This window comes from Streptomyces sp. WY228, assembly GCF_019287315.1.
GTDB classification, from domain to species: Bacteria; Actinomycetota; Actinomycetes; order Streptomycetales; family Streptomycetaceae; genus Streptomyces; species Streptomyces caviscabies.
The window spans coordinates 572,189-629,859 of sequence record NZ_CP079114.1 but is presented as its reverse complement, the minus strand read 5'-3'; the positions used below and the strand labels follow the sequence as shown (position 1 = coordinate 629,859).

Sequence of the window (57,671 nt, the reverse complement as noted above, 5' to 3'; positions counted from 1 at the left end):
CAGCTCCTCGTCGAGGCGGGCGTCCCGCACCCAGGCCAGCAGGTGCGCGCGGTGCAGCATGTCCGCGTTGCCGAACGGGCTCCAGGAGTCCCGCACGCCGTCCGAGCCGAGGCCCACAGGGACGCCGTGCTCGCGCAGCCGGTCGATCGGCAGCACCAGGTCGGACGAGGGCGCGACCGTCGTCAGGGAGATGCCCGCGTCGGCCAGGTCGGCGGCCAGCCCGTCCAGTTCACGCTCGGGCAGACCGGGCACGCAGAAGACGTGACTGACGGTCACCTTGCCCTGCAGCGACAGCGCCCGGGTGCGGTCGATGATCGCGCGCAGCGACTCCAGCCCGGTCGCGGCCCGCTCGTGCAGATGGATGTCGACGCCGACGCCGTGCCGGTCCGCGATGCCGAAGACGATGTCCAGCTGCTCGTCGAGCGCCTCGTCGAACCCGATCGGGTCGATGCCGCCGACCCGGTCGATCGCCCCGGTGCGCGCGGCCTCCTCCAGCAGCTCCTCGGTTCCCGGCGTCCGGACCACCCCGTGCTGCGGGAACGCGACGATCTCCACGTCCAGCGCGTGCCGCAGCGCCCTGCGGGCGGAACCGACGCCCTCGACGCCCACCAGGTCGTAGGCGGGAGCGACATCGACATGGGCCCGCATCGCCCGGGTGCCCTGGGCCACGGCACGGCCCATCAGGCGCTCCGCGCGCTTCCCCAGCGGAGTGCGCAGCGCGTGGTACAGCTTCACGTCCTCCTCGGTGTACTCCGCGATGGTGCTCGCCGGGTTCCGGGTCACCCAGGGCTCGCCCCAGGCCGTCTTGTCGGGGTGGATGTGCGCGTCGACCAGGGTCGGCAGCGCGATCCTGCTCTTGCAGTCGACCACCTTGGCGCCGCGCGGCGCGGGGTCGGCGGTGATGACGCCGTCGACGACGGTGAGGTCGACGGGCCGCTTCGCCCCGTAGGGCCGCACGTTCTTGAACACCGTGGCGCGCGCGTGGCCGCCCGTGCGGTCGGGCTGCTCCGTGATCCGGTCCGCGGCGGCAGGCGCGGTGGCCGTCCCCGCGGGCCGGGCCTCGGCGGCCCGGGCCTCCGAGGCCGCCGAGGCACTGAGCGTCGCCGCGGTGCCCGCGACGACGGCGGCCCCGGCCAGCATGGAGCGCCGGGAGAGACCGGCGGCGGGGGAGGCGGTGGACTCGGCGTGCATCAGGAACTCCTTCAAGAAGAGGGAAGAAGAGGAGAGGGGAGCAGGGGAGAAGGGGAAAGAGCGCCGGAAGAGGGGGGCAGGGGGGGCGGGGTCAGGCGGGTACCGGGAACCCTGCCCGCACCACACGCGCCGGCCGGCTCAGCGCGCCGAGGTCGGCCAGCGGGTCGCCGTCCACGACGAGGACGTCACCCGCGAAGCCCCGCGCCAGACGGCCGGCCGTGGCGTCGAGCCCGAGGAGCTTCGCGGCGCCCGTGGTCGCCGTACGGATCGCGTCCAGGGCGGAGAGCCCGGCCGCGTGCATCAGCTCCACCTCGCGGCCGATCGGGTCGACCGTTCCGCCCGAGGAGTCCGTGCCCGCGGCGAGGGGGACGCCCAGCTCGTGGGCGGCCAGGACCGCCCGCTTCAGGACCGGGAGATAGGTGCGGCCGCGCTCCGCCAGGACCGGGTCCGGGGACTCGGCGAGCCCGGCGATGGCGGTGAGCGTCGGCGTGAAGTACGTGCCCCTGCGGCGCATGTCGCGCAGCGTGCGCTCGCCGACGAACGCCCCGTGCTCCAGGGAGCGGATTCCGGCCGTGACCGCGTCGTGGCAGCCCTTCTCGCTGTAGCTGTGGCAGAGCACGCCCTTGCCGCCGCGCCGGGCCGCCGCGACGATCTCGGACAGCTGCTCGTGGTCGTAGACCTGGACGAGCGGGTCCTGCTCGGGCAGCCCGGCGCGCTCGTTCACCCGGGTCTTCACGGTGTCGGCCCCGCGCGCGAGGTTGACCTCGACCACCCGGCGCAGCGCCTCGGGCGAGCGCACCCCGTTCCGCAGCCGGGCCAGCGGCGCGAGGTCCGGGTCGGCGAGGATCGTGTCGCCGAGGTCCGGGGTGACGAAGATCCCCGCCGCCCGCAGCCGGGGCGCCTGCTCGGGGGCCTGGCGGGCCAACTCCCGTACGGCGATGTCCTGGTAGAAGTTGGTCGAGCCGCTGCGTGCGCTGGTCGCGCCCTTGAGGACCGCGTCGCGCGCCTCGGCCGCCGTGTTGAGGTGGATGTGCGCGTCGACCAGACCCGGCAGGATCCACTGTCCGTGGGCTCGCAGCACCGGTACGCCGGAGGGCACCCGCGTTCCGAGGCGGTTCCGGGCGCCGGCCGCGCGGACGACGCCCCGGGTGATCACCACGACCGCGTCCTCGGTGACCTCGCCGGTCAGCGGGTCGAGCAGAGTGCCGCCCTCCACGACCAGATCGCCGCCGCGCCCGGACGCACCGCGCGACGAGGCCTGCGCGGCGGACGCGGCGGGCGCCGCCTGGGCCAGGACCGCGGACGTACCGGCCAGGGCCGCGGCGCCGGCGAGCACACCGCGCCTGGTCAGCCGGCCGGAGGGGGGCGGGGTGTTCTCGACGCACATGGGAGGGCTCCTTCGGCCGCGGCAAGCGGAAGCGAACGTGGGAGCATTTTGTATACCAGGATCGTCGGCGATCTGGGAAGGAGTGATTCCGTTCCCCGTGCGTGCAGGAAACGTGCAGGAAGTGGGTGCTGTCCTTGGGGTGCCCTCAGGGGCTGGGGGTGATTGGTATACAAAGGGTCAGGCGTCGAGGAACAGGGATCGCAGGGCCACGGCCCGGCTGTCCCGTACGTGCAGCAGCGTGCTCGCCGCCGCCGACTCCTCGTCGCCCGTCGCGATGTACCGGAACATGACCGCGTGCTGGGCCCGCATGTGCTCCGGCTCCTCCCGCATCCCGAACAGCAGCTGGAGCTGTCCGCCGAGCTGCTCCATGGTGCGGGCCAGCATCGGGTTGCCGCTCAGGGCCACGATGTCCTCGTGGAAGGCGGTGTGGGCCGCCACCTCGCGCGTCCCCTCGTCGTCGGACGCCGCCTGCTCCGCCCGGTCGAGCGAGGCCCGCAGCGCGGTGACGCCCGGCAGCCCCGCCGGGGCGGACCGGGCCACCCGGCGGGCCGCGAGCCGGGAGGCCTGGACCGCGAGCGGTTCCCACACCTCGTACAGGTGCTCCACATCGGCCCGCTCCAGCCGGCGCACCCGGACCCCGCTGTGCGGCAGCAGCTCCAGGAGCCCCTCGCCCACCAGGGCGCGCAGCGCCTCGCGGACCGGGACCCGGGACATCCGCAGCTCCTCGGCGACCTCGCGCTCCACGAGGCGGGCGCCCTGCGGGTAGCGCCGGTCGACGATCCGCTGCCGGACCGCGTCCCGCGCGCGGGCGCTGAGCGACAGGCGCTCCGGCGCGCCCGCCTGCTCGTTCCCGGGACCGTCCGGCCGCGTCCGGTCCCGCCCTGCGCTGCTGCCCGCCACGTACGCCATCCTCCGCTCGGCCTGCCCCCCCGGCCGAGGATACGCGGGGGCCCGGCGGGCGGTCAGGTCCTGCCCGGCACCCGTCCGTCCGGCAGGAAGAGCACCGAGTTGATGTACCGCTCGCGGTGCGGGACCAGGGCCCGGCGCAGCAGACCCCGGTGCACCAGGTGCTCGGTCCGCGCCTGGTGGGCCACCAGGTCGAACCCGTCGAGCGTGATCCAGCGCCGGCCCGCGAGGAGCCAGCCCGCATAGCCCTGTCCGGTCAGCAGCTCGACGGCCGGGGCGATCGGGCCGAGCCGGCTCTCCAGCTCGATGAGCAGCGCCGGGCGGTCCGTGCGCAACAGCTCCGCCGCGCCGAGCAGGGCCGCCCGCTCGCCGCCGTCGACGTCCATCTTCACGAAGCCGACCCCGCGCAGCCCCAGACCGTCGACGGTGATCGACGGCACCTCCAGGCAGTGCGCGTGGATGTCGCGGCGGGCCAGCGACGACACCCCCCGGTCGCCCTGGTCACCTTCCGGGAACCACAGCTGTGCCCTGCCTTCCCGGTCGGTCGCCGCGCCCTGGACCACCCGGGCGTTCGACGGCAGCGTCCGGCGCAGATGATCGGCCAGATGCGGCACCGGCTCGATGGTGACCACCTCGGCGCAGCGGGCGGCCAGCCGCCGCGACCACGGGCCGTACCAGCCCCCGATGTCGAGGGCGACGCCGTCCGGCGGGCAGAAGTCGGCGAGCCGCCGCAGCTCGGGCTCGAAGCGCGGATACAGGGCGACGGCCGCCGAGCCGACCAGGCGGGCGGGCAGCCGGGACGCCACCGCCGCGGCGAACGTGGTCACGTGGCCGAGGCCTTGAGCCGGCTGAGCAGGCGCTCGTGGTCGTCCGCCGAGACCTTCCGGCCCGACGAGGGCAGCAACTGCGGGATGCCGTCCACGATCGGGTAACTCAGCCGCAGCCGGGGGTTGTAGAGCGCCTGCTCCGCCGCCTCCTCCTCGGGCAGCAGCGACAGCGGGCCCTTGTCGAGCGGGCAGGCCAGCAGGGCGAGCAGCGGGTCGTCGGGGTTCATCGGTACAGCTCCCTCAACTCAGGTGGACCGGACGGCGGATCGTGTCCGGGGTCAGGACGGCGCGGCGGCCGGCGGATCGTGGCGGGGCATCGCCAGCAGGACGGACAGGGCGAGCGCCGTGCCGCCCACCCGCAGGGCCAGCAGCAGCGGATCCTCGGGCAGCGTCTCGCCGAACGCGAGCGTCCCGAGGACCGCGGTGAACAGACAGGTCACCGTGGTGCACACCGGCACGATGAGGGACGCCCGGCAGCGTTGGAGCGCCGCCTGCGACATCACCAGACCGGCCCCCGCGGTGAACAGCAGCAGATACGGATACGGGGACCCCAGCAGCGACCACGCGGCCTCGCCGAGATCGGTGCCGGTCAGGCGGCTGGAGGTGCCCTTGATGGCCAGCGAGCTGACCCCGTAGAGCAGACCCACCGCCACCCCGTACCCGATCCCGCTGGTCGGGACCCGGTGCCGTTTGGCGGCCCGGCTCTCCACCCGTACGTACAGCCAGACGCCCGCCGCCAGCGCCGGCAGACAGACCAGCAGCACCAGCATCCACGGCGCCCCGCCGCTCACCACGTCCTCGCCCTCGCGCACCGAGGCGACGACCATCAGCAGGGCGACCAGCACCCCGCCGAGCGCGTAGCGTTCGCGGCCCGTCGACTCCTCGCCGAGCACGGCCGACGACAGCAGCAGGAGCAGCACCAGACCGGAGACGAAGATGCCCTGCGCCGCCGCGATCGGCAGCGCGCGGTAGACGACCAGCTGCGCCCCGAACCCGGCCGCCAGCGCCAGCGCGCCGACGATCCACAGCGGGCTGGTCGCCAGCACCCGGATCACCCGCAGCGGCCGGCCCGCCGAGAGCGCGGGCAGCGAGCCCAGAGCCCGCTTCTCCACCACGAACCCCACGCTGTACAGCGCGTTGGCGACCAGCGCCGCGCCGACACCCCACCACATCGCGCTACCTCCGCCGCGCGTGAGCCAGCAGGATGGAGGCCGCCCCGGGCACCGCGCACGCCGCCCGGTCCAGCAGCCGCAGCGGCCGCGGCACCCCGTGGAAGGGGGCGCCCTTGACCGTCACATCGGTGAAGCCGGACGCCGTCAGGAACGAGCGCAGCGCCCGGGCCGTGTACAGCCGCAGATGCCCGACCACCTCCGAGCCGGGCCGGCCGTGGATCCCGCGCAGACTGACCTCCGAGAACACCGGCTGCACCCCGGCGAGCAGCAGCGCCCGGTTGTACCAGGCCGCCAGGTTCGGGGTGGACAGCATCAGATGGCCGCCGGGCCGCAGCACCCGCCGCAGCTCGTCCAACGCCTGGTCCGGATCGACCAGATGCTCCAGGATCTCGCTGAACAGCACCGCGTCCGCGCACCCGTCGGCCAGCGGCAGCCCGCCGTGCTCCAGCTCGCCGCGCACCACCGCCCCCATCCGGGGCCGGGCCCGGCGCAGCGCGTCCTGCGACCAGTCGACCCCGATCAGCCGGTGCCCGGCGAGGAACGGGGCCGCCGTGGCCGCCGCTGTGCCGTCGCCGCACCCGATGTCGAGGATCACCTGCCCCGGCGCGTCCAGCGCATCGGCCAGCAGCCGGGCCTGCCGTCTGCTGCGCCCGTCGCCCGAGGCGACGGGCACGGCCGGGTTCTCGTAGAAGTCCCGCAGCCCGGGCGGGGGAGAGGCGGTGCCGGTCATACGGTCTCCGAGGACGTCGAGGCCAGGTGACGGGTGAACATCTCGCGCAGGCGCACGCCGTCCTCGTCCCCGAGCAGGGTCCGCGACCAGCGCAGCGCCAGGTGCAGCCGGCCGCCGGTGGACGCCGTGGTGAACGTCAGCCCCCGGGGCATCCGGGCGGGCGCGGAGAACCACACGGCCGTCGCCCGGCCCGCCTCCCCGAAGTCCAGCGGATAGGGCACCCGGCCGATGTTGCTCAGCAGCGTCGTCGAGGTCCACGGCCCCGCCAGCACCCGCAGCCCCCGGGTGACCGCGGCACGGGCGGCCACCGGCAGCAGCGGCGCGGTCAGCAGCGAGGCGGCACGGCCCAACGGGGGCCGGGGGCGCGCCTTGAGCGCCCGGGTCCGCTCGGCGGTCGCCCGGAGCAGGGCGGCGACGTCCGCCCCGGGCAGCAGCTCCGCGGCGGCGAAACCGACCTCCACCAGCCGGGTGCCGTTCCCGATCGGCATCTCGGGCCCCCGGGTGCGGTCGTCGACCGGCATGGTGATCCGCAGCGGTCTGCGGTCGGCCCCCGGCGCGCCCTGCGTTCGGTTCCAGTCGGCCACGGTGAGCGCGGTGGCCACCATCAGCTGGTCGTTCACCGTGTACGGCGCCCCGGACTCCCGCCGGGGGACCGGCAGTTCGGCCAGCAGCATCGCGTTGCCCGGCACCGCGGACGGCCCCGGCGCGCCCGCCGCGATCCGGGCGGGCCGGGCCAGCGGCGCCGCCGGGGACTCCCCGGCGGGCGGCTCGGACGCCGGACGCGCCGGGGCGGGCGCCGGCGCGGCGCGGTGCGCGCCGTAGACCTCGGCGGCCGTCGCCGCCAGCCGCATGCACGCCGGGCCGTCCAGAGCGGTGTGGTGCACGGCGAACACCAGCACACACCCCTCGCCGCCCGGCTCCCGCACCACGTCCAGCCGCAGCGGCGGCGAGGCGGTCAGCGGCGGGGCCTGGTCCAGCGCCCGGGCCCGGGCCCGGGCGAGCGCCCCGGGCCCGGACGGCGGGAAGGAGACCGGATCCGGGTCGGCGCTCCCGGTCAGCTCCCACTCGTAGCGCCGGGCGAACGCAGCCCGGGGGCGCTCCCGCATCAGCGCCCGGGGGTGCCGGGCCAGCGCCTCGGCGAACGCGGAGCGCAGCCGCCCCTCGTCCACCCGGCCGGGCAGATGGATCTCGATGTGCACCGTGTTCGGCTCGGCGTCCTGCTCGCAGTGCCGGGCCACCTCGTCGACCACCGGGAACGGCACCCGCACCGGGGGGCCGGGCCGGGGCCCGCCGCCCCGCGCCCGCGATTGCTGCGTGGTCGCCATCAGTCGCTCCCTCCCGGACGGGGCGGCGGCGTTCCCTGCGGCCGCTTCGGGTCGGTGGACAGCGTCCGGCCCGAGGGCGCGGCGGACTGCGCCGGAACCGTGGGCGCATCGCCGCCCGCCGTGGCCGGGGCGGCCGTGCCCGGGCCACCGGCGGCCCGCCGGCCGAGCGGTCCGCGCCCGACCGTGACCAGGGCCGCGAACAGACCGACCAGGGCCAGGAACTGGGCCGTCGCACCGAACGCGCCCTCGTCCGCCGCCGTGGTGTCCCCGGTGCCCACCGCCGCGACGACACCCGCGGCGGCCATCGCCGCGAACGCCATCGGTGCGAGCCACCGGGGCCGGAAGTGGGCGAGTACGGCGAGGAGCGGCACCGCCAGGGCCAGCGGCCCCGCGATCACCACACCCACCAGGGTGAGCGCCACCGTGCCCAGGACCAGACCCGGCCCCGGCGGCACGGACCGCTCCTCGGACCCGTCCGGACCGGCTCCCCGCCGGCGTACGAAGGCGAGTCCCACGAGCACCAGGAGCAGCACCGCCGCACCGATCAGACCCACCTGGTAGATCCGGGCAGGCTCGTACTCCAGGGTGACCTTGCCGCCCTCGCCCTCCGGGACCAGCCAGGCCTGCTGCCAGCCGTCGATCCGCAGCGGCGTCAGCTCCTTGCCGTCCAGGGTGGCCTTCCAGCCCGCGTTGTGGTTCTCGTGGATCTGGAGGTAGGAGGCCGCGCCCGGGCCGACGGCGATCGTGCGCCGGTCACCGTCGCCCTGCTCGACGTCCACCGACCGCGGCGTGCTCGCCCCGGCCTCGGCGGTGCCCTTGCTCAGCGTGACGTCCGTGATGGCGAGCGGTCCCGCGTCCCCCGCCTCGACGGTGGTGGACGAGGCGGCCAGCTCCACCGTGCCGTCCTTCGTGCACGGCGTGACCTCGATGGGGCGGCGCTGGGTCAGGTCCCGCACCCGGCCCTCGGCCCGGGTCTCCAGGAACGTACCGCCCACCGACAGGACCGGTCCCTTGCCGCAGGCCAGGCTGAAGGTCTTGTCCGGCTTCGGCTGCGGCGAGCGGTACTCCTCCAGCGCCGGGACGTAGACCTCGCTCAGACCGACCGGCAGCTGCAACTGGTCGTCGGCGACCGGGTTGTGGACGGTCAGCGGGGCCTGACGCGAGATGGTGATGTCCATCCGGTCGGTGGTGATCGGTGAGAAGCGGGCCATGCCGTTCTCGTCCACGGCGGCCACCGCCGTACCGTCCGGCGAACTGATCTGCACCTGCTCGGGCCGGGTGGACAGACCGCCGGCCGCCGCGAAGACGATCTCGCCGACCTCCTTCTTCTCCGGCCACGACAGATGCAGTACGGGGCGTTCGCCCGCGATCCACGCCGTGGTCAGATCACCGTCGGTCAGATTGCGCGGACTGAGGTTGGTGCCCAGACGCGCGGTGGAGTCGGCCGTCACCTCGATCTTGTCCCGCTCGCCCGTCAGGTCGAACAGCAGCTTGTCCAGCTCGTCCCCGGGCACCGGAACCGCGCTGGCGGACACCTTGTACGGGCCCGCCTCCTGGGCGGTGAACTGCCGGTGCAGGCCGACCTCGGCCGCCACCGAGGACAGACCGCCCGGGTCGCTGCCGCGCCGCAGCGAGTAGACCGTGGAGTCCGCGCCCTCGCGCGGCGCGTCCGTGGGCAGCTCCAGCATCCGGGTCACCTGCACCCCGGGGATCGCGATGTCGGTGAACCCGGCGCCGGTGAGCCCCGGACGCCCCTGCTGCGACTCCAGGATCGTCACCTTCAGCCAGGCGGCCTGCCCGGCGGGCGCGGCCACCTGCTGCGCCGACCCGTCCGTCCGCAGCGGACTGTCCTTGAAGCCCCGGTCCGTCTCGACCCGGACGACGGTCGGCGCGGCCCGCACGTTCGCGCCGGGCAGCGGAGTCACCTGGAGCGAGCCCGGAAGATCCGTCGGGGCGGTGAAGTCGATCCGCACCCACTCGTTCTCGGGCGAGCCGGGCGAGCCCTCCGCCCAGCCGGTGTCCGGATTCCCGTCGAACGCGTTGACCGGGTCGTACTGCGGCAGATGAAACAGCCAGTTGCCCACCGAGGAGGCGCTGACCTTCTTCGCCCCGCGCAGCACGGCGGTGGTCTGGTGCTCCGCGCCGGACGTCGGCAGGATCTGCCGGGGGCTCCGGCCCGGATCCTGCGCGGCCTCGGCGGCGTTGCGCTCGTCGGCGGTGTACGTGTACGAGGTGTTGGAGTTGACCAGCCCGAACCGGGTGTCCGCGCGCCGCAGCCCGTCGCCCGCCGCGTACAGCGACGGCCGACCCAGACCCGGGTGCGCGTCACCGGCCAGCACGGCCGGCCGGCCCTCCAGCGCGCCGCTCGCCGACAGCGGGAGCAGCGACTCGGGCCCGCCGCTCACGACGGCCGTCGAGGCCACCGGAGCCGTGCTCGCCCGGCCCGGACGCTCCGTCCCGGCGGGCGGTTCGTAGATCTCCACGGCCCGCTGCCGCGGATAGAGGCCCTCGACCTGTACGGGAGTGTCCGCGGCGATCCGGCCGCCGGTCATCACCGGACCGAACCCGGTCACGCGCCGGTACCCGGAGGCCTCCAGGGTGCGCTTCACCGTCGTCGTGGGGACATACCCGAGCTGGTCGGGGTCCAGGTCGTTGCGGACCACCACATAGTGCAGCCCGGCCCGGTTCAGATACTCGCTCAGCCCCGGAACCTCACCGCCGGAGGTCAGCGCCTGCTCGACGGCGTCCATCGCCCGCCGGTTGCCCGGCGTGCCGAAGGGCACGTAATCCCGTTGCGCCCAGGGCGAGTCGGCCAGCACGTCCAGCGGCTGGTCGATGGGGGAGCCCCAGGTGTAGATGCCGTGCGCGGTCGCCGGCACCACCAGGGCGCGGTCGTCCGCCGAGTTCTTCTTCAGCCAACCCCCGGTCGCCTCCCAGTACGTCGGCAGCTGCTGGAACGAACCCGTCTGCAGGATCGAGCCGTTGACGTACGGCCAGGCCAGACCCGGCAGCACGATCACGGCGGCGACCACCGGCGCGAGCCGGCGGGCCCGCACCGCGTCGCCGCCACGGCGCGCCGCGACGGCGACGGAGGCCACCGCCGTGAGGTGCGCGAGCCCCAGCGCCAGGGCCAGCGCCACACCCGTCTGGAACTTGTAGATGTTCCGGAACGGCACCAGCCAGCCGTCCAGCCAGTCCTGCACGGTCCCGTGGAACAGCCCGCCCAGCGCACCGCCGTAACCGGCGAGCGTCACCAGCGCGACACTCAGGACCGTGAGCACCAGCCAGCGGCGCTCGGGCAGATCACGCCGCGCCAGACCCGCCAGACCCAGGGCGGCGGCGAGCGCCGAGCCCAGGATGGTGACGGTCGCGGTGGCGACGGTCCAGCCGGCGGGCAGCCAGGCCTCGCCGAAGTTCAGATAGCCGACCCAGTTCCCGCCGCCGCGCAGCATCTCCGTCGCCGACATGGTCGTCGTGGTGGTGTACGAGGACTCCACGTACGGCATGAAGTTCTCACCGAAGGTCCCGAGCAGCAGCAGCGGCACGATCCACCAGGCCGTCGCCAGGATCACGCCCGGTATCCACCAGGCCAGCAGCGCCCGCTTGCGCGGACCGCCCGGCCGGGACAGCAGATACAGCCCCACCGGCAGCAGCGAGGCCAGCGTGGAGGCGGCGTTGACCCCGCCCATCAGCGGGATCAGCAGCGCGGAGCGGGCCGCGGCGATCCTCGGCGCCAGCCGCGGGTTCGTCAGCGGCAGCAGCACCCACGGCAGCAGCGCGCCCGGCAGGGCGGCGGCCGAGGTCGAGCCCACGACGATCGTGTACGTCGGCCACAGCGCGTACACCACCGCACCCAGCAGCCGGGTCGCCGGGGAGCCCACCCGCAGCCGCTCCGCCAGCCGCAGCGCACCCCAGAAGGCGGTCGCCACGATCAGCGAGAGCCACAGCCGCTCCGCGAGCCAGACCGGCACGTGCAGCAGGTCGGCCGCCCCGTAGTACGGCAGCATCGGGATGGCGTAGCCCACGTACTGGTCGGCGATCCCGCCGAACCCGGCCCGGCTGTGCCACAGCTCGCCCAGGTCGCCCAGGAAGCGCCAGGGGTCCGCGACGACGCCGAGCTTGGTGTCGAACGTCATCCGCCCGGGCGACACCGCGAGGAACGCCGCGAACACGGCGGCCCAGAAGCCCAGCAGCCAACGCCGCGACCGGGGCGGGGGCGGGCCCTCGGAGGAGCCCGGCGGCACGGGACCCGCACCGTCCGGGGCCGTGGGCCGGGGTGGGTGGACAGCGCTGGTCATGAACACCGCCGGAGGATGAGGAGGAGGTTCCAGGTGGCGAACTCCCGCAGTACGGGGATCCGCGGCACGAGCTGGGGAAGGACGGGCCAGTAGCGCGAGCGGGCCGAGACGACGGCCACGTCGGAACGGCTCCGGACATGGCTCAGCGTCTCGCCGACGCCGATCTTGAAGAGGTTCTCGCCGAGCCGGTGTTTGGCCGGGCCGCCGGTGCGCCGCTCGTAGCGGCTCCGGGCGCGTTCGGCGCCGAGATAGTGCCAGGGCGCCCACTCGTGGCCGCCCCACGGGGAGAGCCAGTTGGTGTAGGAGACGTAGATGAGGCCGCCGGGGCGGGTCACCCGGGCCATCTCGCTGAGGAAGGTGTGGGGGTCGGCGACATGCTCCAGCACGTTGGAGGAGAAGCAGACGTCGGCCGCGCCGTCGGCGAGCGGCAGCAGATACCCGTCGGCGACGACGGTGTCCGCGCGCTGCCCGGGGCCGATCTCCGCCGGATCCGGTTCGAAGAGGTAGCTGTGCGCTCCGCGCCGCCGGAACTCCCGGGTGAAGTAGCCGTCGCCGCCGCCGATGTCCACGACGACCTTGTCCCGGAGCGGACCGTGCCGCTCGACCTGGTCGGCCGCGTCACGGGCCAGCAGGGTGTACGCGGTGGCGGGGTCGCCCTGTTCGCGCAGGAAGGCGCGGAACAGGGCGGCCGACCGCCGGAACGAGGGGTCCTTCACGCGCTCGCACCGATCGCCGGGGCGCCCGGGCCGCTCGCCGCACCGGCGGCCGCCTCGGCGGCGACCGCCGCGAACCGGCGCACACTGGAGGTCCACCGGTAGTCCGCGGCGCGTTCGCGGGCCGCCTTGCCCATCGTCTCGCGGCGCTCGTCGTCCAGCGCCAGCGCACACCAGGCGGCGGCGAAGGAGGACGCGCCCGGAGCGAGGATCCCGGTGACCCCGTCCTCGACGGAGTCGCGCAGCCCCGGCACGTCGAAGCCCAGGGTCGGGGTGGACCGGGCCGCCGCCTCCGTGACGACGAGCCCCCAGCCCTCCACGGCCGCCGGGTGCAGCAGCATCCACGCGGCACAGAGCAGCCGGTGCTTCTCCGCCTCGGTCACATGACCGGCGAACTCCACACCCGGACCGGCGAGTTGTTCCAGCCGGGCCCGCTCCGGGCCGTCGCCGACGATGACGAGCCGGCCACCGGTGACCGGCCGGACCCGCTCCCAGAGCTGGAGCAGCAGATCGACGCGCTTGTAGTCGACGAGCCGGCCCAGCGCCACGAACAGCGGCGTGGCGGACCGCTCGCCCTGCGGGCTCGGCTCCTGGACCCCGTTGTGCACCACCCGGATCCGCCGGTCGGGCACGCCCAGTTCGCGCAGGGCGCCCGCCGTGGACGGGGAGACCGCGATCATCAGGTGGTCGCGGTAGGCCCGGGACAGCGCCCAGTGTTCGAGCTTGCGCCCGGCACGGGCCACCGGCGTCGGGAAGCGCATGTCCCACAGGTCGGTGTGCACATGGTTGACCAGGCACACCGTGGGTCCGCGGTGCCACAGGGGCGCGAGGTACGGCATGCCGTTGCAGACCTCGACGAGCAGGTCGCACGCCCCGATGTGCCGGGCGAACGCGGAGCGCGCTCCGACGTAGTGCCCCAGCGTGCTGCCCGCCGAGACGACCCGGTAGGACCGGCGGGCGGCCTGCCCGCCGCACAGCAGCGTGACGTCGTGACCCTGCTCGGTGAGACCGAGGGCCAGCTGGTCGACCAGCAGTTCGGAGCCGCCGGCGGCCGGATTGCCCAGGTCGCGGTGGGCGAGGAAGACGATACGTCGGGGAACGGCGGGAACCGGGGCGGACGCCGGGCCCTGACCCGGGCGTGCGACGGCGTCGAGCAGTGGGGGAGGTACGTGCTGGGGCATCGGTGCTCCAACTCGGCTCGGGATGTGGGGAAGCGGCCCTCGGGGTCGAGGGCCGTGCGGTACGGGGCGGAGAGCGTGAGGGTGGGGAGAAGCGACGTACGGAGAGAGCGACGTACGGAACGGAGAAGAACGAGGAAGGAAGGTGAGGGAGGGGACAGGACGAGACCGGGGGGCCGTGCTCTGGTGGGGATAGACAGTTTTCGGCACGGGTACGCACCCGGCTACTCACCGGTGCAACAACTTGCCGGTAACTCAGGTGTGCGGAATCGTCATCAGGTGAGTATTCGGAGCTTCCGGCTCCGTCCGACGCCCCCGTACGACGAGCACGACGCCCACGATCGTGAGCACACCGCCCAGTCCGGCCGCCCCGGCCGGCGCGGTCGTGCCGAGCATCGCCAGCCGGTCGCTGTCCGCCGAAGCGAGCTCGACCTGCTTGCGCTGGGTCTCCTCGGTGAACTCCACCCGCCTGCTCTCCAGCAGCACGACGGCGTCCTTCGTGGATCCCGGGGCGCGCAGCGTCTTCTTCGGTCCGATCGCCGCGTTGATGATGCGGCCGGTCCGCCGGTCCGCGACCAGCTCGATACCGCTGTTGGAATACCACTCCTCGGCCAGCACCTGCGGGGTCTTCTTCTTCCCCACGAGCAGCCCCGGCACCTGGCGCACCCCGGTCCTGGTGGGCTCCACCTCACCCTTGAAGAGATAGCCGGAGTAGCCCTGGACGTCCTTCTCACCCGCGTAGGACAGCCGCACCACGCCGCCGAGCGTGCTGTCCCACCAGCGGTAGGAGCGCTTCTCGACGTCGAAGGGGAACTTCAGATACGCCTCCCCGTCGAAGACCGGGGACTCCTCGCAGCAGTGCACCGGCTCGTTGGTGGAGCGGTCGGTCACCCAGCGCTCCAGCGTCCACTGGAGGGCGTCACGGGGGTCCGAGGCGGGCAGGGTGCCCTGGTGGTCGACCGAGGTGGACACGTCCCACACGGCGTTGCCGCTCTTCTCGCTGTCGGCCACGTCCCCGCGCACCTGCCGGGTGATCGTGATCGTTCTGCCCTCGACCGTCTCCACCTCGGAGGTGTCGAAGTAGCTGCCCGTCCCGGTGAAGACGGTGGTGGTGTCGATGTCTATGGGGGTGCGCTTGGCATGCGGCTGGACGTACCAGACGAGCAGCGGCGCGAGGACGAGCAGGAAGACCCCTGCCCCCAGCAGGACAAGCGACAGGGGTGAAGCGTTGTGGCGCATCCGGGCACTCCTGGGTCGAATCTCTTCGCGGAGGTGCACGGGCCCCGGGCCGGTCAGCCCTTGATTGGCGTGAACAGTAAGCAAGCCCTTGACGGAATGTCAATGTGCTGTCGACACTGTGTCCCAGCCGGAGGGGCCCGGCTGAAGGGGTGGGGATCGTCTCCAGCAAGGAGCTGACCCGACTTATGCGCAGACTCATCGCCGCAACCGTCACCGTTCTGGTGGCCGCGACCTTCGCCGTTGCCGCGGCGGTCGGTGTCGTGGCACTGCTCGACGCCACTCCCGACCAGCCCAACACCCCTCTGATCAGCTATGACACCGGCCCGGCGGCTCCGTGACGCGCCCCGCCTGGCAGGAGGTCCCCCGGTCGAAGCTCGACCGCTTCGAGGCGATCGCCCGGTCCGAGGCCCCGGAGCTCGCCCAGACGATCCTGTACCAGATACGCCAGGAATATCCCTATCTGCACCTCGTCGAGGACGAGTCCGGAGAGCCGCTGGCCCTCGTCGGCATCCGCCGCGCCATCGAAGGCTTCGTCCACAACCTCACCGCGGGCGCCCACCCACGGGTGCCGCCGGAGATGTTCCAGGAGTTCGGCCGGGGCGAAGGGCTCGAAGGCCGCAGCCTCGACGCGCTTCAGGCCATCTACCGCCTCGGGGTCCGGCTCACCTGGCGCAGGCTCGCCGAGATCGGCCAGCAGGTCGACATCCCCGCGCCCGCCATGTACGAGCTGGCCGAATCGGGATTCGAGTATCTGGACGGGCTCGTGGAACAGTCGGTACGGGGCTACGCCGAGGCGGCGGCCCGGCGCGCCAGCGAACGGCTCCGCCTCCAGCGTCAGCTGATCGAACTCCTTCTGATGGAACACCGCGGCGACACGGGCCGGGGCCTGGCCGAGCGGGCCGCCCGGATCGGCTGGGAGCTCCCGGAGACGATCGCCGTGGGCGTGCTCATGCGCCCGGCCCGCGAGGCCGTGGCCCCCGCGGTGGGGCAGGGCATCCTGCTGGAGATGGAGAGCGAGCAGCCGCGCATCGTCATCCCGGATCCGGACACGGCGGGCCGCGCGGAGATCCTGCGGCGCGCCACGGCCGGCTGGTCCGGGGCGATCGGCCCGGCGGTCCCGCTGGCGGCCGCGGCGACCTCGCTGCGCTGGGCCGAGACCGCGGTCCAGCTGATCAAGAAGGACCTGCTGCCGCAGGGCGAGGTGCTGTACTGCACCGAACGGACGGAGGAGCTGCTGCTGCTCCCGGCCCAGGAGCTGATCGACGCCGCCGCCCGCCGCTGCCTCGCCCCGCTCGACGGCCTCAGCCCGACGCAGACGAAGCGGCTGGCCGAGACGCTGCTCGCCTGGATCGAGACCCCCGGCGGCGCCCCCGAGGTGGCCGCCCGGCTGGGCGTCCACCCGCAGACGGCCCGCTACCGGCTGCGGCAGATCCGCGAGCTGTGGGGCGACGCCATCGACGAACCGGACCAGCGCTTCGAGATGCTCCTGGTGCTCCGCGCCCAGCGTCTGCGGGGCGAGCCGGCTGCGGCCCCGCGCTGAACGCCGACCGGCGGCCGGACGTCCGAGGACGTCCGGCCGCCGGGGGAGTACCGGAGAGTGCCGGGATCAGACCGGGGTGACGTACGCCCCGGCGATCCCGCCGTCGACCAGGAAGTCCGTGGCGTTCACGAACGAGGAGTCGTCGCTCGCCAGGAACGCCACGGCGGCGGCGATCTCGGTCGGCTCCGCGAACCGGCCGACCGGGATGTGCACCAGACGCCGGGCGGCCCGCTCCGGGTCCTTGGCGAACAGCTCCTGGAGCAGCGGGGTGTTGACCGGCCCGGGGCACAGGGCGTTGACCCGGATCCCGTCGCGCGCGAACTGCACACCCAGCTCGCGCGACATCGCCAGCACCCCGCCCTTGGACGCGGTGTACGAGATCTGCGAGGTGGCCGCGCCCATCCGGGCCACGAACGAGGCCGTGTTGATGATGGAGCCCCTGCCCTGCGCGCGCATATAGGGGATGGCCGCCTTGCAGCAGAGGAACACGGAGGTCAGATTGACCTCCTGCACCCGCCGCCAGGCCTCCAGGCCGGTGTCCAGGATGGAGTCGTCGTCGGGCGGCGAGATCCCCGCGTTGTTGAACGCGATGTCGACCGAACCGTAGGTGTCGAACGCCGCCTTGAAGAGCGCGTCGACCTGCTCGGCGTCGGTGACGTCGGTACGGACGAAGAGCCCGCCCGCCTCCTCGGCGGCGGCCTTGCCGCGCTCCTCGTCCACATCGGCGCAGACGACGTGCGCGCCCTCGGCGGCCAGCCGTCGCACGGTGGCCAGCCCGATGCCGCTGCCGGCTCCGGTGACGACGGCGGTGCGGCCGACCAGGCGGCGGCAGACGGAAGAAGTGTCGGTCATGGTGCTCAGGCCTCCGTGCTGATGAAGACGTTCTTGGTCTCGGTGAAGGCGGCCAGGGCGTCCGGGCCGAGCTCGCGGCCCAGACCCGACTGCTTGTAGCCGCCGAAGGGGGTCGAATAGCGCACGCTGGAGTGCGAGTTGACGGAGAGGTTGCCCGCCCGCAGACCCTGCCCGACGCGCAGCGCGCGCCCGACGTCCCGGGTCCAGACCGAACCGGCGAGCCCGTACTCGGTGGCGTTGGCGAGCCGTAGCGCGTCCTGTTCGTCCTCGAACGGCAGGACCACCGCGACCGGCCCGAAGACCTCCTCCACGGCCACCGGCGCATCCGGCGAGACGCCGGTGAGAACGGTCGGCGGATACCAGAACCCGGGGCCTTCGGGGGCCGTTCCGAGAAGGGTCCGTACGCCGTCGGCGCCACGGTCCCCGTCGACGAAGCCCCGCACCCGCTCCAGCTGGAGCGCCGAGATCAGCGGGCCCATCTGCGTCTTCTCGTCGGCCGGGTCGCCCACCACCACAGCGGCCACGGCCGGGACGAGCAGCTCCAGGAAGCGGTCGTACACGGACCGCTCGACCAGGATCCGGGTCCGGGCGCAGCAGTCCTGACCGGCGTTGTCCAGGAAGGACATCGGGGCGGCCGCCGCCGCGGCGGCCACATCCGCGTCGGCGAAGACGAGGTTGGGGCTCTTGCCGCCCAGCTCCAGGGTGAGCCGCTTCACGCGCTCCGCGCAGCGCGTCATGACGTGCTTGCCGGTCCGGGTGGAGCCGGTGAACACGATCTTCGCGACGCCCGGGTGCTCCACCAGGGCGCTTCCCGCCACCGGACCCTCGCCGGGCAGCACCTGGAAGAGCCCGTCGGGAAGACCGGCCTCCAGGGCGAGTTCGGCCAGCCGGAGAGCGGTGAGCGGGGTCGTCTCGGCGGGCTTGAGGAGGACGGCGTTGCCCGCCGCGAGGGCCGGGGCGAGACCCCAGGCGGCGATCGGCATCGGGAAGTTCCACGGCGCGATGACGCCGATGACGCCCAGCGGCTCCAGGACGGTGAAGTCGATACCGCCCGCGACCGGGATCTGCCGGCCCAGGAGCCGTTCCGCCCCGCCCGCGCTGTAGTCGAGGAGATCGCGGACGTTGCCCGCCTCCCACCGGGCGTTGCCGATGGTGTGGCCGGCCTCGCGGACCTCCAACTGGGCCAGTTCCTCGATGTGTTCGTCGACGACCACGGCGAAGCGGCGCAGCAGCCGGGCCCGGTCGGCGGGCGCGGCGGCCGCCCAGCGCCCCTGGGCGGCCGCCGCGCGGGTGACGGCGGCGTCCACATCGGCGGCGGAGGCGGCGGGGACGGTGGCGATGAGCTCGGCCGTGGCCGGGTTCAGGACGTCCAGGGTGGACGCCGCGGAGTGCTGTGACACGTACGGACCTCGATCAGGAAGAGGGAGCGGTCAGAGGCGTTCGAAGGAGCGGCGCAGTTCCCAGTCGGTCACCGCGGAGTCGTACGCGGCCAGTTCGACCCGGGCCATGTTGAGGTAGTGCGCGACGACCTCCTCGCCGAACGCCTCCTTGGCGATGGGGCTGGCCTCCCACAGCTCGGCCGCCTCGCGCAGGGTCGTCGGCACCTGGTCGTAGTCCCCGGTGTAGGCGTTGCCCGTACACGCCTCGGGCAGCGGCAGCCGGTGCTCGACCCCGTACAGTCCGGCGGCGACCAGACCGGCGACGGCCAGATGCGGGTTGACGTCGCCGCCGGGCAGCCGGTTCTCGAAGCGCATCGAGCGCCCGTGGCCGACGACCCGCAGGGCGCAGGTGCGGTTGTCGACGCCCCAGGCGACGGCGGTGGGGGCGAAGGAACCGGGCTGGAAGCGTTTGTAGGAGTTGATGGTGGGCGCGTAGAGGAGGGAGAAGTCCCGCAGGGCGGCCAGCTGACCGGCCAGGAAGTGCCGCATCAGCTCGGACATCCCGCCCTCGCCGTCGCCCGCCATCATGTTCTCGCCGTCCGCGTCGGTCAGTGAGAGATGGATGTGGCAGGAGTTGCCCTCGCGCTCGTCGTACTTGGCCATGAAGGTCAGCGAGACGCCCTCCTGGGCCGCGATCTCCTTGGCGCCCGTCTTGTAGACGGCGTGCTGGTCGCAGGTGGTGAGTGCCTCGTCGTAGCGGAAGACGATCTCGTGCTGACCGGGATTGCACTCGCCCTTGGCGGACTCGACGGTCAGCCCGGCCTCCTGCATCTCGTTGCGGATCCGGCGCAGCAGCGGCTCGATCCGGCCCGTGCCGAGGATCGAGTAGTCGATGTTGTACTGGTTGGCCGGGGTCAGCCCGCGGTAGTCGCGGTCCCAGGCCTCCTCGTAGCTGTCCCGGAAGACGATGAACTCCAGCTCCGTGCCCACCTGGGCCGTGCAGCCCAGCTCCGCCAGCCGGTCGAGCTGACGGCGCAGGATCTGACGCGGGGCCGCCACCACCGGACTGCCGTCGTGCCAGGTGAGATCCGCGATCAGCAGGGCGGTCCCCTCGTGCCAGGGCACGGGGCGCAGGGTGGCGGGGTCGGGGACCATGCCGAAGTCGCCGTAGCCGTTCTCCCACGAGGACATCGCGTAGCCGTCGACGGTACGCATCTCGGTGTCCACGGCCAGGAGATAGTTGCAGCCCTCGGTACCGTGCTCCAGCACCTCGTCCAGGAAGAACCCGGCCGCGAACCGCTTCCCCTGAAGCCGGCCCTGCATGTCCGGGAAGGCCAGCACCACGGTGTCTATCGACCCGTCCGCGACACGTGAGCGGAGCTCGTCGACGGCGAGCGGGGGTGTGCGGTCTGCCACGGGATGCCTCCTTGGGTGAACCGGGAGGCTTAAGGTATGACAGGGAACCATTGCTTGGGAAGGGGATCCGCCAGTGGCCACGAGGGAGAGAGCGGACGACACCCGTCCGGCGGCAGCCGTCACCGACGTGACGGCGGGCGAGCCGGACGCCGCGACCGGCCGGCCGGCCTCCGTGCTGCGCCCCGTCCGCGCGGGCAACGGCTTCGAGGAGGCGCTGGAACAGGTCCTCCAGCTCCTGCGGCTCGGCCTGGTCCCGCCCGGCGAACGGCTGCCCTCCGAGCGTGAGTTGTCCCAGCAGCTGCGGATCAGCAGGGTCACGCTGCGCGAGGTCCTCAAGGTCCTCCAGGACCAGAACATGGTCGAGAGCCGCCGCGGCCGCTACGGAGGAACGTTCGTCCTGCCGCGCACCGCCGCCCCCGACGGCGGCGACGGCAGCGACGAACTGCGCCGCCGGATCGCCGCCGTCGACGTGGAGGACACCCTGCGCTTCCGCGAGGTGCTGGAGGCCGGAGCGGCGGGCCTGTGCGCCGAGGGGCTCACGGCCGACGGCGAGCTGCGGCTGCGGGGAGCGCTCGACGCCACGCAGGGCGCCCGGCTGGAGGACTACCGCCGCCAGGACACCCTGCTCCACCTCACGCTCGCCGAACTCTCCGGCTCCCGCACGCTCGCCGCCCAGTACGCCGCGGTCCGGGCCACCCTCAACGAACTCCTCGACTGCATCCCGCTGCTGGTGCGCAACCTGGAGCACTCCCAGCAGCAGCACGCGGCCGTCGTCGAGGCGGTGCTCGACCGGGACGCGGACGCGGCGCGCGAGATGATGCGCGAACACTGCGGCGGCACGGCGGCCCTGCTGCGCGGCTTCCTCGCCTGAGCCGGCCCGGCGGACCGGCGCGGCGAATCCGTAACCACTCTTTAACGCACGGCCCTTGCCATTCGCTCCTACGTTCCACAAAGGTGTGCCGACGAACCTTTGACCGACGCAGTGCCATCGACTCCCCACCGCGGAGCCGACAGACCTCGGGAGCGCTCATGGCTCAGGGAACCGAAACACCCGCCGGATCACCCGCCGGACCTTCCGGCGGTGGTGACCCGGGAGCGTCCGGCACGGACGCCTATCTGCACCGCCGCACCCTGCGCCGGGGCAGCGCCGGCTGGCTCCTGCTGACCGGCCTCGGCGTCGCCTATGTCGTCTCCGGCGACTTCTCCGGCTGGAACATCGGCCTGTCCAAGGGCGGCTTCGGCGGCCTCGCCGCGGCCATGGTCCTGATGGGCGTCATGTACGCGTGTCTGGTCTTCGCGCTGGCCGAACTCTCCGCCATCCTGCCCACGGCGGGCGGCGGCTACGGCTTCGCGCGGCGGGCGCTCGGCACCTGGGGCGGCTTCCTGACCGGCACGGCCATCCTCATCGAGTACATCCTCGCCCCCGCCGCCATCTCCCTCTTCATCGGCGACTACGTCGAATCGCTCGGCCTGTTCGGCCTCACCTCCGGCTGGCCCGTCTACCTCGCCTGCTTCGCGATCTTCATCGGCATCCACCTCTGGGGCGTCGGCGAGGCGCTCCGCTTCAGCCTGGTGGTGACCGCCATCGCGGTGGCCGCCCTGCTGATCTTCGCCGTCGGCGCGTTCACCGAGTTCGACGCGGGCCGCCTCAACGACATCCCGGCGGACGCCTCCGCCTTCGGCTCCAACTCCTGGCTGCCCTACGGCCTCCTCGGCATCTGGGCCGCCTTCCCCTTCGGCATGTGGTTCTTCCTCGGCGTGGAGGGCGTGCCCCTCGCCGCCGAGGAGGCCAAGGACCCGGTCCGCTCGATGCCGAAGGCGCTGGCCATCTCGCTCGGCGTCCTGGTCTTCCTGGCCCTCATCACTTTCGTCTCCGCCACCGGCGCCCAGGGCGCCAACGCCATCAAGGAGGCCGGAAACCCGCTGGTGGTGGCTCTGCAGGGCAGCGGCGAGCCGACCGTCCTGAGCCGCTTCGTGAACTACGCGGGCCTCGCCGGCCTGGTCGCCTCCTTCTTCTCCCTGATCTTCGCCGGATCCCGCCAGTTGTTCGCCCTCTCCCGGGCCGGCTACCTGCCCCGCTTCCTCTCCCTCACCAACCGCCGTAAGTCCCCCTACCTCGGCCTGCTGATCCCCGGAGTCATCGGGTTCACGCTCGCCGCCTGGAGCGGCAACGGCGGCCGGATGCTGAACGTCGCCGTCTTCGGCGCCACGATCAGCTACGCCCTCATGGCGCTCTCCCACATGATGCTGCGCCGCCGCGAACCGGAGCTGCCGCGCCCCTACCGCACCCCCGGCGGCGCGCTCACCTCGTCCGTGGCCTTCGTTCTGGCATGCTCGGCGCTGGTGGCGACCTTCCTGGTGGACCGCGACGCGGCGTTCATCGCGCTCGGCGTGTACGCGGTGGCCCTGGCCTACTTCGCCCTCTACAGCCGTCACCGGCTGGTCGCGGGAGCCCCGGAGGAGGAGTTCGCCGCCCTGGCAGCGGCCGAGGCCGAACTCGCCCGCGACTGAGCCCCGCGCCCTTTTGCCCAGCACCACGACCCGACGAGGAGTACGTCCCATGTCCCGGCCCGTCATCGGCATCAGCACCTACCAGGATCCGGCCCGCTGGGGTGTGTGGGAGATGTCCGCCGTGCTGCTGCCCGCCGCCTATCCGCGCCTCGTCCGGGCGGCGGGCGGACGCGCGGTGCTGCTGCCGCCCGACGACGCGGCGGACGCGGCCCGGGACACCGTCGCCGCCCTGGACGGACTGGTGATCGCCGGCGGAGCGGACGTGGAACCGGCACGCTACGGGGCGGTCGCCGACCCCCGTACCGGCCCCCCGGCCCGCGAACGCGACGCCTGGGAGCTGGCCCTGATCCGGGCGGCGGTCGAACAGCGGGTCCCGCTGCTCGGAATCTGCCGGGGCATGCAGCTCCTGAACGTCGCCCTCGGCGGCACTCTGCACCAGCACCTGGACGACCACACCGGCGGCCCCGGCGTCTTCGGCAGCCACCCGGTGACCCCCGTGCCCGGTACCGCGTACGCGGACGCCGTGCCGGAGACCGCGGTGGTGCCCGCCTACCACCACCAGGCGGTCGACCGCCTCGGCGCCGGCCTGGTGGCCTCCGCCCACGCGCCCGACGGGACCGTGGAGGCCCTGGAGCTCCCCGGGCACGGGAGCCTGGTGCTCGGCGTGCAGTGGCACCCGGAGATGGGCGAGGACACCCGGGTCATGGCCGCCCTGGTCCGGGCCGCCGGGGGAGCGGCGGGCCTGCCCGACGCCCGGCCCGCAGCCGCAGCACCCGTACGCGCCTGAGCCGACCCGCGCGTGCGCGGGTCGGCTCGGCTCAGCGGCGGGTGTCAGGGAGGCGCGGCCCCGCGACCCCGCCGGAACTCTCGAAGCCCGGCCCGGAGAACTCGGGCCCCGCGAACGCCGGCGAGCTGAAGCCGGAGCTCTCGCCGCGGTCGGCCGGAGGCGTGGCCGTCCCCGCGAGCTGCTGGAGCAGGAACGGCCGGATCCCGCGGTCGCGCAGCGCCGCGAGCCACGCCTCACGGGCGTCCTGGAGGGCGGGGGACCGGTCGGGCACGGCCGCCGTGCCGTCCGCCGGCTGCTGCGCCGCCGTGCGGTAGAGGGCGACCACGCCGACCAGGCCCGTGACCGCCGCGACCACCAGACTGGACCAGCCGACGCCGATGAGCGTGCCCGCCAGGGCCGGCAGGCTTCCGGCGAGCCGCAGCCCGTACCCGAGGACCAGGAACGTCGCCGCGGCCACGGCGGCGAGCACCGGCGTCAGCACCCCGAGGACCGCCAGCACCCCGGCGCCCGGCCGCTCCTGGTCGCCCGGCCCGGAGAGCGGCGACGCCCCGGCCTCCCGCCGCCCGCCCCGCGCCTGCCGCCGCAGCGCCGCGTACCGCCGGTACTCGGCGTCGGCGGCGGCGGTCGTGTGCGCGACGGCAGCCAGGCCCAGGACCCGCAGCCGACCGCCGGTGAGCCCCGCGCGTTCGAGCAGGCGTCGGATCTCCGGGGAGGCGATCACCTCGTCGAGCGCGCTCGCGTAGTCGGATCTGTCCTCGTCCCCGAGCCGGGAAGGTCTGCCCATGCTGTCCCTCGGTCGATACAGGTGTGGTGGGTGTGTGCCGCCCACCGGAGGCGGGGGCGCGCGCCCGGCAGGCGCGCACCCCCGCCTCCGGTGTCCGGTGAGTTGTTCCTAGAGGTGCTGCACGACCGCGGGCATGAGGTCCTGGAAGGTCCGCCCGTCCGCCGCCGCGCCGATCGCGGTCATCTGCCAGCCCGAGCCGGTCCGCTGGACCTTGGCCATGATCTGGGCGGTGTGCCGTCCGCCGCCGGTCAGGGTGTACCGGGCCAGCTCCTGGCCGTTGCTCTCGTCGACCAGCCGGCAGAAGGCCGCCTCGACCTCCTCGAAGGTCTGGCCGGTGAACGAGTTCACCGTGAAGACGATCTGGTCCACATGGGCCGGCACCCGCCGCAGATCGACGACGATCGACTCGTCGTCGCCGCCCTCGCCCGCCCCGCCGACCCGGTTGTCCCCGGTGTGCTGGACCGAACCGTCGTCGCTGGTCAGGTGCTGGAAGAAGACCACGTCCTGCGGATCACGGCCGGCGAAGAGCACCGCCGAGGCGTCCAGGTCGATCTCGCGGGCGGTCAGCCGTGCCAGAAATCCCTTACGGGGAGCGGACTTCCAGCCCAGCCCCATCCGTACGACGTCGAGCTCGCCGCCGCCGGACTTGGTGAGGCTGACCTGCTGGCCCTTGGTGAGGTTGATCGTCATCGTGCCGCCTTCGGTGCCTGTCGTGACGTGGGTGGGAGGTGCGGGTCCGGATCCCGGCGGCTCAGAGACTGACGCCGAAGTCGGCGATGATGCCGCTCAGGCCGGATGCGTAACCCTGCCCGACCGCACGGAACTTCCACTCGGCGCCGTGCCGGTACAGCTCGCCGAAGACCATCGCCGTCTCGGTGGAGGCGTCCTCGCTGAGGTCGTAGCGGGCGATCTCCGCGCCGCCCGCCTGGTTCACCACCCGGATGTACGCGTTGCGCACCTGACCGAAGCTCTGGCCCCGGCCCTCCGCCTCGTGGATCGAGACCGGGAACACGATCTTCGCGACGGTCGCGGGCACCGAGGCGAGGTCGACCTTGACGATCTCGTCGTCGCCCTCGCCCTCACCGGTGAGGTTGTCGCCGGTGTGCTCGACCGAACCGTCGGGGCTCTTCAGGTTGTTGTAGAAGATGAAGTGCTCGTTGGACTGCACCTTGCCCGCCTCGTCGCAGAGCAGCGCGCTCGCGTCCAGGTCGTAGTCGGCGCCGGTGGTGGTGCGGACGTCCCAGCCGAGACCGACGAGGACCGCGGTCAGCCCCGGAGCCTCCTTGCTCAGCGAGACATTTCCGCCCTTGGCGAGGCTCACGCCCATGATGTTCTCCCTTGTGCGGTGACGGGTGTTCACGTGCCTGCGGCCACGCCACGGGTGACGGCGCGGACACACTGCGACCATGAACAAAATCTACAGCACTGTAGATTTTCGGGGCCAGGAGGCGAGCGGTCCGGCCCCGGCCGGTGGCCGGTGCCGCCGTCGGCTGGATACGATTTCCCGATGCCCGGCGGGCGAAGTGCCGCGCCCGGGTGGCGAGAAGGAGAAAGGGGCCGTGCCGTGGACGCCGAAGGAGCCGGTGGCGAACGGGAGACGCCTGTCCGCAGGCGTGGCCAGGGCGAGCTGGAGGCCCAGGTGCTGTCGGTGCTGGGCGGGGCGAGCGAGCCGGTGACCGCCGCCTGGGTGCAGGAGCGGCTCGGCGCGGGCCTGTCGTACAGCACCGTCATCACGATCCTGACGCGGCTGCACGCCAAGCAGGCCGTCACCCGCACCGGACGGGGGCGTCCCGTCCTCTGGGAGCCCGTGGCGAACGAGGCGGGCCTCGCCGCCCTGCGGATGCGTCGGCTCCTCGACAAGCAGAGCGACCGTGACGCGGTGCTCTCCAGCTTCGTCTCCGTGCTCTCCTCGCACGACGAGGACCTGCTGCGGGCCCTGCTCGCCGAGAGCGGTCCCGACGGAACCGGCGCGCCCTCGGACCGGCCGGAGCGCTGACGGTGGGGGTCTTCGTCTATCTGCCCCTCGTCCTTCCCCTGACCGCGCTGCCGATCGCCCGCCTGGCCGAACAGCATCTGCACCCCCGCAGGGCCGCCCGGCTGCTGACCACCGTCGCCGTGATCCTCGCCTCCTGCAGCCTGGTGTGCCTCGGGCTGCTGGTGGTCGTGGGCACGGCCCAGCTGCCCGGCAACCCGCTGCCCGACGGCTGGTCCGACGACGAGGTGCGCGATGCCGTGCCGCACGACGCGTTCGCGGGCAAGGCCTCCATCCTGGCGCTCGTCGCCGTCACGGCGGCCTGCGGATTCACCGTCCACCGCCACTACCGCTTCCGGGCCCTGGCCCACCGGGCGCTGGCAGGTCTGCCGGGCGCCGACGACGTCGCCGTGCTGCCCGACGACGTCCCGTACGCCTATGCGCTCCCCGGCTCCCCGGGGCGGGTGATGGTCTCCACGGCCCTGCTCGCCTCCCTCGAACCGGCCGAGCACCGGGCGCTGTTCGCCCATGAGCGGGCCCATCTGACGGGCCGCCACCACCGGCTGCTGCTCGCGACGCGGCTGGCCGGATGCGTCAACCCGCTGCTGTGGCCGCTGCTCGGGGCGCTGGTCTACAGCACCGAGCGCTGGGCGGACGAGGAGGCGGCCCGGGTCACCGGCGACCGCCGGCTCACCGCACGCGCGGTCGGCAAGGCGGCGCTCGTCTCCCGCCCGGCACCCGGCGGCACGGCCTTCGCCGCCTTCGCCGCCGCCGGACCGGTGCCGCGCCGGGTGGCGGCCCTCCTGGGCCCGGTGCCGCCGGACCGGGGCTGGCCGCCCGCCCTCACCCCGGCAGGCGCCGCCGCGCTCGTCGCCGCGGCCGGGACGACCGTCTCCGCACTGTCCGCGCTGAACGCGGCCGTCGCGCTGTTCCTCGTCCTGGAGGCGGCGACACCGCTGTAGCCGTCGCGGGGCGCCCGGCCCACCGGATCGCTCCGGCGGGCCGTCGCCGTCGGGTCACGACGTGCTGTCAGGTCACGACGTGCCGTCGGGTCAGGACGAGCTGGTGTCCAGCGCGGCGAGTGCCTGGGCCCAACGGGCGTACTTCAAGTTGGCCAGATCTGCCACCGTCTTGACGCCGAACGCCTCCTGGAGCAGCTCGCCGTCGCGGTCCGAGACGCCCTTCAGGGCCGAGACGGGAGCCGAGAGGATGGTGGGCAGGTCCTTGTCCGCGTAAGCCTTGTCGAGCACCTTGTCCAGGTCGATCTGGGCCACTGCTGCCTCCTGGGAGCGTGTCTCCCCGCCCTGACGGCGGGCGGCCCCGGTCGGGGCCATTCGCACAACTGCGGAGGGTGTCCGCACGGTTCCCCGGCGTGTCCACGACAGAAGGATTCCCGCCATGCGGTTGACCTCAAGTGCGGTTGATGATCGAGAGTCGCGCCCATGACACGTTTCTCGGATCTCGTCCGCCCTGCGGCCGGAACGGCTCTGATCAGTGAATGGCATACCGGCACCGCCGAACGGTCCCTCGCGGCCGCTGACGCGGTGATGGAGGAGTGGGCGGCGGCCAGGACGCCCACCGGGCGCCTGGCGCAGCACGTCTTCCTGTCCACGGACGGCCGCGGGCTTCTCTTCTACGCGCAGTGGACCAGCGACGAGGACCATCTGGCATGGGCCCGCGCCCATCGCACCGGAACCGTCAGCCGCATCGACACGCTCGTGCCCGGCATCGAGCGCCCCGGACCGGTCCGAACCCGCCTCGCCGACAGCGTGGTTCACGACGCGGAGCGGCCGACCGGACTCTTCGTGGTGACCACCCTGGCGGCGGAGGCCGCCGAAGCCGCCGTCGCTCCGGCGCCGGGCCTGCTCGCGGCGCACGTCCATCTGACCTCGGACGGTGAGCAGGTGAAGGTCGTCGCCGAATGGACCGACAGTGCCGCCCACAAAGCCGCCACGCGCGAAAAGGCCGACTGCCGGCGGTACACGCTCCTCCGGGCGTTCGACGACGACCGGCGCTGAGGGCCCGAGCCGCCGGACTCTCCAGGGCTACGGCGTCTCGCGCTCGGTCGCCTCGCCGCGGATCACCCGGGGAGGCGTCCGGGGCGCCTCGCCGTCGCCCGCCGTCGTACCGGCCGCGGGGCCGTCGTCTTCCTTGAGCGCCTGCTTCTCGCTCTTGAGGATGCGCGCCGCCTTGCCGGCCGACCGTGTGAGATCGGGCAGCCGTTTCACGGCCAGCACCGCCACGATCACCAGGAGAAGGATGGTGAGTTCGCCGATCCCGAACATGGTCGCTGCTTTCTCTGGAGCGGACCGGACGCCGAGTCCGCAGGGCTGAATCCGCAGGGCTGAAATCCGCAGAAGTGAATCTTCAGAAGTGAATCTTCAGAGCTGCGTCTGCAGAGGTGAATCTACAGGGCTGTAGAGCATCCGTTCGCAGGTTCCTGGATCACACCTCCCGGATCCCGGATCAACTCCCCGGCAACAGACGTACGGTGGCATCCGGGAGGCGGCTCCACCAGTGGCCGTAGCGGCGGTAGACCTCCGGCTCACGGTCGGCGAGGAACCCCACCAGCGACCGTGCCTCGGCGGCGAGCCCCTCCCAGACGACGTCCGGCAGCGAGTGGAACGCGGTCGCCTCGACGCCCCCGGCCACCGGACGCCACACCCCGGCCACATACCCGTCGACGAGCAGAGTCGGCAGCACATCGCCGTTCGCCCGGATCACGGTCCTGCGGTACGCCTCCGGGAGCACCCGGCCACGATCCGCGTACGCCAGCAGCACGCTGTCCCACATCGCCATCAGCCGGGGCGGCGCCGGCTCCGCCCCGTCCGGCCGCGGAGCGCCCGGCAGGTCGAACAACTCCTCGCCCTCCGGACCGGCCAGGCGTTCCAGGCCACCGGCGAGGCCGGCCAGCGCAGCCCGCGCCCTGGCCCGCGTGACCATGGCGAACTGCGCCACGTCCGCGACCGAGGCGGGCCCGAACCCCGAGAGGTAGCGCAGGGCCAGCGTCCGCAGCGACGCGGCGGACGCTTCCGGATCCGTGCGCGGCGTACCGGTCCGCGGTGCGATGTACGAGGGCCGGTGGCCGAACGACCACGGCGACCCGGTGGGCGCGTGGAGCAGCGGCGTGTACTGCCGCAGCCCCCACCACGCCCCGGCCTTCGGCGGCGCGCCCAGCTGCTCGCCCAGCCAGGCCTCGCACTCGGCGGTGGTCCGCGGCCGGTCCGCGAACTCCAGCAGCCGGGGGACCAGCGCGTCCGCGTCCTTAGCCGTCAGCCCGGACGCGGTGAAGCGGCCGCCCAGCCGGGAGGCGCGCACCACCGGATGCATGGCCTCCCGGAAGGCCGGATGGTCGTCCGCGTGCACGGCGTGGAGGGTGAGCCGCATCATGGTCGCCTTGACCACACGGTGGTCCGCGAACGCAGCGTCGAGCCCGGCCGGGTCGAATCCGGCGAGCCGGTTCCACAGCGCGACATACGGCGAGGCCGGCTGCTGGGCCTGGAGCGCGACCACCCGCCGCACCCCTTCGGCGGCGTCCAGCGCCTCCCGCCGCAACAGCAACTGCCGGGCGAGAGTCGATCGGTTGAGCCCCCGTGCGGTCATTCTCATGCGGTCATCGATCCGTTCCTCCGGCCGTTCCTCCGGCCGACCGGTCACCTGCCGTCGAAACCGTACGCCCATCTGCGGCGTTCACTCCCGGGCGGTGGCGGACACGTGCCCCGGGATCCTGTCCGTTCCCACCGGAACCTGCGTACGCTTCGCCTGGGCAATGCTGATCGCGTGGACGGGGCCGGACCAGGATGACGACGGAACTTCCGCCGGAGATCGCGCACTTCGTCGACCGTGAGGACGAGACGGCGCAGGTCTTCGCGGGGCTGGAGGAATGGACCGCCCCCAACCGCGCGTTTCCCGTGGTGGTGTGGGGTCCCGCCGGACTGGGCAGAACGGAGCTCGCCCACCGGATCGCCCGTACCTGGTACGCCCGGACCGGAGGGCGGGTGCTGACCGCCGACCTCGACCGGTTCCGGCTGCGCGGCCGGCTCGACGCCGGGGACGTACTCGGCCATCTGCTCAACTCGCTGGAGGTGGAGACGCTCGCCGCCCGGCTCGACGACCGGAGCAGGCAGTTCTGGCGGAAGACCGGGGACGAACCCCTGATCCTGGTCCTGGACAACGCGAAGTACGACTCCGAAGTCGCCCCGCTGCTGCCGCCGTCGGGCACCGCCGTGGTCATCCTGGTGAGCCGGGGTCCGCTTCCGGATCTGGCCGACGGCACGGCGCTGGAGATCGCCCTCTCGTCCTTCCCGGAGTCCGTTTCGCTGGAGCTGCTGGGCCTCCTCGTCCGCGACCGCAGACTGGCAGCCGATCCGGCCGCCGCCAGGGAACTGGTCAGGCTGTGCTCCGGCCTCCCCGCCGCGCTGCATGCGGTGGGCGGCTGGGTGCGCAGAAATCCGTTGCTCCCCCTGTCGCGACTGATCACCGAGCTGTCCACGCAGTTCAAGGAGAAGGGAATCTCGGAAGTGGAATCCCTCTGGGACGAGACGTACACGGAGTTACGACCGGAGGCCGCTCTCCTGTACCGCCTGCTGGCCGGAGTCCCGGACATCTCCTTGACCAGAGAGGCCGCTGCGGCGCTCCTGGGGCTGGGCGACGAAGCCTGCGACGACGCCCTGCAGGAGTTGAACCGGGCGGGCTTCCTGGACATCCGGGACCTGCTGCACAGGGAGAACGGCCGGATCCGGCTCCCCGAGTGGCTCGGCGATCACGCCCGGCGCCGGGCGCGCCTGGACGCTGCCGACGGCGAACTGGCCACGGCCCAGCTCCGGTTCGTCCGATGGGTGCTGCACCAGAGCCAGTTGGCGGACCGGTTCGCCGCAGGCCCGCGCCTCACCGTCGCGGACGATGTACTCGAACGCGAAGAAGCCCCGGACGCCCTCCTGGAGAACCCGGAGGAGGCCACCGACCCGGCCGTCGCCGAGGCGCGGAAACTGCGGGCCGCGCGGTGGCTGTACGAGGAGCGGCACACGCTCTTCGCCTGTGTGCGCCTCGCCCACGCGCGGGGCTGGGACGAGGAGGCCTGGCAGCTCAGCGAACCCGTATGGACGTTCTTCCTGGATCACCCGCACCAGACCGATGTGTCCGAGGTCTTCCGTACGGCCAACGAGTCCGCGGTCCGCGCCGGGAACAACATCCCCGCCATCGTGCGTACCTACTCCCAACTGGCCCGCTCGCTCTGGCAGTCCGGGCGGACGGACGAAGCCGGCGACGCGCTCCGGCACGCGGCGGCCGGAGCGCGCATGCTGGGCGACTCGGTGCGGGACGCGAAGCTGCGCGCCTCCGTCGTGGAGTTCCGGGGAACGCTGAGCGGTGTACGGGGCGACTGGGCATCGGCGGTCCAGGACTTCGAGGAATCCCGCCACCTGCACCGGGCGATCCCCAACCCGTACGGAGAGATGCTGCTGACCTACCGGTTGGGAGAGGCTCACCTCAAGCTCGGTGATCCGGAGACCGCGGCGGACTTGCTGTCCCTGGCCCATGCGACGGCCCTGACCCAGGGGCGGGCGCGCATGACCGGCCGCACCGGGCTCGCCCTCGGGCAGGCGTTGTGCCAGGTCGGCCGGACCGCGGAGGCCCGCGGGTTCGTCGAGGCGTCGCTGGACGCGGCCAGGGGGAGGAAGTCGGACCTCGGGGCTGCCGGGGCCCTGGACGTCCTCGCCCGGATCGCGGACGACGAGGGGAACACCGGGGAGGCCGAGGAGCACCGGAACGCCGCCGAAGAGCTCAGGCGCCGGCACGGGCTGGCCTGAGACGCCCGATCAGAAGGTCCGGGCCTCCTCTGCGGCCGTGGCGGGTGCCACCACCACCCGGAAGTCGCGGTGTCCGAGGACGCAGTGGAGAGCGGGAGGCGGCTCCTCCCGCTTCACCACCCAGGCGTGTACGGCGGAGAGCACCGCCGCCGGATCGGCGCGCACCACACGGCCGTCCTCGATCCGGGGCTCGGCCCGGACGGCGAGCAGCCGGCCGTTCCCCCGGACCCGCAGAACGCTCGTCCCCGAGGGCAGCACGGCCGCCGCCGCCCGGCAGCCCGGGTACCGGTCGAGTGCATCGGCCGACCAGCCGCCCGCCGTCCACGCGGCGTCCAGCGGACCCGGCCCGGTGGCCAGAGGGCGGCGGTAGAGCAACCCGGCGCTCTGTACGTTCCGTTCGCCGGCCGCACCGTACTCGACGGCCAGGTGGTTCCCCGGCAGCCCTGTGTGCGCGGGAAAGCGGTCCACCCGCACCCGGTCGCCGGCCCGGTCGAGGAAGACGTCGAAGGCGGCCGGCGTACGGGTCGTGGGAGACACGGCGGGCAGCGTCCGCGGTTCGACCGGCCCGGGGGGCTCGGTGAGGCCGAGCAGTCCGTAGAGCAGGTGCCGCATGCGGTCCAGAGCGTGTCCCTGCTCGGCGAACGCGGCCCCGGCCGCCTCCGGTCCGGCCCCCGGACGGTATGCGGCCAGTGCGCGGTGGATCTCCCGGGCCGGGCCCAGTCGGGGAACCGTTCCCAGCAGCCGGGCCATCGGGCTGCCCGCGATCAGTTCGTCGCCCCCGTCGCAGGCGGCGATCACCGGACGGTCGGCCACCGCCGCGTAGTACAGAGCCGCCGAACCATGGTCGGTGATCAGCGCGTCGGCGGCGATGAGCGTGGCGGCCCACTCCTCGTGCGCCCCGACGAGCGCCATACCCGCGTCGAGAGCGGGCGCCAGGTGCTCCCTCAGCTCGAACGTGCCCACCCGGGCCCGCTCGTTCGGGTGCACGATCAGTGCCAGTTGATGGGTGTCGTGGGGCAGTGCGGAAGCCAACTCCGCTGCTAGCTCCGGGCGTTGACGGAGCAGCGACCGAGGGCCCCAGGTGGAGGCGATCACCACCAACTGCCGTGCGCCGGTGCCCAACGCGGCGCGGTACCGGTCACGGAGGGAACGGGATGCGAGAAGGCGTTCAAGGGTGGGATCTCCCACGACCTGTGCCCTCTCGCCGTGGTGCGCGCTCGCGGCACGCAGCCGGTCGACCTGATGAGGGTGGGCGAGGGCGTGCACGGTCGTCCGGCTGCCCTCGCCGGGCAGGAGGTACTTCGGGTCCAGTCCCGACGCGGAGCCGGGCGAGCCCTCGCTACGGATCGTCTTGCTGAAACCCGCACCGTGCGGCAGGAGCACGCGGTGGCCGTGCAGCAGCCGCAGATCGCCCTTCGGGCTGGCCACCAGAACCAGGTCGAACACGCGGAGGCGGGCTTCGTCCCACGGAATGATCCGGGCTCCCGCGGTGTCGACGGCCGCCAGGGCATCCACACCGAACGCCGACCCGGGCACCAGCGTGAAGCAGGTGCTGATCCGATCGTCACCGGCGAGCACCGGCAGCACGTCGAGGAGGCGGTACAGAGCCACCGCGGACCTCACGGCAAAGAGAACGGTCCGCCCGTCGCCCGTCGCCCGTCGCCCGTCGCCCGTCGCCCGTCGCCCGTCGCCCGTCGCCCGTCGCCCGTCGCCCGTCGCCCGTCGCCCGTCGCCCGTCGCCCGTCGCTTCAATCATTTGATTCTACCGTGGTACGGGTCCGAGGACGGGAAGTTCTCCCACATCAGACGCGGTTCGCGGGTTCGGGACGGCATGCGGTGATCGTATCGCTCCGGCACCGCCACGACCGAGCCCACGTGATCCCCGTCCCAGTCGACGAGGGCGGGCGGCGCACGTCACCTGCCGGACGGGACAATGCCGTTCATGAGTGAATGGGTGATCGCACTGATCACGGCGGCGGCCGCCATCGCGGGCGGCGCCGTCACCGGCTGGTTCGGCCGCAGCGCCGGGATCAGGCAGGCGGAGGCCGCCCGGCTCGCCGGTGAGCGGCAGGCCGACGCGATGCTCGACACGGTTCGTATGACCTTGCGGGAACAGGCCTCGGTACGCGTGCTCGACTTGCGTCGGCAGACCTACGTGCGTTTCCTGGATGCCGCCGAGCGCGCCGTCACGGCGGCACGTACCGGAGTCGGGGGCGACCCGGGGGCGGTCACGCTGTCGTCGGCCCTGGCCGAGGTCGCCCTGGAAGGCCCGTCGGAGGTCCACCGGGCGGCGTGCGGCATCGTCGACGGTCTGCGCGGCCAGGCCCGCCCCGACGAACTGGAGGACGCCAAGGAGCACTTCGTCGCGGAGGCCCGCCGCGCGCTGCGCGCCGACGACGGACCGGAGCCGGACGGCACCGCTCGGCCCGCCGCCTCCTGACCGGATCCTGCAGGGCCGAATTCTGCGGGGCCGGCCGGAGCACGCGTCACCGCCCCGGCCCGGTCCGCCCGCCCCACGCTCAGCGCTTCCGGAACCGCCCGCCGCCGCGCAGGCCCGGCTTCGGCGCCGGGACGAGACGGAACGCCGTGTTGAGGACATGGTCGACCACATCGCGCGAGGGCTTGTCCGTGAGGTCGGTGAGCAGCCGGGCCAGCGCGTCGAGGAGGAACGGCGAGCCCATGACGTACCGGTTGAGCACCGGTTGGAAGCCCGAGCGGCTGAAGATCAGATCGGCGGCCGTGTTGCCCAGCCGGTAGTAGCGGCCCCAGCGGCGGTTCATCTCCACCGGGTAGCCGAGCAACAGGTGTTCGCGACGCGGCCCTTGCGGGTGGGCCAGGGCGAGGGCGGCGCTCTCGGCGGCGACCTCGCCCGCCTCCATCGCCTGCGCGATGCCCTCGCCGTTCCAGGGGCTGACCATCCCGCCGGAGTCGCCGACCAGCAACAGCCCCCGCGCGTACAGCGGATGGCGGTTGAAACCGAGCGGCAGGGCCGCGCTGCGGACCGGGCCCTCCGCGTTCTCCTCGCGCAGCCCCCACTCCTCCGGGGTCCGGGCCAGCCACTGGTCCAGGGTCGCGCGCAGGTCCGCCTTGCCGTGCCGCCGGTGGGGGAGCGCTCCGAGCCCGACGTTGACCCGGCCGTCACCCATCGGGAAGATCCAGCCGTAACCGGGCAGGTACGGGCCCCTGTCCGGGAAGCGGAGGTCGGCCCACAGCTCCAGATACTCCTCCCGGGAGCGCTCCGGACTGCGGTAGTAGCGCCGGGCCGCGGTCGCGATCTGTCGCCGGGGGTCCCGCTCCAGGCCCAGCGCCAGGGCGAGGCGGGCGGACGCTCCGTCGGCGGCGATGACGATCGGAGCGCGGAAGTCGACCGGCTCCGGCACGTCCGGGGAGTCCGATGACGCGGCGACGCCGGTGACCCGGCCCGCCCGGTCCGTCAGCGGCCGCTCCGCCTTCCAGCCGCTGAACAGCCGGGCCCCGGCCGCCACGGCGTGCCGGGCCAGGATGTCGTCGAAGTCGTGCCGGCTGCGGGAGAGGCCGAAGTCCGGGTAGCGGCCCAGCGCGGGCCATTCGATGTGCACCCGGTGCTCCCCGGCCACCCAGCGCATACCGCGCGAACGCGTCCAGCCCGGTGCGGTGATGTCGATGCCCATCCGGATGAGCTGGTGCACCGCGCGCGGGGTAAGACCGTCGCCGCACACCTTCTCCCGGGGGAAACGGGCCTTCTCCAGCAGGATCACGTCGACTCCGGCCCGCGCCAGGTGATACGCGGCCGACGAGCCGGCCGGGCCCGCCCCGACCACGATCACCTGGGCGTCCTCTCCCGTACGGGGCACATCCCGCGCGTTCGTCGTCGACGGGTCCGGTGGCAGTTCCCGCATCACAACCCCTTCGTCCAACGGCTGTTGCTCCTGCCGGGGCGGCGGCCCCGGCCGACATCATCGATCAGGGCGGGGCCGGTGCGGAACCGGGCGTCCGAATATCCCGAGGCGAAGGAGTGAATGCGGCGTCTACGCTCCGTCGGTGACCACCCGACCGGACCAACCGATCAGCGACGCCCTCGACCGCGCCGACGCCGGTCTGCTCGCCCGACGCCTCGACGCCCGCACCTGCTCCCCGGAGCTGCTCGCCCGGCTGGTCCGGCACCCCGCGTCCCGGATACGGCACCTCGGCCTCACCCTCCTCGCCGAACGCACGGACACCCCGCACACCGGAGGCCGAAGCGGGGGAGGGGGCGGAGGTGCGGGGCACGGCGGCGGGGGCCGGGGCGGTCATCCGGCACTCCTGGCCCGGCTGTTGCCCGCCTCCCCGGGTGAATCGCCCGAGGAATCCCTCCTGCTCGCGCGGCTCCACGCCCGGCTCGTCACGCAGACGCCGGGTCACCGGCTGCCCGACTGGCGTGCCGCCGCGCTGCCCGCCCGGGTACGGATCGCCTGGCTGCGGACCGAACTCCTCGACGACCCGGCGGTCCTCCGCGTGGAACCGGCGGGCGAACTCCTCTACCGGGCCGTCCGCGAGAGCGCCGCCGCCGACGCGCGCCGCCCCGACCTGCTCGTGGCCGAACTCGTCGACAGCGGGGACCCGGTCCTCCGGGCCGAGGCGCTGCGGCTGGCCCGCGACGGGCTGCACGCCGGACTGCTCGCACCGGCGTTCGTCCGAGGGCGGCTGGTCCGGCTGCTCGACGCGCCCGAGCACGACGTCGTGACCGGTGCGCTGCGCGAACTCGCCGAGCCCTGGGCGGTGGTGACGCCCCTGGACGCATCGCTGCTGAGCCGGCCGGTCGACGCCCGGGGCGGCGGCCGGTGTGCCGATGGTCCGGGGATCCGGGGCGGTGGCCGGCGCGCCGAGGGCGGCGGGCCGGTGTGGTCGGAGGCGCTCGCGGCCGCGGCCCTGCTCGCCGGAGCCCGGCACGGCCACCCCATGGTGCTCTGGACCACGGCCGAGGACCCGTCCGAAGCCCCGGCTCTGCGCCGACAGGCCGTGGAACTCCTGGGCGACCAGGCACAGCGCACCGACATCGGCCGCCTGGTGGCCCTGGCCGCCACGGACCCCCTCCTGCTCGCCGGGCCCGTACTGACCTGTCTGCGCGGACTGCACCGGCGCGGCCACTTCCCGGCGGAGCCGGACACCGGGCAGCTCCTCGCCCTGGCCCTGGCCGACCGCACGCTGCCGGCCGACGACATCGCCACGGTCCTCTACACCTGCCGTCGCCCGCTGTTCGACGCCCTCCTCGACGCACCGCCCACCGCCCCGGACTGGCCGCGCCGGCTGGAACTTCTCGTCGCCCTGGCGCGGCAGGGGGCCGCCGACGTCCCCATCGGCGAGGCCGTCGCACGGCTCCTCCCGGCCGCCCGTGCGCCGCGTCCGTTCCTCGACGCGATCCGCGTCCTGCGCCCGCCGGGCGTCGAGGAGGCCGTACTCGCCCTGCTGCCCACGGCCCCGTCCGCCGCGCTGGACGCCCTGGAGGCCATCGGCGGCGACTGTACGCGATCGGCACTGGCCCGAGGGCTCGGAATCGGCGGCCCGGTGGATGGCCTGGTGGATGGCCCGGTGGATGGCGTGGCGGACGGTCCGTCCACGGCTCCGGACCGGGCACCCCGCCTCCCGGTCGTGCCCGAACTGCGCCCCGTACGGGACCGGGCCGCGGCACTCCTGTGGCACCTCACCCAGGAACCCGCGCAGCGCCGCGACCTGCTCGCCCGGCTCGACCCCCAGGCCCTCCCGCCCGGCATCGAGGCCGACCTCGACGGCCCCGACGAGCGGGAACTCGCCGTCCTGCGAGCCCGCGTGGACGCGGACGACCCGGTGGCGGCGCTGTGCCGGATCGCCGCGTACGCCGACGCCGCGACGCTGCCCCTCGTGGCCGACCTCCTCCTGCGCGTCGTGCGGGACCTCGCCGCGCCCCGCGACCCCGCCGACGGCCCGGACCGGCCGAGGACGGACGCTCCGCTCCGCGGCGTCGAGCCCGCCGAACCGCCCCGGCCGGACGGCGAACCCGAGCTGCCGCACGAGGCGTTGGAAGCCGTGCGCGCCCTCGGGCGCCGGCTGCGGGGGCGGCGGTGGATCAGGCCCGTCTGTCTGCTCGACGCGCAGGACGACACCGGAGCGGGCCACGCGTTCCTCACCGCGACGGTGCTCGGTCTGCTGGAGCGCCCCGGGCTCACCGGCGGTGAACAGGCCGTGCTGCTCAAGGCGTTGCTCCAGGTCCCCGCGACCGCGTCCACCCGGGCCCGGGTGCACCGCATGCTGCGCACCCGCGACGCGCAGGTACGCAAGCACGTCATCGCCCTGCTGGCCCACGACGCCTCGGGCCAGGACGCGCGGGCCCTGTCCGCGACGCTCGTCCCGCTGACCTCCGACCCGGACATCCGGACCGTACGGGCGGCCCTGCTGGCCCTCGGCACGGCACGGGCCCGCTGGGCGGGCGAGGCGGTCGCCGGCCGCCTCCACCACCCCAACATGAACATCAGGAAGACCGCGGCCGCCGCCCTCCTCCACACCGGAGCGCCCGCCTCCGTCCCGCACCTCCTGAGGGCGCTCGGCCGCGACGACAACCCGGGGCTGCGGTCCGCGCTGACCCGGGCCCTGCGCGCCGTCGTGGGCCGGGCCTACGCCGCGACCCTCCTCGCCGCCGCCGAGGAGGCCCGCGACGAGCACACCCGCCGCCTCCTGCTGCGCGCCCTCGACGGCGAGATCACCGCCCGCGCCGTGCTCGCCCTCGACGTGGGCGCCTCGCCGGTCGTGCCCGCCCTGCTGGCGCTCGTCGCCGACGGCGGTGTACGGCTCGCCGCCGGCTCCGTGGCGGACCTGGCGGAACCGTTGGCCCGGCACGGTGTGCCGACACCGACCGGGGCTCCGGTCGAGCCGCCGGGTGCGGCCGACCCCGAGGTGGCGGCGCTGCTGCGGACCGGATGGGACCCGGCGCTCGCCCTGCGCATCGCCCGGCGGCCCGTGCCTCCGGATGTCGGTATCGCTCGCGAACTGCCTTCAGCGCGTGCCCTGTTGGTGGACTGGCTCGGCCTGGCCGACAGCGTCGGCGAGGCCGGACTCCGTGGCCGCCTCGTGCGGTGCGGGCTGCGGTTGTGCCCGGGGCCGTGGTCCGCCGACGAGGTGGCGGTGTTCGCCCGGTACGCCGGTACGGTGACCGACGTGTTCGACGCCGCCACGGGTGAGGAGACCGGGTGGGCCGGGGCGGGCGGGCCGGCCGGGTGGGCCGAGGAGCTGATCGAGGTTTTGCACGCCGTCGTACCGCACCTGTCCGCCGTCCAGCGTTTCGCCGTCGTCGAGGGGCTGCGCGGACTGCCGCCCGTCGGCCCGGACAGCCCGCTCCGGGCCGGGGCGGCCGCCTCCGCTTTCACGCTGCTGCGGCGGTCGGGCGCGGTGCTCGTCCGCGCCGATCTCGACCGGGCCCTGGCCGCCGCCCACCTCGGCGCCGACCCCTGGCGGGCCGCGCCCGCCGTGCTCCGCGAGGCGTTCGGTGTGCCGGATGAGGGTGGGGCGTCCGACGAACCGGCGGCGTGGCGTGCGGAGTTGTCCGAGGCGGTACGGACCCCCGAGGCGCTGGCGGAGTTCCGGGCGCGCACTGTCACCACCGGGACCGGAACCTCAGACGCTCCCGGCGGTCCCCGTGCTTCCCGTACTCCGATCGGCCCTCGTGCTCCGATCGGTTCCAGCGCTCCGATCGGTCCCAGCGTTCCGGGCGCTCCGAGCGCTCGCAGTGCTCCGGCCGTGAAGGCGGGCAGGGTTCCCGCCGCGCCCGGGTCCCGGGACCTGCTCGCCGCGCTCGTCGAGGCGTACCCGGGGTCCGCGCCCGGCGTGCGGGATCGACTTGGCGACTGGATGACCGAGCTTCAGCCGCTCGACGCGCCCGAGTGGACCATCGCCGAGACCCGGGCGGCGAGCACGGCCGCCGGAGCCTCGTCGCGTCCGGTGCGGGCGGACGGTCTCGACCAGCCCCGGTCGGCCGCCCAGCGGGCCCGCCTGCTCGCCATGCTGGACGCCGAGCAGCCGGAGCGCCGCACCACCGCCGCGCGGGCCCTGAGCAGGTGGCCCGAACCGGATGCCTCGCTCGCCGTGCTGCGCGCGTATCTGCGCGGCCGGGTCGACGTACCTCCCGAAGCCGCCTCCCTGGACCTCCTCGCCCACACCGAAGGCCACACCGGGAGCCACACCGAGGACCACCCCGATGGCTACCCCACGGGCCGCCCCACGGACCACCCCGAAGGTTGCCCCACCACGGACCGCCCCGAGGGCCACCCCGCCGTCGCCGAGCTGACCGCCCGCGGCGTGCTGCCCGAGCGGGTGCTGCGCTGGGCGGCGCGGTTGCCCGAGGACGATCTGCTCCCGCTCGTCCCGCTGATCGTCGGGTGGTGGGAGCACGGTCCGCCCGCCGTACGCGAGGCGGCCCGCACCGCGGTGCGCCACGTGCGGGCCGATGCGCTCGCCCATCTTCTGACGCCGCGCATCGAGGCGGGCGACCTCGGGCTGCTCGACCTGCTGACCGGGCTCCGCCTGCTCCGGACCCCCGCGCTGACCAGGGCCGAGCGCCTTCTGCGTACCGAAGGCCGCGAGGCCCTGGCCGACGCGCTCGTGCTCGTCGACGGGCCCCTGCGCGCGTCCGGGGCCGGACACGAGGACGCCGCCGCGCTCGACGCCTTGCGTACCCCGGCCCGGACCCCGGCCGCCCCGGCCGCCCCCGAGACGCTGCCGGAACTGCTCGGCCTCGCCCGCACCGGAACGCCCGAGCAGACCCGCCGCGTGCTCACCCGGCTCGTCGAGGAGCGCGCGCCGGGGCCCGGAGCCGGTCCTGACCCGGAACTGCGCTCCCTGGTCGAGGAGTTGCTGCGCCACCCGCGTGCCGGGGTGCGGCTGCACGCCCACCGGACCTCGCGCGCTCTGTTCGACCGGGACACGCACGCCCGGCTCACCGCTCTCCTGCTGTCCGATCCGCTGCCGGACGTGGTGCGCATGGCGGTCCGGACGCTCGGCCGCGCCTCCTGGGAGCCCGCGCTGCCCGACCTCGTCCGGCTCCTCGACCATGCGAAGCCGGTGGTCCGCCGAGCGGCGCGGGACGCGCTCGTCGGGTTCGGTGCGCCGGCGGTTCCGGTGCTGCGCCGAGCCGCGGCCCACGCCCGGCCCGACCGGCGGTCGCTCTACACCGGCGTGCTCGCCGAGATCCTCGGCCCGGAGACGTGACGCTCGCCCCCGGCCCGGGAGCCCAGGGCCTGTCGTCAAACCGCCGACTGCCGGGCCGCCGCGGCGGCGACCTGGTGCAACGTCCGTCCCGTACGGGCGGAACGGGCGTGGTACGGGTCGGGGGAGCCGGGCCTGCCGCGTACGGCGAGACGGTCGTTGGCCTTGATCAGCAGCCATGCCTCGTGGCCGCCGCTGTCCGGCTCGTCGCCCTTCTGGATGCGGGTGAGCGCGAACTCGCCGTGCAGCTTCGCCCCGTACAGCCAGAACGTCGCGTGGCCGAGCTCCAGCGACTCGGCGAAGGGGACGCGGTCGCCCTGGCCGTCGTGCCCGAGCGGCCGGTAGGTGCCCTGGTCCCAGACGATGACCGTGCCGCTGCCGGACTCGCCCCGGGGGATGACCCCTTCGAACTCGCGGTACTCCAGGGCGTGATCCTCCGTCGGCACGGCGAGCCGGCGGTCGCTGGGGTTCTCCGACGGCCCGCGGGGCACCGCCCAGGACTTCAGTACGCCGTCGACCTCCAGCCGGAAGTCGAAGTGCAGTCGGCGTGCGTCATGGATCTGCACGACGAAGTGGGGTCGTGGCAGGCCGTTGTTCTCCACGTCGTGCTCCCTTCGTCCGGATCGCCACTCGGCTCGCTCGTCCGCGTCTTCCGCAACTCCTGTATCTCCACTCTGCGGCCGTATGGTGCGAACCGCACGATGTGCGGCTGTCTTCAGGCGCATATGCCCATGCCACATGCCGTTCCTTCTTCGGTCTGGACCAGGTTATTGACGGCTCCTGCGGCACTCCCTTAAATCAAGAATTGAAATATGCGCCCGAGGTGATCGCCCCAACCGTTCACCTCTCGGCGTCCATCTGTCATGCACATGTCCCCCCACGAAGTGATGTGATGACCGTGCACCCCACGCACTCCACGGCGCGCAGCGTCTCCCGGCGTCGCCGCGTCGCCCTCTACGCGGCCTCGCTGCTCTGCTGTTCCGCCATCCTGACGGCACTCCCCGGCGGAGCGTCCGCCGCACCCGCCGACTCTAAGGCGCCCGGCCCCGGGGCTCAGGCGGTCGTCTTCGAGGACCAGTTCGACGGGCCGGCCGGTGCCGCAGTGGACGGCGGCAAGTGGCAGCTGGAGACCGGCGACAACGTCAACAACCACGAGCGGCAGTACTACACCCCGGGCAACGACAACGCCGCACTCGACGGCCAGGGCAACCTCGTGATCACCGCCCGGAAGGAGAACCCGGGCAACTACCAGTGCTGGTACGGGACCTGCGAGTACACCTCGTCCCGGCTCAACACCTCGGGCAAGTTCGCCGCCGCCTACGGCCACGTCGAGGCCCGGATCAAGATCCCGCGCGGCCAGGGCATCTGGCCCGCGTTCTGGATGCTGGGCGACGACTTCGGCAACGTCGGCTGGCCGGACAGCGGCGAGATCGACGTGATGGAGAACGTCGGCTTCGAGCCCGGCACCGTCCACGGCACCCTGCACGGCCCGGGATACTCCGGCTCCGGCGGCATCGGCGCCGCGTACACCCTGCCCAACGGTCAGGCGTTCGCCGACGACTTCCACACCTTCGCCATCGACTGGGCCCCCGACTCCATCACCTGGTCCGTCGACGGCAACGTCTTCCAGCAGCGCACCCCCGCCGACCTGGGCGGCAACCAGTGGGTGTTCAACAAGCCCTTCTTCCTCATCCTGAACCTCGCGGTCGGCGGCTACTGGCCCGGCGACCCCGACGGCTCCACCCAGTTCCCGCAGCAGATGGTCATCGACTACGTCCGTGTGACGACCGGCGACTGACCACCGGAACCAGCGGCCCCGGTGCCCGTCCGCGGCAGTCCGCGGACGGGCACCGGCTCTTTCCGACAAGGACGGTGACCGCATGACCCGAGCTCCGCGACACCCACGCACCCCGCGAAGACGGCCGGCGCGCCTCGCGCTGTCCGCCCTGGCGCTCGCCGCCATGGCCGCGTTCCTGACCCCGAGCAGCCCCGCCGGCGCGGCCGTCGCCGCGGTCGGACAGATCTCCGGCATCGGCGGCACATGCGTCGACGTGGCCGGAGCCTCCGCCGCCAACGGCACCGCCGTACAGCTCTACGACTGCAACGGAACCGGCGCCCAGCAGTGGGACGTACGGTCCGACGGCACCGTTCGGGCGCTCGGCAAATGCCTCGACGTCAAGGACGGCGCGACCGCCAACGGCTCCGTCCTCCAGCTGTGGGACTGCACCGGAGCCGCCAACCAGCGGTGGGGGGTCTCCGCCGCCCGCGACATCGTCTCCGTCGCCGCCGACAAGTGCCTCGACGCCACCGGCAACAGCTCGGCCAACGGAACCCGGCTCCAGCTGTGGACCTGCACCGGAGCCGCCAACCAGAAGTGGAACGCCCCGTCCGGCGGCGGCGACCCCGACCCGGGCAGCTCCCCGATGGCCGTCGCGCCCTACCTCTACAACGGCTGGGGCAGCCCGCCCAGCCCCACGACCGTGATGAACGCGACCGGCGTCACGTGGTTCACCCTCGCCTTCGTCCTCAGCAACGGCTACTGCAACCCCCAGTGGGACGGCGGCCGCCCGCTCACCGGCGGCGTGGACCAGCAGACGATCACCACCGTACGGGCCGCCGGCGGAGATGTGATCCCGTCGTTCGGCGGCTGGAGCGGCAACAAGCTGGAGAGCTCCTGCGGCAGCGCGGGCGAACTGGCCGCCGCGTACCAGAAGGTCATCGACGCGTACGGGCTCAAGGCCATCGACATCGACATCGAAGCCGCCGCCTACGACTCCCCGACGGTCCAGCAGCGCACCGTGGACGCCCTGCGGACGATCCGCGCGAACAACCCGGGCATCAAGCTGTACATCACCTTCGGCACCGGCCAGAACGGCCCCGACACCAGCCTCATCGACCGGGCCGCGCAGGCCGGTCTCACCGTCGACAGCTGGACGATCATGCCGTTCAACTTCGGCGGCAACGGCCAGAACATGGGGACGCTCAGCGTCCGCGCCGCCGAAGGCCTCAAGACGGCCGTCAAGAACGCCTACGGCTACAGCGACGACCAGGCCTACCGGCACACCGGCATCTCCTCGATGAACGGCACCACCGACGTCGGCGAGACCATCACCGTCGCCGACTTCCGCACCATCCTCGCCTACGCCCAGCAGCGGCACCTCGCCCGGCTGACCTTCTGGTCCGTCAACCGCGACCGGCCCTGCACCGGCGGCGGCGCCGACACCTGCTCCGGAGTCGGACAGCAACCGTGGGACTTCACCCGGGTCCTCGCGGAGTACCGGGGCTGATCCCCGGCCCGCCCGTCGCACCGGGCGGCTCAGAGACGTGGACGGCGGCAGCGGTGCTCCTGCCGCCGTCCACCCCTTTCCCTCCTCCTTGCACGCGAGAACGGCCACACAAGAAGCGGAATAGCATGATCCTCATGGAACAGCGCACACTCGGCAGGACCGGCCGTGACGTCTCGGTCGTCGGACAGGGCACCTGGCAGCTCGGAGGCGACTGGGGCGAGGTCGCGGAGGACGACGCCTTCGGGCTCCTCGACGCGGCCGTCGCATCCGGCGTCACCTTCTTCGACACCGCGGACGTGTACGGCGACGGCCGCAGCGAACAGCTCATCGGCCGCTATCTCAAGAACCGCCCCGACGCCGACGTCTTCGTCGCCACCAAGATGGGCCGCCGCCTCGACCAGGTGCCGGAGAACTACGTCCTGGACAACTTCCGCACCTGGAACGACCGTTCCCGGGCCAACCTCGGCACCGACACGCTCGACCTCGTACAACTGCACTGCCCGCCCAGCGCCGTCTACTCCTCGGACGCCGTCTACGACGCCCTGGACACCCTGGTCGCCGAGCAGCGGATCGCCGCCTACGCGGTGAGCGTCGAGACCTGCGCCGAGGCCCTCACCGCCATCGCGCGCCCGGGCGTCGCGAGCGTACAGATCATCCTCAACCCGTTCCGCCTCAAGCCGCTGGACGAGGTCCTTCCGGCGGCCGTCGCCGCGGGCGTCGGCATCATCGCCCGGGTTCCGCTCGCCTCCGGCCTGCTGTCGGGCAGGTACACCAAGGAGACGGTCTTCGGCCCCGACGACCACCGCACCTACAACCGGCACGGCGAGGCGTTCGACCAGGGCGAGACGTTCTCCGGCATCGATTACGCGACCGGTGTCGCCGCGGCCGCCGAGTTCGCCGAACTGGCCCCCGAGGGAGCCACCCCCGCACAGACCGCGCTGCGCTGGATCATCCAGCAGCCGGGCGTGACCAGCGTGATCCCCGGCGCACGCTCGGTGGAACAGGCCCGTGCCAACGCGGCGGCGGCCGATCTGCCGCCGCTGCCGCAGGCCACGCTCGACGCGGTGCGGGAGCTGTACGACCGGTCGATCCGCGCGGAGGTCCACGACCGCTGGTGAGCGGCGGGAGACGGGGGCCGGGGGCCGGGGGAGTGGCGGGCGGGACTCAGTCGTCCCGCTCGTCGTCCTCGTCGCTGTCCCCGTCGTGACCGTTCCCGTTGCCGTTCTCCTGGCCCTGTTGGCCCTGTTGGCCCTGTTGGCCCTGCTGGTCGGGTTGCTGTCCGCCGCCGTCGCGGACGTCCTGCGAGGGTCCCGAGGACGGGCTCTGATCCGGTGTGCCGGCGGAGCTGGAGTCCGGGGAGAACAGGATCATCCCCAGATACACCGCGGCCAGGAACGTCGCCGTGCCCGCGATGGCACTGGCCACCCTGGGGCGCCGCCGGATCGCCTCGCGGGTGCTGCGGCGGCGGGCCGGAGTCGATCGGGTAGGAGCCTGCCGTCTTCGGCCGGTGGGCCCCGGAAGGCGGTACGTCGTCGGGCCGACCGGCGCGGGCGGTGCGGCGGGCGAGGGCTTCGGGGCCATGGGGGCGGATGCCCGGTGGGACGGGGGCGTCGTCTGCATCGGGAGGGGCTCCGGGCGACCGCGCCAGGCGTCGGTGCGGAACCAGTCGGCCACCTGCTGGGCGGTGGGCCGCTCCTCGGGTTTCTTGGCCAGCAGCCCGAGCAGATACGAGTCGAAGGCGGCGGAGATGTCCACACCGTGCTGCCGCAGCGGGACCGGCGGGGTGTCGACATGCTGGTACAGCGTGGCCGTCGCGGTATCGGACTTGAACGGCGGCTGACCGAGCAGCAGTTGGTAGACGACACAACCCAGGGAGTACATGTCGGAGGCGGAGTCGGCGGTGCGTCCCAGCGCGCGCTCGGGTGCCAGATAGAGGCTGGTGCCCACGATGTGACCGGCCGTCGTGAGCGCGGTCGACGGGTCGTCGACGAACTGGGCGATGCCGAAGTCACCGATCTTCACCGAGCCGTCGGCGTCCAGCATCAGGTTGCCCGGTTTGATGTCGCGGTGGACGATGCCCTGGCGGTGCGCGGCGGCGAGCCCGGCGGCCGCCTGGCCCGCGATCAGGGCGACCTGTTCGGGATGGACCCGCTCCTGGGCGGCCAGCAGATCTCCGAGGCTCTGCCCCTCGACCAGTTCCATCACCAGGAAGAATCGGTCCTCCCAGGCGCCGAAGTCGAACACGGCCACCAGGTGCGGGTGGCTCAGCCGGGCGGCGGTCTGGGCCTCCAGCCGGAAGCGGGCGGTCGACGAGGCGTCCGCCTGGTCGCCCAGCAGCAGCTTCACGGCCACGGCGCGCCCCAGCACCTCGTCCGTGGCGCGCCACACCTCGCCCATGCCGCCACGACCGATGGGGGATACCAATCGGTACCGACCAGCTACCAGCACCTGTGCACCTATCTCGCATTGTGGCCCGCTCCGGCTGTCGGTCCCCCCGGAGCCCCGGGCTCCGGCGGAGTCGTGGGCGGTGCGGCGAACGACATGATCAGGATATCTGTCCGGCGGAGCCCGGATGCCCCGACGGCCTTTTCACCGGGCTCGCCTGACGGCCCGGCACCTCTGCCCGCCCGCCCCGGTGCCGGCGAAGCCCGCCGGACCCCGTCTCAGCCGAGCATCCGGTGGTACGCGGCATCGGCGGTGAACGCGGACTGCCCGCCCGCGAACAGCAGATCGGCGGCTTTGAACGCGGGGTCGGACGCGGTCTCGGGCACATAGGGCACGGCGATGCACCGCATGCCCGCCGCATGAGCGGCCGCCGCTCCGGCCGGGGCGTCCTCCAGCACCACGCAGTCCGCCGGCGTCACCCCCAGCCGCCGGGCCGCCTCCAGGAACACGTCCGGCTCGGGCTTGCCGTGCGCGACCTCGTCGGCGGAGACGTACAGCGGGATGTACGCGTCGAGCCCGGTGACCGCGAGCACCGCCTCGATCGCGGCCCGGGACGAACCGGAGGCCACCGCCATCGGCACCCCGGCCGCGTACAGCCGCTCCACCAGCACCCGCATCTGCGGGAAGACCTCCGTCGACGCCCCGGCGAGCTCCAGATACAGGGCGTTCTTCCCGGCGAGCAGTTCCTCCAGCGGGGCCTCGATCCCGTACTCCGCGCGCAGGACGGTCAGCGTCTCCAGGGTGCTGATGCCGATGAACCGGGCGTTGGCCTCCCAGCCGAAGTCCCGCACCCCGTACCGGGCGAGCAGCCGGCGCCCCGCCTCGTAGTAGTTCGGTTCGCTGTCCACCAGCGTCCCGTCGAGATCGAAGATCACATGGAGGCCGGACGTGGTCACGGGGCGGGATGTCATGGCCCCAGCATGCCGTAGCCCGGACCGGCCGGACGGCTCACCCCTGACCCGTCCCGGGACCTGGCCGGTCCCGCTCGCCCGCCGCACGCCCCACGGACTCCACCAGCGGCAGCACCCGGTGCGCCACCCGCTCGCGCAGCGCCACGTCCGTCCGCGTCCTGACGACCCCCGGCAGCTGGATCAGCCGCTGGATCACGTCCTCCAGGTGCCCGTTGTCCCGGGCGACCACGCGGGTCAGCAGATCGCCTCCGCCCGTCGTCGAGAACGCCTCGATGATCTCGGGCACGGCCGCCAGGGCGTCGCCCACCTCGACCAGATGCCCCTGGGTGACCTCCAGGTGGACGAAGGCGAGCACGGGGTGGCCGAGCGCGGCGGGGGAGAGGGTCGGCCCGGTGCCGGTGATCACGCCGTCGCGCTCCAGCCGGTCGAGCCGGGCCTGCAGGGTGCCGCGGGCCACGCCGAGGATGCGCGCGTACTCCCGGACGCTCGTGCGCGGCTGCTCGATCAGCAGGCGCAGGATGCGGGTGTCGAGAGCGTCCACCGCCATGATCCGCAGATCTCCTTCCGAGCCGTCCGGGTGCGGCTCCGACTGTACCCAGCGTGATGGTGGCGCCTTGGTGCGACGGCGGCGCGTGCTCATCGCGCGAATGGTCCGTTGGCATGCTGATGGCTGATTCGTCGGCCAATCCACTGGTCCATTGGTACAGGATATTCCTCCCGGTTTGATCCATGGGCCCGGTGGGTGCTGCAATGGTGATGTCGATGGCGCTGCGGACTTCCGCGGCGCCTTTTTCATGCGAGTACCGCGGCGACGCGGAAGGGGTGGAAGCGTGCTGAAGAGGGTGTTCGTGGCGCCGGACCCGGGACGGGTCCGGCTGCGCTTCGCCGGCCGGGCCGTTCTCGGCATCGGCCTCGCGGTCGCGCTGTGCGGGCTCGCCGGGCATTCGCTCGTGGCGGCCATCACCGGCGGTCTCGCGGCACTGCTCGCCCTCTTCACCGTGACCGACCCGACGGTGCGCGGGCAGGCGGTCACCACCGCCCTGCTCCCCGTCGCCGGTCTGCCCGTCCTCGCCGTCGCGGCGGTCCTGCACGACCAGCAGGTCGCCCGGGACCTGACCTTCCTCGCCGTGATGGGGGCGGGCGTGTACGCCCGGCGGTGGGGGTCGCGCGGGCACGCGCTGGGCGTCTTCGCGTTCATGATGTTCTTCGCCGCCCAGTTCCTACACACCGTGCCCGGCCAGCTGCCCGAGCTGTACGCCGCCGTGGCGCTGTCCCTGTGCGCCTCGTCCGCCGTGCGCTTCGGCCTGTGGTGCTACGAGCGACGGCTCCCCGCCCCGGCCCTGCCCGCCCCGCCGGAGCTTCGGGGCCGGCTGCGCATCACCACCCGGCAGGCCGTCCAGGCCACCCTGGGCGGGGCCTTCGCGCTCGGCATCGGACAGGTCCTGTCCGACGAGCGGTGGTACTGGGCGGTCGGCGCCACCTGGTGGGTCTTCGTCAACACCACCTCCCGCGGCGAAACGCTCGTCCGCGGATTCCGCCGGGTCCTGGGGACCGTCGTCGGCATCGTCTCCGGCTTCGCCGTGGCCATCCCGCTCGACGGCGCGGCCGTCCCGACCGCCGTCGTCGTCGCGGTCGGCGTCTTCGGCATCTTCTACACGGCGGCGGTTTCGTACAGCTGGATGATGTTCTTCGTGTTGTCAACAGTGCGGTGGCCGGGATCGCGGGGTCTGACGGGTCTTTCCGCAGATCAGACAGGGTTTCACTGGCGCCGCTTGACGCGCGGGCACGGGCGTCTTCGGCAGTCTGTGGGCGGACCGATGCTGACTCTTTGCTGACTTTACTGATGGTGTGTCAGTTGTGCGGGTTGGTGGGTTGGGTCTTCGGAGGAGAGTCGGGTTGAAGAGGTTGTTCGTGGCGCCGGATCCGGGCCGGCTGCGTTTGCGGAGTGCCGCGCGTTCCGTTGTGGGCGTCGGCGGTGCGGTGGCCGTGTGCGGGGTGACGGGGCATCCTCTGGTGGCCGTGATCACGGGTGGTCTGGCTGCTCTTCTGGCTCTGTTCACCGTCACGGATTCGGACGTTCGTGCTCAGGCCCTGACCACCGGGCTGCTGCCGGCGGTCGGTTTCCCCGTACTAGCGCTCGCGAGCGCGTTGCATGAAATGCCGTTGGTCCGGGACGTGGCTTTCCTGGCGGTGATCGGTGCGGGGGTCTATGCGCGACGTTGGGGGCCGCGTGGGAATGCGCTGGGGATCTTTGCGTTCATGATGTTCTTCGTAGCCCAGTTCCTGCATGCCACACTCATCCAGCTGACCGGCTTCTTCACTGCTGTCGTCCTCGCTCTGCTGGTTTCCTCGGCGGTTCGTTTTGGACTGTGGTGCTTCGAGCGCCGCTATCCGCCTGCGGCTGTGCCTGCTCCGGTAGGTGGGCGGGGTCTGGGGCGTGCGACGACCCGCCAGGCTATACAGGCGACTGCGGCGTGCGGGTTCGCTCTCGGGGTGGGGCAGGTGCTGTCGCACGACCGCTGGTACTGGGCGGTGGGCACGGCCTGGTGGATTTTTGTGAACACAGCCTCGCGCGGTGAGACCCTGATCCGAGGTTTCCGCCGGGTGGTGGGCACGGTCCTGGGTATTCCCGCCGGATTGCTGATCGCTGTTCCGCTCCACGGAAATCTCGTGGGCACAGCGATCCTGGTGGCGGTATGCGTCTTCGGGATCTTCTACACAGCCGCGGTATCGTATTCCTGGATGATCTTCGCCGTCACGTTGATGATCTCGCTCCTCTATGGCCTGCTGGGAGTCCTGAACCCGGAATTGCTCGTGCTGCGACTGGCGGAGACCGGGGTCGGGGCGCTCGGTGCCGCCCTCGCGGTGCTGCTGGTGCTCCCCGTCACCACGCACGCGACAACCCATGCGTGGATCCAGCGCGCACTGAGCCGCGTCCACGTGTGCACCGCCCAAGCCGCTGCGCAGCTCGCCGGCACCCCGGGCGCCGACCCGCAGCCGCACATCGCCGAGCTCGAACTTCTGTTGGGGCGCGTACGGCTCTCCCTCGCACCCCTGGTCCACCCGCTCAACCCGCTTCGAGCCCGCAAGGCGCGCGCCCGCAAGGTCCTGGCCCTGCTCGACGACTGTGCCCGTGAGGTCCGCGGCCTGGCTCTGGTCGCCGCCGACCCGGACGCCTCGCACGACGACCGCCTCGCGGCCGCCTGCTGGCGAGTCCAGTCCGCGGTCGAGATCCTCACCACCCCCCAACCCGGCACGCCCCCGGCAGCGCCCGCCCCCGCGCGGCGTGCCACCGCGACCTACCCCGCCCTGGCCCACCTCCACGACCTGGAACACGCCCTCACCGAACTCGTCAGCCCGCTCAACCACGCCCCTTACACGGCGTCCGCAAACGCGTAAAGTTCGGAGTCAGCCCCGACCCCTCGCGTTGTGCAATGAAGGGTGCTGCGGCACGCAGCTCTCCACCGCCTAAGTGGCTGTTGTCTTTCCGGGCTTGAGGGCTGCGGTTCCGTTGTTCAGGCACAGGGTCGGCGGTCTCGGGGAGTGGTGACGTGTCGTGTCGTCGCTCTGCTGGAGGTCGGATGCCGTCGGTGGTGGGGCTGCTGGAACAGCGTGAGCTGACCGCTCGCCATCGTGTGGACGCACTGCGGGAGGAGGTGGACCGTATCCAGGCCGAGCCGGCAGCGGGCCGCTTCACGCTCGCGAAGGCAGCCGCCGGGCCAGGCGGCGGGTCATGAGCAGGTTCATTGACCAGTGGACCATTGCCTCCGCGCTGCCGGTGGACCGTTCGAAGTCCCGCGCGAGGCGGCGACTTCGCATCAGGTGGACGAAGAACCGCTCGACGATCCACCGCTTGGGCAGCACGACGAAGCCGCGCATGTCGTCACTGCGCCTGACGATGGCCAGGACCAGGGCAAGAACGGCCCGGCAGCGCTCGACGAGGCTGCCGGTGTAGTCGCCGTCGGCCCAGACCAGCGCCAGCCGGTGGCGCGCGGCGGCGACCTGGGCGAGCAGAACCTGCGCGGCGGCGCGGTCGCCGATGTCCGCGGCGGTGACCATCACCCCCAGCAGCAGGCCGAGGGTGTCCACCACGGCGTGCCGCGTGCGGCCGTTGATCAGCTTGCCGCCGTCGAAGCCTCGGCTGTCGGCCCCGACGACGGCGTCCGCCTTGACGGACTGGGAGTCGATCACACCCGCGCTCGGCTCCGGCTCCCGCCCGGCCTGCTCGCGGACCTTGTGGTGGAGCCGGTCGTGGAAGTCCTTGACCAGACCATGGTCGCGCCTGCGGCGAAGAACGCGTAGACCCGGTCCCACGGCGGGAAGTCGGCCGGTATGGCCCGCCACTTCGTTCCGTTGTCGACGAGGTAGCGGACTGCGTCCAAGATCGTGCGGTGGCAGTACGCCTCCGGATGCCGGCCCCGCCCGCGCAGCCAGCCCGGCATCGGCAGCAGCGGCCTCACCACCGCCCACTCCGCATCGGACATTTCGGTGGGGTAGCGGCGCTCGCGTACCCCGTTGTCACCAGCATTTCCGAACTGGTGGGCCAGGCAATCACACGAGTGGGTGACCGCGCTGGACTCCGCCGCCGCAACTGCGAAAAACTGCGGCAACAGGGCCTCCTGGAACACTCGCTGGCGTAGACACCTCCGAGCTACCACGAGGCCCTGCTTCCATGCCGGCACCGACCGCGATCACCCGATCGAGACTCCCGCTCGACGGGAGATCCCGGCCGCCCGGCCTCGCGAACACGAAATTGTGGGGCACCGCCGAGCTGCCCGGGGCTAGGTTGGCGCGGTGCATCCGATCCGGTTTGAGGCTTCTACGACAGACGGCGTCCATCTCTTCCACTACCTCCCGGGCGATGACCTGGCGGTGACTCGGCACTGGCCTGGCCTTTGGCAGGAATGGCCTGAGGAGGGGACGCCGTACACCGAGTGGGCGGTGAACAACAACAACATGGAGGAAGTCGCCGTCTATGTGGGCCTGGTGTGGCAGCTGACGGCGGGCCTGGACCGCTATGCGATCCCGACCTACTACTGCGACGGCGCCGAGCGTTTCCTGGAGCAAAAGCCGATGCTGGTGAGCTGGGAGTACGAGGTCGACGCCGAAGCGCCGACCGTCACCACACGGGACAAGGGGTTCGTACCTGGTTGTACGGCAAAGCCCCTTCGGGCGGAGCCGGACAACGCTGGTCGTGCGGGCTTGTTCCGGTTGTTCACGCCTCGCGACCTGGTATCCGCGCTTCACGCGGTGATCTTCGACGCCTCGTCGGAGATCACGGTCTTCGCGGTCGCCCCCGGGCCAGAGCGTCTCCAGCGTCTGGTGAGCGCGTTGAGCGGCCCAACTCCCCCGACTCTGGCCGATGTCCTCGAGGAGGAAGGGGTGTTCGTGGACCTGACGATCGGTTCGGATTTCGGCTACTACGACTCGATCACGGTGGCGTCGCGCGCCGATCTGCGGCACCGAGTCGATGACCTGGCTGCCGACTCTGCGCGCAGGATCTCGGCTTATGAACTGCGCTTGGACGATCTCGCGACTGTTCCGGACTTCCTCCGGGCGATGCCGGAGCTTGCCGGTGTGGTCTTGGACGTTCCCTGAGCCCTCGATCGCTCGATCGAGACCCCGTTCGATCGGAAAGCCGCTTGATCGGTACGACGACAGCTTCTTACCCTCCGGTGACAGTTGATCAGCCGTCAACTCTGAAAAGATGTAGACCCTGCGCAGAAACTACGGTCCCTTCTGCACACCACCAGGCGCCGGCTGTGCCGGGGACCTGGGAGTAAGGCAGGCCAGGTACTCGTCCATCCCCAGCAGAGCAGTTGCCGCAGGCTCCCTTCCCCCGGCTGGACGATCCCAGCTCATCATCCACGCCGCCGCGTCTCGGCGTCATGAAGGATCAGCCGCTTCAAGCCTCCTTCCCGGGACTCCGCAGTGTCTCCGTAGTCGAAACTGTGCGTGAACTCCGCATGAGGGAAGACCTGCTGCATCCAGACGGAGCAGTATGGACCCGCATGAGGCAGGGTTCCAACTCGCAGTGAACCCACCGCACCTGACCGGGCTCCACCCCCTCAGCGGACAGACGCCGCCACAAGGCCTCCTCCGGATGCGGCCTGCAGACCCCCGCAACCTCGGTGACGACCTGCTTGGCACCAGAATCGTCGACGTACTCGAACGCCGCGGAGAACGGGAAATCCAGTGAGTGCCGGAGGTCGTCGAGCACCCGCGGCCACCAAGATTCCCGCTCAACGAACGCAGAAGCATCAATACGCCGCAGCTCAGCCGCGGGCCCCTGGAACACGGCAGCTCCCTCCGCTAGATCCGAAGCCCCGAACATTGCCGTCTGCGCCCGGTCCAAAGCGAGAAGCGAAGCATTCAGTGAAGCCACATCGGTGCTGACGAGCATGTCCTCCGCCGCTTTCGAAAGCACGACGGCCTGAACAGCACCATCCGGATGCACACACAGATGCGCCAGACCATCGAAACCGATCCGAAGCCAACCCCCATGGGAGCGGACGGCTGCAACCCACTCACGCGCGCCGCGAACGCCCCAAGCGTCACCGGATCCTCAGCACCCGCTGCGGAGGAAGTAAGATCCCACCCCTCGCGGCACCTCGGTCTTCTGCAGAAGATTCCGTACCGCCGCTGGGAGACCCACTCCCAGCAGACTTCCTTGCCCGAACAGCCTCAGGCACTCCGAGCCGAAGTGCTGGACCAGTTCGGAAGACGAATCAAGGGAGGGCGTGAGTATTTCACGGAAAGGGGGTCTGGCCAGCGAACAGAGCCGACCATGGCCGAGCCCCACCACGGCGCTTCAAGGGTGCTCTCCACGCAGCGGAGGTGAGCTGCCAGCTCGATGTGGAAGTCCTGACGGGTCGGGCAGCCGTCGTCGTCCTCGTCGCCCCAGTGCTTGAAGGCATCGCGACTTGGTCGACGTCTCAGACCAGTGCGTCCGGTCAGTGACGATGGTGCTTTACTGCATGGGGAGAATGTTTTGGCGTGGCTCGAATTTACGAAAGAGGGTGCTCTTTGAGTAGGCTTCTGGACTCATGCGAAACGGTGGTCTCGCCCAGTTACCGCCTGTTCGGTCTGGTTGATACGGATGTCGATACCTATCAACCAAATTCTGACCCTTCGAATTGGCTTCTCTCTGCCCCTGGTATGGTTTATCTCCAGGTTCCATCTCAGGTTATCAATGCAGTATTAAAACTTGAGAGTTGGTCCACGCTTCCGGCGGAAGATACCGGCAACTGGTTCGGCCGGGAAGAGGTGGAGGTGATACTCCCCGGAGGCGACCTTGCTACAGAGACAATCGATGGCGGGATGCGGCCTGTCCCGCTTGTCCTGCCTTCACCTGGCCTGTACAGGATGCGGTGGAAGTGGAAGTTCAACTGTGCGAGGGGGCCTTTCACCTCGCCGATAGGCCCGTCAACCACGTTGCAGATTCCGGATGGGCAGGGAGCGGAACTGGAGGGCAAAGATCAGTACTGCCTCGTTCAGATCTGGCGGATAGCTGAGCATGCCGAAGTCTGACGAAGTGGCTGCGGGGCCGACAGCATGAGTCGGCCCCGCAGTATTTTACGCTCGAAGCTATTTCAGTCAGTTGCCGACGACGAGTATGAAAGCGTCGTTGTTCAGGATCCGGTCGTTGTCGTACCAGGCGCCGAGGCGGCGGCCGGCTTCCTGGTTCTCGATGCGGTCGATGTAGCGGACGGAGAATTCGTCGGTGTACTGACTTCCTTCGTAGTCCTTGCGTGCTGCGCCCTCGAAGGTGGAGGCCATGGGGAACTCGTCGCAGTCGAGTTCGTCATCCGGGCCGGGGCGTCCCGGCATGGACGGGCTGTTGCAGGTTGACGTGACTGCACTGCGATTGGCGTCGTAGCGGGTCGACTCAAGAGCTCCAGCCGCCGGTACGAGACGGTGCATCGGGTGCAGCGCTTCTCCGCCGGGAAGGTTCTTGCCGGACTTTGTTGGGAAGGTGCTGCCCGGGTTGTCCAGAGCGTCTCCAACGTGGTCGGCGACTTCGGCGACTCCGTGGTACGGCTCAACAGGGGCACTCGGGTCACTCGTGTCGCTTCGGTCATAGCGGAGAGCGGGCGTAGCGTCGGGGAATACGGATCCCAGTTGTGCGCGTTGGTTGTAGGCGGCGCTGTCGAAGCGGACTTCCCCTTCTTCGCCCTCTGTGGGGAGGACTTGGCCGTAGCCGGGGATCGTGAACTTGAGGACCGGTGTGAAGAGGCCTGTAGCGATTTGGTCGCCCAGGCTGGCGTTGGGGAACCTTGGTGCTGATGACCAGAGGTCGAATTTGGTGTCTCCGTCGAATTTCCACTGGCTGGGGGAGTCGCTGCGGCCAGGGTAGACGCCTTCGTAGCAGGCGTCTTCGTCTCTTGCTTCGGAGGGCGCTCCGGCACTCCAACTGCCTTCGCACTGCAAGTCGGCTTCCAGTTTGGATCCGACCTTGTTGAAGTCTCCGGTGGACAGGAAGACGTCCACGTTGTAGTCGAATTCTGCGTATCGGGTGTTCAGGCCGCCGTCGAGGCCGCCGATTTTACCTTGCCCGATGAGAGTGTTTCGCGAGATGAAAGTGCCCTGGAGGTAGCATCCCGGTGGCCACAGGCCGCACTTGATGGCGGGCATTACTGTCAGAGTTTCCTGGCAGTAGGAGAAGCGGTTCTTGATGTAGCCGGACTTGTTGTCTGAATCGTCGGCGTTGACGCACTCGTCTACGTCGGCGATGTATTCGTATTTGTCGAAGCCTGAGCTTTCAGGTTTGCGGCCGCGGGGGAACCTAGTGCTGGGAACGGTATAGGTGCGTTCCCAGACGGCCTTGGGGTCAGCCGTTTCGCGGGCCGATGGGCCGCCGCGCGGGAAGACTCCCAGTGCTTCGAGATTGCCGTCGCGGTTGAGGACTTCGTCCACTCTGGCGGGGTCGGCGATCAACGCAGGGTCGTTGATGGTGTAGGAATCCCCTGGCTGGAGAGTGGTGGGAGTGCCGGCGGCCGCGGTTTCGACGACGAAGGTGCGCCACGGTGACCAGTTGAGGTTGTAGTGGGTGCCGTCATAGGCGTTGGTACGGAATTTGTACATCCTGCCGTCTACTAGCTGCCCGGCGGGAACCTGGACTGTGGCCCACGAGCCGGGGGCCACGGAGGCGGAGACGAGTAGCCCTTCTCCGGCCGGCGTACTGATCGGCGTATTGGTCGCCGCGTCGTAGACCTGGAAGGTGCCGCTCACCAGGTCGCCGTCCGCGTCCTCGAACTTGTCCCTCAGCGTCGGCGTGAGAGTGTTGACGCCCCAGACGTCGTTGTGCGACCGAAACGGGGGCCCTGCCTGCTGGGCTGTGCCGTCCAGCGGCCGGTAGTTGTAGGTGACGCTGAGCTTCGGCTGGTTGGATGCGTTATTCGCGGAGTTGACACGCTTCCAGGCTGCGGTGCTGTCGTTGGCCGCGCGCAGGCCCATGTGGCCGCGGGTCGCCTTGGCGGAGGCCCAGGTCTGCACCAGCGTGTCGACGTTGGCGTTGATCCACCCGTCGGGCTGGGCACTCGTGCAGTCGGGGTTACCACGTGTCTGCGTGGAGGAGTGGTACTGGGTCCAGGTCGGCTGGTTCGTCCACCGTGAGGACGTCGACGGTGCACTGGTGTCGCCGATGGTCCAGCTCTGGGCCGAGCAGTCGGTGTTTCCCGAGTGGAAGTTCCACAGGGCCAGGTTCGTATCGATGATCAAGGCGTCTTGGAAGGCACTGGTGTTCCAGGTGATGAAGGATCGTGCGGTGCGTGGTGTCCCGTTGGGGTTCGTGGTGCCGGGGTTGCCGAAGTCGAGCTCGACGTC

Annotated in this window: 45 protein-coding genes and 3 pseudogenes (2 of these 48 running past the window's edge); 17 read left to right on the top strand and 31 right to left on the bottom strand. The window is 72.2% G+C overall.

Going from position 1 to position 57,671, the window contains the following annotated elements:
* The 12 genes from KV381_RS02700 to KV381_RS02645 form a co-directional block, all read right to left on the bottom strand.
* Positions 1–1,191 carry the 5' portion of an amidohydrolase family protein gene (locus KV381_RS02700; RefSeq protein WP_193463620.1) on the bottom strand. Its footprint begins 204 nt before the window's first position, so the window shows 1,191 of its 1,395 coding nt (coding positions 1–1,191); it begins with the start codon at positions 1,189–1,191; the stop codon falls past the left edge of the window.
* 91 nt (positions 1,192–1,282) lie between these two features.
* The gene (locus KV381_RS02695) at positions 1,283–2,578 is read right to left on the bottom strand and encodes an amidohydrolase family protein (protein WP_193463619.1); all 1,296 of its coding nucleotides are present in this window, start codon (positions 2,576–2,578) and stop codon (positions 1,283–1,285) included.
* A gap of 177 nt (positions 2,579–2,755) precedes the next feature.
* Complete coding sequence (locus tag KV381_RS02690) at positions 2,756–3,487, bottom strand: GntR family transcriptional regulator (protein ID WP_193463618.1); 732 nt, start codon at positions 3,485–3,487, stop codon at positions 2,756–2,758.
* Between the two features lie 53 nt (positions 3,488–3,540).
* Complete coding sequence (locus KV381_RS02685) at positions 3,541–4,311, bottom strand: FkbM family methyltransferase (RefSeq protein WP_193463617.1); 771 nt, start codon at positions 4,309–4,311, stop codon at positions 3,541–3,543.
* A complete protein-coding gene (locus KV381_RS02680; RefSeq protein WP_030083078.1) occupies positions 4,308–4,538 on the bottom strand; it encodes a Trm112 family protein in 231 nt (76 codons plus the stop codon). Before KV381_RS02680 ends, KV381_RS02685 begins: the two co-directional genes overlap by 4 nt.
* A gap of 51 nt (positions 4,539–4,589) precedes the next feature.
* Complete coding sequence (locus KV381_RS02675; protein WP_030083080.1) at positions 4,590–5,483, bottom strand: hypothetical protein; 894 nt, start codon at positions 5,481–5,483, stop codon at positions 4,590–4,592.
* Between the two features lie 4 nt (positions 5,484–5,487).
* A complete protein-coding gene (locus tag KV381_RS02670; protein ID WP_030083082.1) occupies positions 5,488–6,213 on the bottom strand; it encodes a bifunctional 2-polyprenyl-6-hydroxyphenol methylase/3-demethylubiquinol 3-O-methyltransferase UbiG in 726 nt (241 codons plus the stop codon).
* Positions 6,210–7,538, bottom strand: coding sequence for a condensation protein (locus KV381_RS02665; RefSeq protein WP_218784378.1), 1,329 nt, complete (start codon positions 7,536–7,538; stop codon positions 6,210–6,212). Before KV381_RS02665 ends, KV381_RS02670 begins: the two co-directional genes overlap by 4 nt.
* Positions 7,538–11,836, bottom strand: coding sequence for an alpha-(1->3)-arabinofuranosyltransferase family protein (locus tag KV381_RS02660; RefSeq protein ID WP_218784377.1), 4,299 nt, complete (start codon positions 11,834–11,836; stop codon positions 7,538–7,540). Before KV381_RS02660 ends, KV381_RS02665 begins: the two co-directional genes overlap by 1 nt.
* Positions 11,833–12,552 carry a class I SAM-dependent methyltransferase gene (locus tag KV381_RS02655; RefSeq protein WP_030083088.1) on the bottom strand — a complete coding sequence of 240 codons (720 nt, stop codon included), beginning with the start codon at positions 12,550–12,552 and terminating at the stop codon, positions 11,833–11,835. The genes KV381_RS02660 and KV381_RS02655 overlap by 4 nt, the downstream gene beginning before the upstream one ends.
* A complete protein-coding gene (locus KV381_RS02650) occupies positions 12,549–13,730 on the bottom strand; it encodes a glycosyltransferase family 4 protein (RefSeq protein WP_218784376.1) in 1,182 nt (393 codons plus the stop codon). The genes KV381_RS02655 and KV381_RS02650 overlap by 4 nt, the downstream gene beginning before the upstream one ends.
* Before the next feature lie 252 nt (positions 13,731–13,982).
* Positions 13,983–14,966, bottom strand: a complete 984-nt coding sequence (locus KV381_RS02645) for a DUF3068 domain-containing protein (RefSeq protein WP_086778820.1) — start codon at positions 14,964–14,966, stop codon at positions 13,983–13,985.
* 185 nt (positions 14,967–15,151) lie between these two features.
* Here KV381_RS02645 and KV381_RS02640 point away from each other — a divergent pair, with 185 nt between their 5' ends.
* Both KV381_RS02640 and KV381_RS02635 read left to right on the top strand, forming a co-directional pair.
* Positions 15,152–15,304, top strand: coding sequence for a hypothetical protein (locus KV381_RS02640; protein ID WP_167396338.1), 153 nt, complete (start codon positions 15,152–15,154; stop codon positions 15,302–15,304).
* A complete protein-coding gene (locus tag KV381_RS02635; RefSeq protein ID WP_030083094.1) occupies positions 15,301–16,506 on the top strand; it encodes a helix-turn-helix domain-containing protein in 1,206 nt (401 codons plus the stop codon). The genes KV381_RS02640 and KV381_RS02635 overlap by 4 nt, the downstream gene beginning before the upstream one ends.
* A 66-nt stretch (positions 16,507–16,572) precedes the next feature.
* Here KV381_RS02635 and KV381_RS02630 read toward each other — a convergent pair whose 3' ends face one another.
* The 3 genes from KV381_RS02630 to KV381_RS02620 are packed head-to-tail and all read right to left on the bottom strand — an operon-like array spanning position 16,573 to position 20,153.
* Positions 16,573–17,358 carry a 3-oxoacyl-ACP reductase gene (locus KV381_RS02630; protein WP_030083096.1) on the bottom strand — a complete coding sequence of 262 codons (786 nt, stop codon included), beginning with the start codon at positions 17,356–17,358 and terminating at the stop codon, positions 16,573–16,575.
* 5 nt (positions 17,359–17,363) lie between these two features.
* Complete coding sequence (locus KV381_RS02625; RefSeq protein ID WP_218784375.1) at positions 17,364–18,758, bottom strand: aldehyde dehydrogenase; 1,395 nt, start codon at positions 18,756–18,758, stop codon at positions 17,364–17,366.
* 30 nt (positions 18,759–18,788) lie between these two features.
* Complete coding sequence (locus tag KV381_RS02620; RefSeq protein ID WP_030629169.1) at positions 18,789–20,153, bottom strand: glutamine synthetase family protein; 1,365 nt, start codon at positions 20,151–20,153, stop codon at positions 18,789–18,791.
* A gap of 127 nt (positions 20,154–20,280) precedes the next feature.
* Between KV381_RS02620 and KV381_RS02615 the strand changes: the two genes are divergently transcribed.
* The 3 genes from KV381_RS02615 (at position 20,281) to KV381_RS02605 (ending at position 23,451) form a co-directional block, all read left to right on the top strand.
* Positions 20,281–21,024 (top strand): FadR/GntR family transcriptional regulator, encoded by a 744-nt coding sequence (locus KV381_RS02615; protein WP_032787092.1) that lies wholly within the window; start codon positions 20,281–20,283, stop codon positions 21,022–21,024.
* A 158-nt stretch (positions 21,025–21,182) separates the two neighbouring features.
* Positions 21,183–22,664, top strand: a complete 1,482-nt coding sequence (gene eat / locus KV381_RS02610; RefSeq protein ID WP_218784374.1) for an ethanolamine permease — start codon at positions 21,183–21,185, stop codon at positions 22,662–22,664.
* A 49-nt stretch (positions 22,665–22,713) separates the two neighbouring features.
* Positions 22,714–23,451, top strand: coding sequence for a gamma-glutamyl-gamma-aminobutyrate hydrolase family protein (locus KV381_RS02605; protein ID WP_030629166.1), 738 nt, complete (start codon positions 22,714–22,716; stop codon positions 23,449–23,451).
* A 31-nt stretch (positions 23,452–23,482) separates the two neighbouring features.
* Here the strand turns inward: KV381_RS02605 and KV381_RS02600 are convergent, their stop codons facing one another.
* From KV381_RS02600 to KV381_RS02590, 3 genes are all read right to left on the bottom strand, one after another.
* Complete coding sequence (locus KV381_RS02600; RefSeq protein WP_218784373.1) at positions 23,483–24,235, bottom strand: hypothetical protein; 753 nt, start codon at positions 24,233–24,235, stop codon at positions 23,483–23,485.
* Positions 24,236–24,343: 108 nt separating this feature from the next.
* Positions 24,344–24,925 carry a TerD family protein gene (locus KV381_RS02595; protein ID WP_030083110.1) on the bottom strand — a complete coding sequence of 194 codons (582 nt, stop codon included), beginning with the start codon at positions 24,923–24,925 and terminating at the stop codon, positions 24,344–24,346.
* Positions 24,926–24,986: 61 nt separating this feature from the next.
* Entirely contained in the window at positions 24,987–25,562 is a 576-nt protein-coding gene (locus tag KV381_RS02590; protein ID WP_030083112.1) for a TerD family protein, read from the bottom strand.
* A gap of 237 nt (positions 25,563–25,799) precedes the next feature.
* Here KV381_RS02590 and KV381_RS02585 point away from each other — a divergent pair, with 237 nt between their 5' ends.
* Together KV381_RS02585 and KV381_RS02580 are read left to right on the top strand one after the other, a co-directional pair.
* Positions 25,800–26,231, top strand: coding sequence for a BlaI/MecI/CopY family transcriptional regulator (locus KV381_RS02585; protein WP_030083114.1), 432 nt, complete (start codon positions 25,800–25,802; stop codon positions 26,229–26,231).
* A gap of 2 nt (positions 26,232–26,233) precedes the next feature.
* Complete coding sequence (locus tag KV381_RS02580; protein ID WP_030083116.1) at positions 26,234–27,169, top strand: M56 family metallopeptidase; 936 nt, start codon at positions 26,234–26,236, stop codon at positions 27,167–27,169.
* Positions 27,170–27,259: 90 nt separating this feature from the next.
* On the opposite strand, the gene KV381_RS02575 is transcribed toward KV381_RS02580, so the two are convergent.
* Positions 27,260–27,481 carry a hypothetical protein gene (locus KV381_RS02575; protein ID WP_030629153.1) on the bottom strand — a complete coding sequence of 74 codons (222 nt, stop codon included), beginning with the start codon at positions 27,479–27,481 and terminating at the stop codon, positions 27,260–27,262.
* A gap of 168 nt (positions 27,482–27,649) precedes the next feature.
* Between KV381_RS02575 and KV381_RS02570 the strand changes: the two genes are divergently transcribed.
* Complete coding sequence (locus KV381_RS02570) at positions 27,650–28,225, top strand: antibiotic biosynthesis monooxygenase (protein ID WP_218784372.1); 576 nt, start codon at positions 27,650–27,652, stop codon at positions 28,223–28,225.
* 27 nt (positions 28,226–28,252) lie between these two features.
* Here the strand turns inward: KV381_RS02570 and KV381_RS02565 are convergent, their stop codons facing one another.
* Both KV381_RS02565 and KV381_RS02560 read right to left on the bottom strand, forming a co-directional pair.
* Positions 28,253–28,492 carry a twin-arginine translocase TatA/TatE family subunit gene (locus KV381_RS02565; RefSeq protein WP_030083122.1) on the bottom strand — a complete coding sequence of 80 codons (240 nt, stop codon included), beginning with the start codon at positions 28,490–28,492 and terminating at the stop codon, positions 28,253–28,255.
* 181 nt (positions 28,493–28,673) lie between these two features.
* The gene (locus tag KV381_RS02560; protein ID WP_218784371.1) at positions 28,674–29,816 is read right to left on the bottom strand and encodes a winged helix DNA-binding domain-containing protein; all 1,143 of its coding nucleotides are present in this window, start codon (positions 29,814–29,816) and stop codon (positions 28,674–28,676) included.
* Between the two features lie 191 nt (positions 29,817–30,007).
* Here KV381_RS02560 and KV381_RS02555 point away from each other — a divergent pair, with 191 nt between their 5' ends.
* Complete coding sequence (locus KV381_RS02555) at positions 30,008–32,014, top strand: ATP-binding protein (protein ID WP_218784370.1); 2,007 nt, start codon at positions 30,008–30,010, stop codon at positions 32,012–32,014.
* A gap of 9 nt (positions 32,015–32,023) precedes the next feature.
* Here the strand turns inward: KV381_RS02555 and KV381_RS02550 are convergent, their stop codons facing one another.
* A complete protein-coding gene (locus tag KV381_RS02550; RefSeq protein WP_256995006.1) occupies positions 32,024–33,625 on the bottom strand; it encodes a CDP-glycerol glycerophosphotransferase family protein in 1,602 nt (533 codons plus the stop codon).
* Between the two features lie 331 nt (positions 33,626–33,956).
* Here KV381_RS02550 and KV381_RS02545 point away from each other — a divergent pair, with 331 nt between their 5' ends.
* Entirely contained in the window at positions 33,957–34,454 is a 498-nt protein-coding gene (locus tag KV381_RS02545) for a hypothetical protein (protein WP_030629135.1), read from the top strand.
* A gap of 79 nt (positions 34,455–34,533) precedes the next feature.
* Here the strand turns inward: KV381_RS02545 and KV381_RS02540 are convergent, their stop codons facing one another.
* Positions 34,534–35,892, bottom strand: coding sequence for a geranylgeranyl reductase family protein (locus KV381_RS02540; protein WP_218784368.1), 1,359 nt, complete (start codon positions 35,890–35,892; stop codon positions 34,534–34,536).
* 142 nt (positions 35,893–36,034) lie between these two features.
* Here KV381_RS02540 and KV381_RS02535 point away from each other — a divergent pair, with 142 nt between their 5' ends.
* Positions 36,035–41,206 carry a HEAT repeat domain-containing protein gene (locus KV381_RS02535; RefSeq protein WP_218784367.1) on the top strand — a complete coding sequence of 1,724 codons (5,172 nt, stop codon included), beginning with the start codon at positions 36,035–36,037 and terminating at the stop codon, positions 41,204–41,206.
* 35 nt (positions 41,207–41,241) lie between these two features.
* Here KV381_RS02535 and KV381_RS02530 read toward each other — a convergent pair whose 3' ends face one another.
* Positions 41,242–41,805: a DNA polymerase ligase N-terminal domain-containing protein gene (locus KV381_RS02530; RefSeq protein WP_030083136.1), complete on the bottom strand. Its 564-nt coding sequence runs from the start codon at positions 41,803–41,805 to the stop codon at positions 41,242–41,244.
* 290 nt (positions 41,806–42,095) lie between these two features.
* Here KV381_RS02530 and KV381_RS02525 point away from each other — a divergent pair, with 290 nt between their 5' ends.
* The 3 genes from KV381_RS02525 to KV381_RS02515 all read left to right on the top strand — a co-directional run bounded on the left by KV381_RS02525 (position 42,096) and on the right by KV381_RS02515 (position 45,608).
* Positions 42,096–43,001 (top strand): family 16 glycosylhydrolase, encoded by a 906-nt coding sequence (locus KV381_RS02525; RefSeq protein WP_030083138.1) that lies wholly within the window; start codon positions 42,096–42,098, stop codon positions 42,999–43,001.
* 82 nt (positions 43,002–43,083) lie between these two features.
* Entirely contained in the window at positions 43,084–44,490 is a 1,407-nt protein-coding gene (locus tag KV381_RS02520; RefSeq protein WP_030629127.1) for a ricin-type beta-trefoil lectin domain protein, read from the top strand.
* Between the two features lie 125 nt (positions 44,491–44,615).
* Positions 44,616–45,608: an aldo/keto reductase gene (locus tag KV381_RS02515; protein ID WP_030083142.1), complete on the top strand. Its 993-nt coding sequence runs from the start codon at positions 44,616–44,618 to the stop codon at positions 45,606–45,608.
* 46 nt (positions 45,609–45,654) lie between these two features.
* Here the strand turns inward: KV381_RS02515 and KV381_RS02510 are convergent, their stop codons facing one another.
* The 3 genes from KV381_RS02510 to KV381_RS02500 form a co-directional block, all read right to left on the bottom strand.
* Positions 45,655–46,887, bottom strand: coding sequence for a serine/threonine-protein kinase (locus KV381_RS02510; RefSeq protein WP_193463605.1), 1,233 nt, complete (start codon positions 46,885–46,887; stop codon positions 45,655–45,657).
* 266 nt (positions 46,888–47,153) lie between these two features.
* The gene (locus KV381_RS02505) at positions 47,154–47,846 is read right to left on the bottom strand and encodes an HAD family phosphatase (RefSeq protein ID WP_050504947.1); all 693 of its coding nucleotides are present in this window, start codon (positions 47,844–47,846) and stop codon (positions 47,154–47,156) included.
* A 37-nt stretch (positions 47,847–47,883) separates the two neighbouring features.
* The gene (locus KV381_RS02500) at positions 47,884–48,393 is read right to left on the bottom strand and encodes an Lrp/AsnC family transcriptional regulator (RefSeq protein ID WP_030629114.1); all 510 of its coding nucleotides are present in this window, start codon (positions 48,391–48,393) and stop codon (positions 47,884–47,886) included.
* Between the two features lie 283 nt (positions 48,394–48,676).
* Between KV381_RS02500 and KV381_RS02495 the strand changes: the two are divergent.
* Positions 48,677–49,540: pseudogene (locus KV381_RS02495) on the top strand (FUSC family protein); the annotation flags it as partial.
* 202 nt (positions 49,541–49,742) lie between these two features.
* Positions 49,743–51,245: an FUSC family protein gene (locus KV381_RS02490; RefSeq protein WP_030629108.1), complete on the top strand. Its 1,503-nt coding sequence runs from the start codon at positions 49,743–49,745 to the stop codon at positions 51,243–51,245.
* A gap of 294 nt (positions 51,246–51,539) precedes the next feature.
* On the opposite strand, the gene KV381_RS02485 is transcribed toward KV381_RS02490, so the two are convergent.
* Both KV381_RS02485 and KV381_RS36315 read right to left on the bottom strand, forming a co-directional pair.
* Positions 51,540–52,160 (bottom strand): transposase, encoded by a 621-nt coding sequence (locus KV381_RS02485; protein WP_234024722.1) that lies wholly within the window; start codon positions 52,158–52,160, stop codon positions 51,540–51,542.
* 32 nt (positions 52,161–52,192) lie between these two features.
* Positions 52,193–52,288, bottom strand: a pseudogene (locus KV381_RS36315) (IS5/IS1182 family transposase); the annotation flags it as partial.
* A 499-nt stretch (positions 52,289–52,787) separates the two neighbouring features.
* Here KV381_RS36315 and KV381_RS02480 point away from each other — a divergent pair.
* Complete coding sequence (locus KV381_RS02480; protein WP_143665766.1) at positions 52,788–53,444, top strand: hypothetical protein; 657 nt, start codon at positions 52,788–52,790, stop codon at positions 53,442–53,444.
* A 307-nt stretch (positions 53,445–53,751) separates the two neighbouring features.
* Here the strand turns inward: KV381_RS02480 and KV381_RS37005 are convergent, their stop codons facing one another.
* Entirely contained in the window at positions 53,752–54,333 is a 582-nt protein-coding gene (locus KV381_RS37005) for a nucleic acid/nucleotide deaminase domain-containing protein (RefSeq protein ID WP_373461195.1), read from the bottom strand.
* A gap of 2,474 nt (positions 54,334–56,807) precedes the next feature.
* Positions 56,808–57,671 (bottom strand): annotated as a pseudogene (locus KV381_RS36310) (DNRLRE domain-containing protein); its annotated part runs 246 nt beyond the window's last position; the annotation flags it as partial.

Excerpts from the sequence above, each read along its gene's own strand:
- KV381_RS02695 (WP_193463619.1), bottom strand. The coding sequence starts at position 2,578 with ATGTGCGTCGAGAACACCCCGCCCCCCTCCGGCCGGCTGACCAGGCGC.
- KV381_RS02690 (WP_193463618.1), bottom strand. The coding sequence starts at position 3,487 with ATGGCGTACGTGGCGGGCAGCAGCGCAGGGCGGGACCGGACGCGGCCG.
- KV381_RS02680 (WP_030083078.1), bottom strand. The coding sequence starts at position 4,538 with ATGAACCCCGACGACCCGCTGCTCGCCCTGCTGGCCTGCCCGCTCGAC.
- KV381_RS02675 (WP_030083080.1), bottom strand. The coding sequence starts at position 5,483 with ATGTGGTGGGGTGTCGGCGCGGCGCTGGTCGCCAACGCGCTGTACAGC.
- KV381_RS02670 (WP_030083082.1), bottom strand. The coding sequence starts at position 6,213 with ATGACCGGCACCGCCTCTCCCCCGCCCGGGCTGCGGGACTTCTACGAG.
- KV381_RS02665 (WP_218784378.1), bottom strand. The coding sequence starts at position 7,538 with ATGGCGACCACGCAGCAATCGCGGGCGCGGGGCGGCGGGCCCCGGCCC.
- KV381_RS02660 (WP_218784377.1), bottom strand. The coding sequence starts at position 11,836 with ATGACCAGCGCTGTCCACCCACCCCGGCCCACGGCCCCGGACGGTGCG.
- KV381_RS02650 (WP_218784376.1), bottom strand. The coding sequence starts at position 13,730 with ATGCCCCAGCACGTACCTCCCCCACTGCTCGACGCCGTCGCACGCCCG.
- KV381_RS02645 (WP_086778820.1), bottom strand. The coding sequence starts at position 14,966 with ATGCGCCACAACGCTTCACCCCTGTCGCTTGTCCTGCTGGGGGCAGGG.
- KV381_RS02640 (WP_167396338.1), top strand. The coding sequence starts at position 15,152 with ATGCGCAGACTCATCGCCGCAACCGTCACCGTTCTGGTGGCCGCGACC.
- KV381_RS02630 (WP_030083096.1), bottom strand. The coding sequence starts at position 17,358 with ATGACCGACACTTCTTCCGTCTGCCGCCGCCTGGTCGGCCGCACCGCC.
- eat (WP_218784374.1), top strand. The coding sequence starts at position 21,183 with ATGGCTCAGGGAACCGAAACACCCGCCGGATCACCCGCCGGACCTTCC.
- KV381_RS02605 (WP_030629166.1), top strand. The coding sequence starts at position 22,714 with ATGTCCCGGCCCGTCATCGGCATCAGCACCTACCAGGATCCGGCCCGC.
- KV381_RS02600 (WP_218784373.1), bottom strand. The coding sequence starts at position 24,235 with ATGGGCAGACCTTCCCGGCTCGGGGACGAGGACAGATCCGACTACGCG.
- KV381_RS02595 (WP_030083110.1), bottom strand. The coding sequence starts at position 24,925 with ATGACGATCAACCTCACCAAGGGCCAGCAGGTCAGCCTCACCAAGTCC.
- KV381_RS02590 (WP_030083112.1), bottom strand. The coding sequence starts at position 25,562 with ATGGGCGTGAGCCTCGCCAAGGGCGGAAATGTCTCGCTGAGCAAGGAG.
- KV381_RS02570 (WP_218784372.1), top strand. The coding sequence starts at position 27,650 with ATGACACGTTTCTCGGATCTCGTCCGCCCTGCGGCCGGAACGGCTCTG.
- KV381_RS02565 (WP_030083122.1), bottom strand. The coding sequence starts at position 28,492 with ATGTTCGGGATCGGCGAACTCACCATCCTTCTCCTGGTGATCGTGGCG.
- KV381_RS02560 (WP_218784371.1), bottom strand. The coding sequence starts at position 29,816 with ATGAGAATGACCGCACGGGGGCTCAACCGATCGACTCTCGCCCGGCAG.
- KV381_RS02555 (WP_218784370.1), top strand. The coding sequence starts at position 30,008 with ATGACGACGGAACTTCCGCCGGAGATCGCGCACTTCGTCGACCGTGAG.
- KV381_RS02545 (WP_030629135.1), top strand. The coding sequence starts at position 33,957 with ATGAGTGAATGGGTGATCGCACTGATCACGGCGGCGGCCGCCATCGCG.
- KV381_RS02540 (WP_218784368.1), bottom strand. The coding sequence starts at position 35,892 with ATGCGGGAACTGCCACCGGACCCGTCGACGACGAACGCGCGGGATGTG.
- KV381_RS02525 (WP_030083138.1), top strand. The coding sequence starts at position 42,096 with ATGACCGTGCACCCCACGCACTCCACGGCGCGCAGCGTCTCCCGGCGT.
- KV381_RS02520 (WP_030629127.1), top strand. The coding sequence starts at position 43,084 with ATGACCCGAGCTCCGCGACACCCACGCACCCCGCGAAGACGGCCGGCG.
- KV381_RS02515 (WP_030083142.1), top strand. The coding sequence starts at position 44,616 with ATGATCCTCATGGAACAGCGCACACTCGGCAGGACCGGCCGTGACGTC.
- KV381_RS02510 (WP_193463605.1), bottom strand. The coding sequence starts at position 46,887 with ATGGGCGAGGTGTGGCGCGCCACGGACGAGGTGCTGGGGCGCGCCGTG.
- KV381_RS02505 (WP_050504947.1), bottom strand. The coding sequence starts at position 47,846 with ATGACATCCCGCCCCGTGACCACGTCCGGCCTCCATGTGATCTTCGAT.
- KV381_RS02500 (WP_030629114.1), bottom strand. The coding sequence starts at position 48,393 with ATGGCGGTGGACGCTCTCGACACCCGCATCCTGCGCCTGCTGATCGAG.